Origin of the sequence: Clostridium sulfidigenes (assembly GCF_052067195.1) — a bacterium.
Lineage (GTDB): Bacteria > Bacillota > Clostridia > Clostridiales > Clostridiaceae > Clostridium_J > Clostridium_J sulfidigenes.
Window position 1 is genome coordinate 1 of the sequence record NZ_JBQHQR010000016.1, and the last position, 57,671, is coordinate 57,671.

General features: G+C 30.0%; 51 protein-coding genes (1 of these 51 running past the window's edge). 10 read left to right on the plus strand and 41 right to left on the minus strand.

Annotation, left to right across the window (positions count from 1 at the left end; genetic code table 11):
• Positions 1-470: 470 nt before the first annotated feature.
• From ACTNBA_RS15870 to ACTNBA_RS15885, 4 genes are all read right to left on the minus strand, one after another.
• Positions 471-707: a hypothetical protein gene (locus ACTNBA_RS15870; protein WP_441075256.1), complete on the minus strand. Its 237-nt coding sequence runs from the start codon at positions 705-707 to the stop codon at positions 471-473.
• A 341-nt stretch (positions 708-1,048) separates the two neighbouring features.
• Complete coding sequence (locus tag ACTNBA_RS15875; RefSeq protein WP_441075258.1) at positions 1,049-1,756, minus strand: macro domain-containing protein; 708 nt, start codon at positions 1,754-1,756, stop codon at positions 1,049-1,051.
• 21 nt (positions 1,757-1,777) lie between these two features.
• Positions 1,778-2,731, minus strand: coding sequence for a DarT ssDNA thymidine ADP-ribosyltransferase family protein (locus ACTNBA_RS15880; RefSeq protein ID WP_441075260.1), 954 nt, complete (start codon positions 2,729-2,731; stop codon positions 1,778-1,780).
• 314 nt (positions 2,732-3,045) lie between these two features.
• A complete protein-coding gene (locus ACTNBA_RS15885) occupies positions 3,046-4,722 on the minus strand; it encodes a hypothetical protein (protein ID WP_441075262.1) in 1,677 nt (558 codons plus the stop codon).
• A 280-nt stretch (positions 4,723-5,002) separates the two neighbouring features.
• On the opposite strand from ACTNBA_RS15885, the gene ACTNBA_RS15890 reads away from it, so the two are divergent.
• The 3 genes from ACTNBA_RS15890 to ACTNBA_RS15900 all read left to right on the plus strand — a co-directional run bounded on the left by ACTNBA_RS15890 (position 5,003) and on the right by ACTNBA_RS15900 (position 7,088).
• Entirely contained in the window at positions 5,003-5,326 is a 324-nt protein-coding gene (locus tag ACTNBA_RS15890) for a transposase (protein WP_441075264.1), read from the plus strand.
• Positions 5,327-5,577: 251 nt separating this feature from the next.
• A complete protein-coding gene (locus ACTNBA_RS15895) occupies positions 5,578-6,045 on the plus strand; it encodes a DDE-type integrase/transposase/recombinase (protein ID WP_441075265.1) in 468 nt (155 codons plus the stop codon).
• Between the two features lie 23 nt (positions 6,046-6,068).
• Entirely contained in the window at positions 6,069-7,088 is a 1,020-nt protein-coding gene (locus ACTNBA_RS15900) for a hypothetical protein (protein WP_441075267.1), read from the plus strand.
• Positions 7,089-7,164: 76 nt separating this feature from the next.
• Here the strand turns inward: ACTNBA_RS15900 and ACTNBA_RS15905 are convergent, their stop codons facing one another.
• From ACTNBA_RS15905 to ACTNBA_RS15940, 8 genes are all read right to left on the minus strand, one after another.
• Positions 7,165-8,283 (minus strand): DNA cytosine methyltransferase, encoded by a 1,119-nt coding sequence (locus ACTNBA_RS15905; RefSeq protein WP_441075269.1) that lies wholly within the window; start codon positions 8,281-8,283, stop codon positions 7,165-7,167.
• Between the two features lie 466 nt (positions 8,284-8,749).
• The gene (locus ACTNBA_RS15910) at positions 8,750-10,771 is read right to left on the minus strand and encodes a DUF262 domain-containing protein (RefSeq protein WP_441075270.1); all 2,022 of its coding nucleotides are present in this window, start codon (positions 10,769-10,771) and stop codon (positions 8,750-8,752) included.
• A 295-nt stretch (positions 10,772-11,066) separates the two neighbouring features.
• A complete protein-coding gene (locus tag ACTNBA_RS15915) occupies positions 11,067-12,290 on the minus strand; it encodes an HNH endonuclease signature motif containing protein (protein WP_441075272.1) in 1,224 nt (407 codons plus the stop codon).
• A 9-nt stretch (positions 12,291-12,299) separates the two neighbouring features.
• Positions 12,300-13,037 carry a DUF8548 family protein gene (locus ACTNBA_RS15920; RefSeq protein ID WP_441075273.1) on the minus strand — a complete coding sequence of 246 codons (738 nt, stop codon included), beginning with the start codon at positions 13,035-13,037 and terminating at the stop codon, positions 12,300-12,302.
• A gap of 238 nt (positions 13,038-13,275) precedes the next feature.
• Positions 13,276-13,638, minus strand: coding sequence for a DUF4351 domain-containing protein (locus tag ACTNBA_RS15925; RefSeq protein ID WP_441075275.1), 363 nt, complete (start codon positions 13,636-13,638; stop codon positions 13,276-13,278).
• 200 nt (positions 13,639-13,838) lie between these two features.
• A complete protein-coding gene (locus ACTNBA_RS15930) occupies positions 13,839-15,923 on the minus strand; it encodes a serine hydrolase (protein ID WP_441075276.1) in 2,085 nt (694 codons plus the stop codon).
• A 393-nt stretch (positions 15,924-16,316) separates the two neighbouring features.
• Positions 16,317-17,075 carry an EFR1 family ferrodoxin gene (locus ACTNBA_RS15935; RefSeq protein ID WP_441075278.1) on the minus strand — a complete coding sequence of 253 codons (759 nt, stop codon included), beginning with the start codon at positions 17,073-17,075 and terminating at the stop codon, positions 16,317-16,319.
• Positions 17,072-17,491 (minus strand): MarR family winged helix-turn-helix transcriptional regulator, encoded by a 420-nt coding sequence (locus ACTNBA_RS15940; RefSeq protein ID WP_441075279.1) that lies wholly within the window; start codon positions 17,489-17,491, stop codon positions 17,072-17,074. The genes ACTNBA_RS15935 and ACTNBA_RS15940 overlap by 4 nt, the downstream gene beginning before the upstream one ends.
• Before the next feature lie 513 nt (positions 17,492-18,004).
• Here ACTNBA_RS15940 and ACTNBA_RS15945 point away from each other — a divergent pair.
• A complete protein-coding gene (locus ACTNBA_RS15945; RefSeq protein ID WP_441075281.1) occupies positions 18,005-18,859 on the plus strand; it encodes an AraC family transcriptional regulator in 855 nt (284 codons plus the stop codon).
• Positions 18,860-19,205: 346 nt separating this feature from the next.
• On the opposite strand, the gene ACTNBA_RS15950 is transcribed toward ACTNBA_RS15945, so the two are convergent.
• The 24 genes from ACTNBA_RS15950 to ACTNBA_RS16065 form a co-directional block, all read right to left on the minus strand.
• Positions 19,206-19,568, minus strand: coding sequence for a VOC family protein (locus ACTNBA_RS15950; protein WP_441075283.1), 363 nt, complete (start codon positions 19,566-19,568; stop codon positions 19,206-19,208).
• A 198-nt stretch (positions 19,569-19,766) separates the two neighbouring features.
• Positions 19,767-20,714 (minus strand): Rpn family recombination-promoting nuclease/putative transposase, encoded by a 948-nt coding sequence (locus tag ACTNBA_RS15955; RefSeq protein WP_441075285.1) that lies wholly within the window; start codon positions 20,712-20,714, stop codon positions 19,767-19,769.
• Between the two features lie 189 nt (positions 20,715-20,903).
• Positions 20,904-21,734 (minus strand): GNAT family N-acetyltransferase, encoded by an 831-nt coding sequence (locus tag ACTNBA_RS15960; RefSeq protein ID WP_441075287.1) that lies wholly within the window; start codon positions 21,732-21,734, stop codon positions 20,904-20,906.
• Between the two features lie 84 nt (positions 21,735-21,818).
• Positions 21,819-22,517, minus strand: a complete 699-nt coding sequence (locus ACTNBA_RS15965) for a GNAT family N-acetyltransferase (RefSeq protein WP_346868182.1) — start codon at positions 22,515-22,517, stop codon at positions 21,819-21,821.
• Positions 22,518-22,726: 209 nt separating this feature from the next.
• The gene (locus ACTNBA_RS15970; protein ID WP_346868183.1) at positions 22,727-23,206 is read right to left on the minus strand and encodes a GNAT family N-acetyltransferase; all 480 of its coding nucleotides are present in this window, start codon (positions 23,204-23,206) and stop codon (positions 22,727-22,729) included.
• Between the two features lie 248 nt (positions 23,207-23,454).
• Positions 23,455-24,390 (minus strand): Rpn family recombination-promoting nuclease/putative transposase, encoded by a 936-nt coding sequence (locus ACTNBA_RS15975; RefSeq protein ID WP_441075289.1) that lies wholly within the window; start codon positions 24,388-24,390, stop codon positions 23,455-23,457.
• A gap of 176 nt (positions 24,391-24,566) precedes the next feature.
• Positions 24,567-25,295, minus strand: coding sequence for a DUF2812 domain-containing protein (locus ACTNBA_RS15980; RefSeq protein ID WP_441075290.1), 729 nt, complete (start codon positions 25,293-25,295; stop codon positions 24,567-24,569).
• 14 nt (positions 25,296-25,309) lie between these two features.
• A complete protein-coding gene (locus tag ACTNBA_RS15985; RefSeq protein WP_156964363.1) occupies positions 25,310-25,630 on the minus strand; it encodes a PadR family transcriptional regulator in 321 nt (106 codons plus the stop codon).
• Between the two features lie 261 nt (positions 25,631-25,891).
• Positions 25,892-26,446, minus strand: a complete 555-nt coding sequence (locus ACTNBA_RS15990) for a DUF1543 domain-containing protein (protein WP_441075292.1) — start codon at positions 26,444-26,446, stop codon at positions 25,892-25,894.
• Between the two features lie 97 nt (positions 26,447-26,543).
• A complete protein-coding gene (locus ACTNBA_RS15995) occupies positions 26,544-27,368 on the minus strand; it encodes a DUF2785 domain-containing protein (RefSeq protein WP_441075293.1) in 825 nt (274 codons plus the stop codon).
• A gap of 65 nt (positions 27,369-27,433) precedes the next feature.
• A complete protein-coding gene (locus ACTNBA_RS16000) occupies positions 27,434-28,357 on the minus strand; it encodes a helix-turn-helix transcriptional regulator (protein ID WP_441075294.1) in 924 nt (307 codons plus the stop codon).
• A 307-nt stretch (positions 28,358-28,664) separates the two neighbouring features.
• Positions 28,665-29,138: a methylated-DNA--[protein]-cysteine S-methyltransferase gene (locus ACTNBA_RS16005; RefSeq protein ID WP_441075296.1), complete on the minus strand. Its 474-nt coding sequence runs from the start codon at positions 29,136-29,138 to the stop codon at positions 28,665-28,667.
• 33 nt (positions 29,139-29,171) lie between these two features.
• A complete protein-coding gene (locus ACTNBA_RS16010) occupies positions 29,172-29,489 on the minus strand; it encodes a helix-turn-helix domain-containing protein (protein WP_441075372.1) in 318 nt (105 codons plus the stop codon).
• Positions 29,490-29,492: 3 nt separating this feature from the next.
• Positions 29,493-29,759, minus strand: a complete 267-nt coding sequence (locus tag ACTNBA_RS16015) for an Ada metal-binding domain-containing protein (protein WP_441075298.1) — start codon at positions 29,757-29,759, stop codon at positions 29,493-29,495.
• A gap of 343 nt (positions 29,760-30,102) precedes the next feature.
• Positions 30,103-31,350 carry a DUF6179 domain-containing protein gene (locus tag ACTNBA_RS16020; RefSeq protein WP_441075300.1) on the minus strand — a complete coding sequence of 416 codons (1,248 nt, stop codon included), beginning with the start codon at positions 31,348-31,350 and terminating at the stop codon, positions 30,103-30,105.
• 8 nt (positions 31,351-31,358) lie between these two features.
• A complete protein-coding gene (locus ACTNBA_RS16025) occupies positions 31,359-31,829 on the minus strand; it encodes a DUF6323 family protein (RefSeq protein WP_150845148.1) in 471 nt (156 codons plus the stop codon).
• A gap of 207 nt (positions 31,830-32,036) precedes the next feature.
• Positions 32,037-32,384: a TIGR04076 family protein gene (locus tag ACTNBA_RS16030; RefSeq protein ID WP_441075301.1), complete on the minus strand. Its 348-nt coding sequence runs from the start codon at positions 32,382-32,384 to the stop codon at positions 32,037-32,039.
• Positions 32,385-32,542: 158 nt separating this feature from the next.
• Positions 32,543-33,286 carry an ABC transporter permease gene (locus ACTNBA_RS16035; RefSeq protein WP_441075373.1) on the minus strand — a complete coding sequence of 248 codons (744 nt, stop codon included), beginning with the start codon at positions 33,284-33,286 and terminating at the stop codon, positions 32,543-32,545.
• On the minus strand, positions 33,273-34,004 hold the full coding sequence (locus ACTNBA_RS16040) for an ABC transporter ATP-binding protein (RefSeq protein WP_441075302.1): 732 nt from the start codon (positions 34,002-34,004) through the stop codon (positions 33,273-33,275). Before ACTNBA_RS16040 ends, ACTNBA_RS16035 begins: the two co-directional genes overlap by 14 nt.
• Positions 34,005-34,055: 51 nt before the next feature.
• Positions 34,056-34,820: a MerR family transcriptional regulator gene (locus ACTNBA_RS16045; protein WP_441075304.1), complete on the minus strand. Its 765-nt coding sequence runs from the start codon at positions 34,818-34,820 to the stop codon at positions 34,056-34,058.
• A gap of 135 nt (positions 34,821-34,955) precedes the next feature.
• On the minus strand, positions 34,956-35,963 hold the full coding sequence (locus ACTNBA_RS16050; protein WP_441075306.1) for a D-cysteine desulfhydrase family protein: 1,008 nt from the start codon (positions 35,961-35,963) through the stop codon (positions 34,956-34,958).
• Positions 35,964-36,032: 69 nt separating this feature from the next.
• Entirely contained in the window at positions 36,033-38,882 is a 2,850-nt protein-coding gene (gene uvrA, locus ACTNBA_RS16055; RefSeq protein WP_441075307.1) for an excinuclease ABC subunit UvrA, read from the minus strand.
• Positions 38,883-38,917: 35 nt separating this feature from the next.
• Positions 38,918-39,865 (minus strand): nucleotidyltransferase domain-containing protein, encoded by a 948-nt coding sequence (locus ACTNBA_RS16060; protein ID WP_441075309.1) that lies wholly within the window; start codon positions 39,863-39,865, stop codon positions 38,918-38,920.
• Positions 39,866-40,127: 262 nt separating this feature from the next.
• Positions 40,128-41,132: a GNAT family N-acetyltransferase gene (locus tag ACTNBA_RS16065; RefSeq protein ID WP_441075311.1), complete on the minus strand. Its 1,005-nt coding sequence runs from the start codon at positions 41,130-41,132 to the stop codon at positions 40,128-40,130.
• A 392-nt stretch (positions 41,133-41,524) separates the two neighbouring features.
• Between ACTNBA_RS16065 and ACTNBA_RS16070 the strand changes: the two genes are divergently transcribed.
• Together ACTNBA_RS16070 and ACTNBA_RS16075 are read left to right on the plus strand one after the other, a co-directional pair.
• Positions 41,525-42,367 (plus strand): hypothetical protein, encoded by an 843-nt coding sequence (locus tag ACTNBA_RS16070; protein WP_441075312.1) that lies wholly within the window; start codon positions 41,525-41,527, stop codon positions 42,365-42,367.
• 36 nt (positions 42,368-42,403) lie between these two features.
• Positions 42,404-43,873: a hypothetical protein gene (locus ACTNBA_RS16075; RefSeq protein ID WP_441075313.1), complete on the plus strand. Its 1,470-nt coding sequence runs from the start codon at positions 42,404-42,406 to the stop codon at positions 43,871-43,873.
• 278 nt (positions 43,874-44,151) lie between these two features.
• On the opposite strand, the gene ACTNBA_RS16080 is transcribed toward ACTNBA_RS16075, so the two are convergent.
• The 4 genes from ACTNBA_RS16080 to ACTNBA_RS16095 all read right to left on the minus strand — a co-directional run bounded on the left by ACTNBA_RS16080 (position 44,152) and on the right by ACTNBA_RS16095 (position 53,162).
• The gene (locus ACTNBA_RS16080; RefSeq protein ID WP_441075315.1) at positions 44,152-49,209 is read right to left on the minus strand and encodes a S8 family serine peptidase; all 5,058 of its coding nucleotides are present in this window, start codon (positions 49,207-49,209) and stop codon (positions 44,152-44,154) included.
• 684 nt (positions 49,210-49,893) lie between these two features.
• Complete coding sequence (locus ACTNBA_RS16085; RefSeq protein WP_441075317.1) at positions 49,894-50,967, minus strand: phosphotransferase enzyme family protein; 1,074 nt, start codon at positions 50,965-50,967, stop codon at positions 49,894-49,896.
• Positions 50,957-51,802, minus strand: coding sequence for a sugar phosphate nucleotidyltransferase (locus ACTNBA_RS16090; protein WP_441075319.1), 846 nt, complete (start codon positions 51,800-51,802; stop codon positions 50,957-50,959). The genes ACTNBA_RS16085 and ACTNBA_RS16090 overlap by 11 nt, the downstream gene beginning before the upstream one ends.
• Before the next feature lie 73 nt (positions 51,803-51,875).
• A complete protein-coding gene (locus tag ACTNBA_RS16095) occupies positions 51,876-53,162 on the minus strand; it encodes a Gfo/Idh/MocA family protein (RefSeq protein WP_441075320.1) in 1,287 nt (428 codons plus the stop codon).
• Positions 53,163-53,411: 249 nt separating this feature from the next.
• On the opposite strand from ACTNBA_RS16095, the gene ACTNBA_RS16100 reads away from it, so the two are divergent.
• From ACTNBA_RS16100 to ACTNBA_RS16115, 4 genes are all read left to right on the plus strand, one after another.
• Positions 53,412-54,329, plus strand: coding sequence for an AraC family transcriptional regulator (locus ACTNBA_RS16100; protein ID WP_441075322.1), 918 nt, complete (start codon positions 53,412-53,414; stop codon positions 54,327-54,329).
• Positions 54,330-54,415: 86 nt separating this feature from the next.
• Positions 54,416-55,312, plus strand: coding sequence for a helix-turn-helix transcriptional regulator (locus ACTNBA_RS16105; RefSeq protein ID WP_035134059.1), 897 nt, complete (start codon positions 54,416-54,418; stop codon positions 55,310-55,312).
• Positions 55,313-55,378: 66 nt separating this feature from the next.
• Positions 55,379-55,819: a GyrI-like domain-containing protein gene (locus ACTNBA_RS16110; protein ID WP_035134061.1), complete on the plus strand. Its 441-nt coding sequence runs from the start codon at positions 55,379-55,381 to the stop codon at positions 55,817-55,819.
• 172 nt (positions 55,820-55,991) lie between these two features.
• On the plus strand, positions 55,992-56,984 hold the full coding sequence (locus ACTNBA_RS16115) for a choloylglycine hydrolase family protein (protein WP_441075323.1): 993 nt from the start codon (positions 55,992-55,994) through the stop codon (positions 56,982-56,984).
• 128 nt (positions 56,985-57,112) lie between these two features.
• On the opposite strand, the gene ACTNBA_RS16120 is transcribed toward ACTNBA_RS16115, so the two are convergent.
• A protein-coding gene (locus ACTNBA_RS16120) for a hypothetical protein (RefSeq protein ID WP_441075325.1) crosses the window boundary here: on the minus strand, positions 57,113-57,671 show its 3' portion. 329 nt of this gene lie beyond the right edge of the window; only the last 559 of its 888 coding nucleotides appear in the window; the start codon falls outside the window, past its right edge; its stop codon occupies positions 57,113-57,115.

Genomic DNA, 57,671 nt, shown 5'->3' on the forward strand with positions numbered 1-57,671 from the left:
TAAAATCATCTGTATATCTTTTACCTGTATTTCTCACATGGACACTTCCTTTCCATACATTCATTTTAACTGTTTATATTGGGTTGTGTCCATAAAAGTATACTAGCACTACTATTAAACTATGTAAAATTTTCTATATTTATCTAGGGATATATTTAAATATGTATATATTTGAGGGGGTAGAATGGGATGAATTTTTTTTGATGAGAAATTTATTTGGTAAGGGAATGTAATTATTTTAAAAATTTTATAGAATGAATGGTTTAGATTTATTTTAAAAGCTTATAATAATATATTAAATTACATAAATATGATAAAAAATAGAAATGCATAAATCCTACATTTTCATGTTGGAACAATTACACATTTCCATTTTACAATTATATAAGACTAAATTGTTTACGTATACTGGTATTAGCTCCATAAAAAGAATGGGGCAAGATATTCATTTTATGGTTGCTTATCTTTAATTATTTTTCATTAACTACATTAATAGGCATTCCATATTTTTGAGCATTATTAAAGAAGGAAATGTATTTTAATCCAATATATTTTAAATTATTTTTTTCTTTACTTTTTGCTTCTTCATATATTTTGCCTTCTTCTTCATAGCCTAGTTCTTTGCAAATCTTACTAATATTTTTAATGTCTTCATAAGTTTTATCTCTCTTATTTATTAATTGAATAAATTTATCTGAGTCTTTCATAAAGTAGCTCATCATTAGTAACTATAATTCATTTCATATTTTTACTTTAAGCCCAATTACTATCATAAAAAAGTAGTAAAAAACTACTATATTTCGTTATATATAAGAGATATAACACTAATTCAAACAATGTACTATAATAAGATGTTACTAATGCCATAATGGATAAACAAAGGTTTTTAAGTAATAACAAATTGACAGTGATGATAAGATATCTTCAGAAATTAATTGATATAGGTATTTATAAATTTAATCTAAATAATTATTACAATTTTTCTAGAACAGGTCAAACCTAATTGTACAAGCCACACAAGATTGATTGTGTGGCTTATCAACTTATATTAAAATAAACTTAATTGTTCTACCAAAAGGTTATTATTATTTTCCGATTCAATGTTATACTTTGAATAAAAGTGATTAAATAACTTTTCGTATGTTCTTTCCCCTACGCCTGGTAAGGTACTCAATACCCAAAATCTGTTAATTGGCAAACTTCTTTCAATCACTTCACTTTGTTTTTTATTAATTTTAAATTCTTTCTTTAATAATTCAAATCGTGTAGAATTAAAATCATCTACCATTTTCCTTTCAATTCCCTCTGCCTCTTTTAATTCATCTAAGCAAATAGTTATCTCAATATCATCCAAGTTTAAAAGATACATTTCCATCAAAGGCTTTACATCTGCCCATTTCAATCCCCCATTACTAGTCCCTAATTTCGGAAATGCGATTGATTTTATTCCTATTTTTTTATAATTATAAGCAAAATATCTAAGCCCTTCTTCAATCCATTCAATTTTCGATGGTGCTCTCCAGTGATTTTTAGTAGGAAAATTTAATATACGATTTTTTTTACTACTATATAATCTTGGTCTCCCTACCTTATATTCATTATTTTTACACATTTCCTCATACTTCAAAAACATATCTGGATATCTTAACTTAAACTCTAATGCTATTCCCGCACCCATTACACCAAAGCAATTAACTGTATTTACCAATACATCAGCATTAGTATTAAAAACCGTTCCCTCGTAATATTTTAACATTTTATCACCTGCAATATTATATTATTTGTTATCTAGTTTTTCTATATTTTCTTCTACACACATTATATCATTAATATAAAATTTAAGAATAGACCAATTTACACTATAATTTTCTATTAAAAAACTAAACGCCTGTTTATCAGGGTTTTCTGTTACGATTTTATATGTAGTCTCAACATCTTTACCTTTTGTATCAATTACTTCATAACAATATTTATAATTCATAAAATCATATTTATTCAACCTAATCTTTACTTCAACACTATTAATAAATTCATTATATATTACTTCGTAATCCCTTAAAAAATTATTTTTACAGTTAAACATTTTTCTACTAATCTCAAATAAATTTGACTCCCCAAAATCATTAATCGATCTTTTATAGTCACATTTACTTCTAAATATTACTTTTCTTAAATACTTTAAGCCTACTGGCGATTTCATTAATAACTCGGCTTGCCTTATTCTTTTAATCTCGTATCTTTGATAAGCGGGTAATTCGTATGGTATACTCCCTCTACTAAATACAGTATCCCATTGTATATTTTCAAAAAATATATAATCATTTCCAAATGATGAATACTTTGAACCAGCACACCCGTCAGAATATACTGCATCTTCTTGTAATATAAGTTCTTTATCAAATAATAAATATACTGGTATAGGTAAGTGTGGTTTGGCATTATTTATCTTAATCCCTTCATTTCTATATAATGTATAACTATCTTCTTCATAATAAAATCTAACACATTCTTTTACGAGTTTTTTAGTTTTACCTATAACGGTATCATCTGCACCATTTAAAAATTGAATATCATTATTATTGCAATATTCTCTACTTGATAAATATCCTGAACTAAATATACTTTCCAAATTACTATAATCTGTAAAATGCAGTGGTCCTACAAAGTTGTGATTATTTTCTAGTTTTTTTATACTTTCCATTATTTTTGTATTATCTTTTTTTAATCCCATACGTTTCTCCCCTTAATTAAACCTTTATAAAATAACTTCTATAATTTATTAATTACATTTATAAATTTTGATGATCTATTGATGGCTCATTTATGAATTCTACTATTAAAAAAATATCAATTATATCTCTAGTTGCTCTATATACAATATTATACAAGTAATAATATAGTAATTAAAGTATTAAATTTACTTGTTATCGAGTTAAAAGTATAAGAAAATACCCCTGTACATTATGTACAAGGGGTACTTTTTAGTGTTTTTTCGTCCAATAAATCTATTTAGTGATAAGTCGTTGATGATACTTCTGATGAGCCTTATTTAATTAAAAATATACTATTTTTAATTTTCGTTCCATTAAAATTAATTTCTGTTTTAGTATCCATCATATCATACTTCACTTCTGTTCGCAGCCTTTTAATTTTAGAAATTAAAGTATCTATTCTTAAAATATTATTATATGAACTTTCAAGAATTAACTTTAAAAGATTAAACTCTGACAGTGCATGTTGATTATTATAATGAAGTTGTACTCTTTTATCTACAAATATATACTCTATTTGTGGAAAATATGGTCTATTTATTACATTTATATTATTATCAAAAATATAATCTATATTTTTTTCTTCAAGTTCTAAAAAATATTTGTGCTTATTTAATTGATTCTTATAAATCTTATCAACCGCATCACAAATTTTATCATATTTATTTCCCTTGATATATATGTTTTCTTTCCATTTACATTCAATAACTATCATTGTATTTGAAATTTTATCGTATAATGATACATCTATATCACTTTTTAAATCTTTACCTTTATATTTGTGATTTTTATCAAAATACTCTTTATTTTCACTTATTACTATATTATCATACTTACTACATCCATTAATTATATTGTCTACTATTGATTGTGAAACAGTGTCATCCCTATTTATTACAGATATTTCTTTATCATAATGACCATTTACTATTGAAAATTGAAAATCATTCATTATAAAAGAAGATGGAACCCATATTATATTATCATCAATATTAATTAGAGGAAATTCATTTATTCCCCAAGAGCACTCATTTTTAATAGTAAAGTAGTCAATAAATTTATTAACTTTTATACTATCAGATATATTAAACTTCTCAAATATGTTTCTTAACATGCTATTAGTATATATAATCAAAGTTTTATACAATACAGAACCACCTGCATCTAGAATACTATCCTTAAAAAAATTAATTTTTGATAAATATAAAAATACAGATATTATATCTATTAATTCTTGAGAATTATTAAATAAATCACTTTTGAAATTACAACATATTTTATCTATATCTACTTTTATATTTTGTTTACATAATTCGTATATCTCGAAATCAACCTCATTCATAAAAATAAAATCATTCATAGATTTATATTTTTCTAAAGTATGAGATTCATTAAAATATTTGCTTAATATTCTTTCTGTTACAGCATTTTTTAGTCTTTTTTCCAATTCTACTGAATTATTATCTGTAAACTCACCCCAATAATATGAATCCTGACAGTCTAATTCATCAACTATAGTAGGTACTTTAAATATAATTTCGTTGGATTCATTTTCTTCAATTAATATCTTGTTTATTCCTCTATGCTGTTTAAATTGCCTATTCATCAAATCATTGCCGCAAATTATAAATATTTCTGCCAGAATATCATCAAATTTATTATATTTATTATTATCATATGTAAATTTATGTGATTGAATAGTTTCACCTATTAATTTCTTTATAAACCATTCTAAAATAGTACGCTTATTCCCTGCATCAGAATAAGTAGTATCTTTAGAAAATGCACTTTGCCTAAACCCATTTTCCATAGATAATAAACTATAGCATATTAGTTCATATTTACTATATTCACTGTACTTACATATAATATAATCAAATTCTTTATTAATATTTGAGTCAATTAAATTTGAAATAAACATTCTTATGTCATATTCCTTTTGTTTTTCCATTATTTCCACCCCTCATGTATTAATTCTACCATATATTTCATTAACGCGATTTACCCTATTTTAAAATGAATTAAATCAATTTATTCTCTTTTAAAATGGTTTTTTCTTAATTTGAGATACAAATAAGGTATTTTAGAGATGCTGTAATTCTATAATGAAAGCATTTCTAAAATCTATTTCTACTTCTATAATCACTTATTGAAAAATTTTAAAAAAAATTGAATTTTATGGACACATTTCAAATAAAACATTTGAAATATAAATAGAGAGGTGTGTTCAGATGAGAGAAACAGGAAAGAGATATACTGATGAATTTAAAAAGATGATTGTAGAAGTATATAATACTGGAAAACCAGTAAAAGAAATATGCGAAGAATATGGCATTAACTATGCAAGTGTAAATAACCGGGTGAACAAAGTTCAAGGTGGTAGTAAGAAAATTTTATCTAAGCCGTTAATTAAAATATCAAAGGCAGATAGAAAGACTTTAAAAGAGAATGAAAATGAGATATTAAGACTAAAAAAAGAAAATGAACGCATAGCCATGGAGAATGAAATATTAAAAAAAGCTATTGCCATATTCACGCAGGAACAAAAGCTATAATTAAATTTATTTATACTCATAAAGATAAGTATCCAGTTAAACTTCAATGGAGAGTATTAGGAATTCCTAGAAGTACTTATTATGAGAGTTTCCATAAAAAAATTTCTAAAAGAGAATTAGAGAATACTATTTTGAAAGAGGAAATAATGAAGATCTATAATGAAAACAAAAGGAGATATGGAGCTCCAAAAATTCATCAAATACTATGCGATAATTGATTCGAAGTTAGTATAAAAAGAGTTCAAAGAAAAATGAAAGAACTAGGTATATGTTCTATTGTTACAGAAAAGTTTAAGTCGACACGTAGTTCTCAAAATGTAGAAGAAAAACCCAATATATTAAATCAAGATTTTAGCGCTGAAAACATAAATAAAAAATGGGCTGGTGATATAACATATATACACACAATAAAGGATGGTTGGTGCTATTTAGCAGCAGTCTTAGATTTGTGTAGCAAAAAAGTCATTGGACACTCTTTTGGAAGGACTATGGATGCTGATCTTGTTATTGAAGCACTAAATAATGCATATGTAATAATACCTTATCTTGATATATTACATATACTGAAGCCGTTACTGTTCTATTTAAGTTCATATTTTCCTCCATTTCCTTATACTAGTATGCTAAGTATTTTCATGCTATACTTTATATTGTACCATGATACAAGCACATATAATAATGTATTTTTGTATCTCATTACATATTATTTGTTTTACTAAACATATAAAAGGGAGGTAACTATATGATATTAGACAAATTACTAATGAACAACTTGGGCAATGTTGGTGATGTATTATTAGCCAAGTCTTCATTAACTGAAGCACCTAAAAACATTGATGAAATGCGTAGATTTTTAGAAACTGTTAAAACTAGTATTGAAAATGATGAATTTGAAGGAACTATTTTAGGGAACATATTTTATTCCTTTGTTTCAGCAAAAGAAGTAAGAGATAGAAGTGTAACTTCTAGAACTTTTGAAGATATATTTTCCGGTCTTTTTCATGAAAATAGTACCGATACACTTCAAAGAACTAATCCTATCAGTACAGCTGAAATTATTGTTTTAGATGCTCTTTGTGAAGATGAAGATTGGACTATATCAGGAGATTTATCAGGAAATAAAAGAGAAAAGTCTGATTTAAATATTGGAAGTTATAGCATTTCATTAAAGACTCTTAAAGGACAAGCTTTTAATGAAAATGATGAACTTTTAACTAAAGAAGATAAAGACTTTAATGATGAATTAAATGTTGGTAGCTTATCATATAGAGCACTATTAAAAGGGTTACTAGAAGAAAGTCACTTAAAGCAATTAAGCGATAGAAAAAAGGGATTAGGCTCTAAAAAACAAATCATTGAAAATGTTATTAATCCTATGATTGAATATGATTCACTAGATGATTTTAAAAGCAGATTAGCTCTATTCTTAAATTATGTTTATGATGACGATATTTATATAGTATTAAAGTCTGACCACAGAATAATATTTCATTTAATTCCTAGAGAGAGTTTTATTCAATCACTTACAAAATCACTAGAGAATGATGTAAATGACTTTGTTAAAATATTCTACAGATGGGAAAATAATAATTTAAGAATAAAGTGGATTAAAATGATTGAAGCTATGACTAAGTACGATTTACCGTATTATTCAATTTCAATTTTCTTACAAAACAGCTTATGTAATGAAGATTTTAAAAACTTCAGACAAGAATTAGGCAAACAAATCGGAGATTATATCAATAAATATCTTGAGAAATAATAAATTTTCAAAACTTTAAGTTAGTTAAATATAAAGTAGAAGTTAAAATAATACTTCTACTTTATTACTAAACTCATTAATTATTATTTAAATCTAAAGGCAATATCTTAGCAATATTATATGCCATTAATACAGGAACCGCATTTCCAATCTGTCTATAACAAGCAGAATTTGACCCAATGAAATGAAAATTATCAGGGAAAGTTTGTATTCTTGCCACTTCCCTTACAGATAGTCTTCTATGTTGTAATGGATGTGGTATTATCAACGGACCACCTGTTCCACTGCCTCTTCCCATTATTGTCGGAGAATATTTATCCCAATTTGTTGCTCTATTCCCTACTCTATTATTAATGTTTACTCTACATAAACTTCCTGTATGGTTTAGTATTTCTTGATTATCCGGTTCAAAATCTTGTGGTAAATCACTTATAGCATCTCTTAATGTTTGTATTCTATAAATAATATTATCCTCATTCCTTAGATAATGCCTGTTTCTATCTAAATCATTATTAAGCCATAAATTATACATACGATTAACTTTTTGCCAAGATGTTATATTTTCTTCAATCTCACTATCTTTTGAATGAGTAGGTTGAACAAATAATGTTTTCTTAGGCTTGTTTCTTGGAGCATGTTGCTGTGGAATATGATATATTCCATTAAGATCATTTCTTACTCCAACAATTATTACTCTTTCTCTATTTTGAGGTACACCATAGTTATATGCATTTAAGACATTATAACATACCGTATATCCAGCTCTCTCTAAATCCTCAATTATCATATCCAAAACTTCGCCACGTTCAATATTTTCTAGTCCTTTAACATTTTCTAGTACAAAGAAACTAGGTTGTTTAATAGTTATAATTTTCAATAGTTCTAGATATAAAAAGTTCCTCTCATCATCATCCATATTCCTATTAACATTAGCTATTGAAAATCCTTGGCATGGAAAACCTCCAATAACAACATCTGCCTCTGGAATCAATCTATCTATATCATCATTTGGAATATTTAATATTTGTGTTATATCTCCAAGTACACTCTCATGGTCCTCATGCCTTCCTATATTCTCATTATATGTTCTTACAGCATCTCCATCAAAATCATTTGACCATACAACTTCATGACCTGCTAACAGAAATCCTAAGTCCATTCCTCCTGCTCCTGAGAAGAAAGATATTATCCTCATTTAAATCATCCTTTCCTTACCTTTATATCTTTAGTTTCATATCACTACTATAATATACTTTTTAACAATTTGCAAGCTTTTTCTTCAAAAAAACAATTTAATAATTTTTGAGATGCAAAATATCTTAATCATTAAAATTAAGCTATCTATATTAACTATCAATTAGGTTGTCATTAAGTTATTTTTAGTACGATATTTTTAGCTTTAAAATAGCCTTAGGCAAACTATTGTAAATGCCCAAGGCTATAAACTGCATTTACTTGTGGTACGGTTCACCGTAACGTTAACAAATGCGATTTTTTCTTTTTATATTTTTGAATAAACCCAATATCTTACTTTTTAAAATTTTTGCTAGTAAAAATTTTAAACATAATTATTTTCCATCTTATTCTTCTGAAATTATTTAATTCATTAATTAAATCAGGTGTACTAATGAAATTAATTCTACTTATTAATTTCATACATTTTAATTATTTATCAACTTATCTCTCTCTTCTGAAAATGCATCAGAAAATAGCTTAGCTCTTTTTTCTTTAAGCTGATTTATATTAGTGATATCTGAAAATGTTTCAAAATCATCTTCAGATATTTCAGCTAGTCTTATAATTTGTTTTTTAAGCCATTCATCTGTAATTTTATTTAATCTTTTATCACTCTTCTCAATATTTTCTCCTTTAGGAAGTAATGCTAAATTAATTATACAATCTTTCATATCTTGGTTAGCTCCATCATTATCCTTAAATAAACTTTGAGCTACAATATGATCTATCTCAAAAATGGTTGTTGAATTTTTATATACTGGATCTATTTTTTTAATTATGTAGTAATGGTACATGAAAGCTTTTAATATACTAACTGATGTACTTTTTCCCTTAAACTTACCTGTAGATAATTCATTTATTAGTTCAATCCACTCCTCTTTTTTTATTGCTATTATTCTATTTTTATAATTTTTTATATCTCCTGATAAACGTGAATCACTCGATCCACTCCATATACGTATCGTATACTCATATATTAGTCTATCACATAAAATCATCGCTTCTCTAATAAAAGTATCAGCCTTTGATGTTGATTTTTTAGGACGCTCATAACCTATCCATAGTTTGTATAAAATGGTTATATACTCAATCGCTATTGTATTACTTGTTATTGACATAATAGATTTATTCCACCATTGTAAATATTTAAAATACTCAGTTTGCTCTAAGCGATTAATAATATCATTGATATCATTAACAAGCTTATCTATATCAACATCCCAATCAATTTTCTTCTTTTCAAGATTTGTTATATTATTATTATTTATTCCGCCTGTATATATAGCACTAATCAATCTAAATCCCAATGACATAGCTTCTTTGAACGAAGTATCTTTTTCTATATTTAAATTATCAAATATAATATGGTTTTTATCAATTCTAGATAAAAAAGTTGCTCCAAGATCCCATCTATATACATCATTAGGAACATCAATATCTAACTTCTGATACATTTTCTTAACCTCATCTTTTACTACACCAGAAGGATTTTCAAGTGGTATGTTCCAAAATGGTCTAGCTGAAAGAAGTTCCTCTTTAGTTAGTGGAGTTCCTCCTGCATTAACTAAAGAAAATATATTTTGAGCATCTAGCACGGACGCATTAGTTAGTTTTATAACACCTATACTTGACTCTTGTATAACCTCATCTGTACATTTTGTTACAGCAAAACATTTTTCATAATACTCCCATTGGTGATCAATATACTTTAAAACATCTTTTGCTTGTTTTTCAGAAAGTTTATATCTTTTAATTAGAAATGCAGTGAATTCTTCTTTCTTATCATTAGCATTATCTATTAAATATTGTATATGCTTTTTTAACTTCTCTGAATCAACAATATATTCTCCATCAATATTTTTTGTATAATCTAATTCTGCTTCCGGAATAATCCCATCAAAAAGAAACATTTTTTCGAACCTTGTTTTTTTATTTCTATATGGATGAATAATTAATATTAGGTCTAGTAAAGATTTTAAACTTGAATACTGGGTTTCCACATTAAAAGAATATTCAATATCTTCACTATCATCACTCTCTTCACTAATATCGCTTTCATCATTATTATCATCATCTGAATTACTTCCAAACTCATTTTGTAGATAAACATCTATAGCAGACCAAAATTTTTTCTTTAACTCTTCTTCAGATTCTGTATAATTAAAATTAGCAAACTTTTTTGCCCAATGATAAAGTTCAACTGGATTTTCCTTAATCAATTTTAAAGCATTTCTTCGTTGCCTTCCATCAAGTAACCAATCTATCCTATCTGGCTTATTACATGAGTTAATTATTACAACCCCTATTGGATATCCTTTAAATACACTTATACATAATTTAAAGTTATCAGTTGGCTTCCACGTCTGTTTCCTTTGAAATCTTGGTAACTTAATACTACGATTCTCAATAAATGAATTTGTACTATTTTCAACAATACTATATCCCATAAATACCTCCTATATGAAATAATCCCTTTAATAAAATACTTAACAGTATTTTACTAATGCATTCACCCTAATTATGAATTTATTTACAATTATAGCATACTATAAAATTAATAAATACCATTTGTAATATACATAATGTAAAAAATAGTATATCACTTATGATATATTATTTCACTTGTAAAAGTAACCTTATCCAAGCAATATCAATGGTTAAGGCTATGAACCTCATTTACTTATGGTAAGACTCATTCTTAATTATCCTAAAATGCATCATGTAATCTTTTAATACTTCTTCTTACCTCTCCCAAACCCCATACCCTTGATTAAATGCTATCTGATACAGAGGCTCTATATTTGCTTTTAACTTCAGGTTAAACTCTTCTTTTTCAATTTTTCTTTCATTATTTGCAGCTATGTTTATGGATAAATATCCTTCTAAGTGGTTTTTATATCTTTTAAGATTTCTTTGCATTATATCAAAGCTTTTATATTGAATTTCACAGAACTTGTCCATGTATAAATTAAGGTCAGGTAGTTTATTACTCTTTTGACTGTTTACATTTTTAAAGGTAGGTGCTAAATTCCATAGTTCATCATGTAGTACAAAGCTCCAGGGAATAAAGTGGTCTATGCTTAGATTTCCATAATTAGAGAAGTTCTCTTCTGTTAGTTTCTTTCCTGTATAAATATCACTAACAGTTTTATCCCTATTTATCTCTGTCCAAAGCTTAGTTGCCTTACTTAGATCCCTTTTACCTGGCGCTGTTATTTTAAATGGAATTGCTGGTACATTAGGATTTCTCTTTTGAAGATAGCCAACCAGGTTATAATGCATCCATCCACATATTATAGTTTGATTAGCACTTATGTACTTATACCAAGAGTCATTAATTTCTATAATCTTATTATCAATATCTATTTTATATATAGCTCTCTCATCTAGATTGGTCAGCTCAGCTATAAACTTATTTCTCTTAGTACCATTCTTCTTAAATATATCCTTTGTTAATGCTAATTCCTTAGCAAAGAAGGGAGTTAAAAGCCTATAAGGTACATAATCTCGAAGTTTTTTAATCCTTTTTTCAACTTCAACATCTTCTATATTTTCTATAACCTCTAATAGTTTATTTTTATTCATATCACAAGGTATATTATATTTTTCATGGATTAATATAACTAAATCAAAGAGCCTATCTTGAATTCCTAAACTAAGTTTATAGTGAGTAACGGGATACCATGCTCCCACTATCATTCTACATACAAGTTTCCTAAAAGATATGTACTTATTTCCCTTAATTATCTCTTCATAAATTCCAAAGAACCAAAATATTTTATAACTACTACTTAAATTTTCTTCTAATATTCTTGAAAAGCTATTTAAATCTACACTACCATCATAGGGTAAAGTAATAGAACCATAAGGATTAGTAATAATTGAGGATGTAATATCCTTAACATCAATTTTAGCTTCTTCTATTTCATCTAATAAATCATCATCTATAATGACATTCTCAAACATAGTTATCTCCTATAATCTCATTGAATCTTCACCGTATTTATATTTCTTCTTCTCATTCGCCATATAGCTCCATATTTTATAATCTAATATTCTTACATTAAGCTTTGGATACTCACTTTTTAACCTATTTAAAGCTTCCTGTAGTACATCAGTAGCTGAGTTTATAGTAATATCCTCACTACAATATTTATGTAAGAAATTCATAACATGTCTATCTGGTTTGCATAAATCATTATCCCCAGCTAACATAAAGAAATATTGAAGTGATATTCCACTTCCTTGACCTTTTACAGCTAATAACTCCTTTTGAATTTCTTTATCCATGTACACCTTATTAATATCTTGAAGATATTCAACTCCATGATTAGCGAGTATTCTACTGAAGATATACACTGCTTCAGTTTTTAATATTCCATTCACTGCTGATGTACGCTGGCGATTCTTTAATATTTTGTTTGTAAAATTATCTATACCAAACTTCTCAACATTAATCATGAACTCTGAAACTGATTGTTGTTTTTGAATTGAAGGTATTAGTGACTTTAAAGGTCTAATTCTGTCTAAGTCAAAATACTCACAATAACGTATTACTGTATTTTTAGTACTTGAGTATTTAACTCCTATAGAGAAAATAGCATCAATTATACAAAATGGTAGGCTATTATAATAAAATTCCTCTGCCAAAGAAATATTTCCTAAATCCAAAAGCCTCATACAGTTATTTGTAAGAAATCCAATGTTATTCATATACTTCTCCTATATACCATGTTTTTATATGTAAAAATGTAAATAATTTCATTTTTTATTAATATCACGTTACACATATATTGTACCACCTCCCTCTCCACCGCTCAATAAATTCATACCATTTAAAACATATATTTCCTTTGTTTAATGTATAACTACATAAAAAACAGCAGAATTCTGAAATTCTACTGTTTCTTATTTTTCTAGTTACTTAGTTTTATAGGGAATACATCTCTAATTAAATATACTTCTTTAACTCCTCAATGGACTCTATATCAAACAAATCTCCATTAATCTTTTCTATCTTTTCTAAAGATAATTTAAGTATAGACTCTATTATATTCTCTGGAATATCCTTAAACTTTTTCCTTAAAAGTTTTATAGTACTTTTAGCTAAAGCGCTTTTTGCTTCTTCTCTACCTTCTTGCCTACCTTCTGCCCTACCTTCTTCTCTTCCTTCATCCCTAGCACCCTGAAGTCTACTTTTCTCATCCCTTATAGCTTTATCTCTCATCTCAGCCAACTGTATTAACTCTTTATCTCCACTAATATTGTATAGAACATCCATTGCTTCCTTGATTTCAGCATCTTCCTTTTTCATTATATCTATCTCCTTTCCCTCTGGATTTATTAAAAAGCTTAGAAGGTAGATTTTTCTCCACAATTTGGACAATAATTCATGATAAATCTCCACTTATTAATAAATTTTTATTTTATTTATCCATGAAAATGTTATATTTACACTTATAAAACTATATAATTCAATCTTTCTATAAATAATATATTTTCTCTGAAAACATATTATTTTACACATTCATCATATAACTCTTTAGATAGATTCTTAATAGCATTGATCTCTTCATTTGCTTTTCCATCTTGTGTTAAAACGCATAAAACATAGGTTCCTTTATCTGTTTCAACAATAGCCACATCATTCTGAACACCGTATTCGTCATATTCACCAGTTTTATTATAGACTGTTACGTTTCGTGGTAAATCGCCAGGAATTTTCTTATGATTTGTATTTTTTGACATCAACTGTAGCATATAGGTGTCTGCCTCATCGCTTACACATTGTTTATTATAAATACGAGTCAATATATTTCCCATATCATATACAGTTACATAATTATCTTTTCCTTGTTTTAAAGCCTCAGTATCAAGCATTTTGCGATTCATTTGTGAATTTACACATCCTAATGCTTTTATACGTGAATTAACAACTTGTACCCCTCCAACTGCATCAACTAGCATATTGGCAGCTGTATTATCACTATCGATCATCATGTACTCTAACAGCTGTTGAATTGTATAGGCACTACCACTTTCTTGATTTTGTATAACTCCTGTACCTCCAACTTTATCACTTTGTGACATGGTTAATTTCATATCATTATATAGCATACCATCTTCAATTTGTTGCATAACTTCAATCATAATGAATAATTTAATTGTACTTGCAGAGCGTAATGGAGTATCATTAATTGTTAATGGTGAACCCATTTCTACATTACCAAAGTATAAAGAATTAGAACCTGATATTGGCTTTAGATATTTGTCAGCAAGTGACTGTGCAAATTCTTTCTGTTTGATAAACTTAGGTACATCTAATCGGTTATCTTTTGGTTGAACCTCAAATGTTGTCTCTATATAACCATTTTTTTTATCTTTAGCAACGCCTAGTTGAATTTCATGATTTGTATTTTCACCATCAGAAATGGTTGATTCATATGTAATGACATATTGTTTTTCTGCTTCACTTAATAGCTCCTTATATAATCTTTCCAAATCCTGAATATCATCAATTGCTATATAATTTCCATTTGTATCTGTACAAATTTTTTCAATAGCAGCAGTTCCTTCTATATCTTCTTCATTCAATAGTCCAACTACATAAATTGGAATACCCAGTTCTCTTGATTTTTGAATAACTTCATCTGGTGTACTTTTACTCGAATTGTCTATTCCATCTGTAAAAGCTATAATAAGCTTAGCACCACTATTCTTATCCGTTTCATCTAATGCCATCATTAAAGCATCATATAATGCTGTCTCTCCATCTGGAGTTAAAGCAGATAATGCATTATTAATAGAATCATAATTATTAGTTAAATAACTAGTTAATGTAGCTTCAGTATTAAAACTAATAATTCCAGCTTGGCTCTTTGAATAATCAATTGTTTCTAAAATTTTTCTAGCAATATCCTTACACGAATTAAGTAATCCATTTTCCTCCATGCTACCACTGGTGTCTATTACAAAATTCATATTTAAATTTTCTTTTTCACTAAATTTTTCAATGCTCTTTACAGATACTTCTTTATAAGAATCCCTATACCTTTCTTTCAACACTAAGTCTTTTACTTCTAATTGTTGTAATGCTTCATCTTCATTTTCTTTTGCACTTAAATATAATTTGATTGTTGGGTAGGCACTAGTATCTACTTGTCCTACTTGCAAACTAATTTCATTCTCTTCTACTGAATTGGATGCAGAGTCATTTTTTACTTCAAATAATTTCTTATCGTCGTTTTTATTTAAGTACAAATACCAAAATGCTATTCCTCCTATTAACAGTAGCGAAAGAATTCCAACTACCCAAGGCCATATTATTCTTTTCTTTTTTTGACTTAATGACTGTTTATGTTGTATTACCTCCTCACAGTTTTCGGGTTTATCCATTGGTAAAATAGATTTACTAACTGTTTTATCTTCTTCCGGTTGTAGCAAAAAACCGCAGCTTTCACAAAACTTCTCATTTTGTACTTTTTTACTACACTTTGGGCAAATTACCTTATTAAGATCCTCCAATTTTGAAATAGGCGCTCCACATTTCTCACAGAAATTCCCATTCTTTACGTCTTGATGACAATTAGGACATATCATCTCTTCTTCCTCCCCAATATATGAATTTAGTATATGTTTCCATTTAGATAATATCAGTAAAATTGTAAATAAGTCAATAATTTGTTCATAATATGAACTAGCAACATTAAATTTAATCACTTATATATTTTAATAGTTTTTTATATAACTAATAAATAGATATTTGAAATCTATACCAATAAATTTAGATATTACTTTACAATACATGCTCCACTGCTCAATAAATCCATACCATTTAAAACATATATTTCCTTTGTTTAATGTATAACTACATAAAAAACAGCAGAATTCTGAAATTCTACTGTTTCTTATTTTTCTAGTTAATTAATAGTATATCTATTTTATTTCACTAATATTTTATAAAACATCTATAATCTAATCCCACAGGCATTTTTAAGAATCAAACTTTATGTCATGATGTACTCTATACTGTTCAATTTGCTTACCTTTATAGCTAATTGCATTAACCGGACAGTTGTGAATGCAACGTGTACACATAATACACTTATTAAAATACTTCTTATCTTTAAATTTTATATTTTTCTTTGGACAATTTTTTTCACACATTCCACAACCAATACAGTTTTCATTAATGCTAAAGGACTTACCTAGTGATTTTGCCATAATTCTAAATAAATCAGCAAATAAATCAATCATTATCACTGACTCTTTTATTCTTATTTCATTACTATTATTAATTTTACTTAATGACTCCATAATTTTAGTTGCTGCATTTTCAAATTGTTGCTTTTGAATATTATCAGGGGTAGGATCATATTTATCGATGTAGAAGTTACGTGGCATTTCAAAAGCACTCATATCTAGAAGTGAATAACCTTTATTTATCAGTTTTTTACCAATTGATTTAACACCATTTGCATTTAATAATCCTGCTGAGGTTGAAAAGACAATAGCTTTTTTTCCCTCTACTCTTTTTACATTCTTCCTGATCCAATTGATTAGCTCATCAGGCATATTTCCTGCATAAATGGGACCACCAATTATTAATAATTCATGATCTGGTATGCAAGTTGACTCTTCTATAGACATAATCTCAATATGATGACCTGACTTTGCAAGCACAGCTTCATAGCCTTCTGCTATTGCTTTTGTATTTCCTGTACCACTAAAATATACAATGGATACATTCATATTATCTCCTCCAAATTTTCAGATATTTTAGTAAGTGTAATAAGAGTTTGATTTATATCACTTGGATCTATATCTTTTGTTATCAATGCATTTAAATTAATAAATATAGGGACAATTTCAGATTTTAAGTTAACACCTTTTGCTGTCAAGCGATAACCCTTTTTATTAATATCTGACTGCTCAATATATCCCTTTTCTAATAATTTTAGTACACTCCTGCTAATATTGCCCTTATCTACACCAACCAGTTTGACCAAATCGTTTTGCGTTAAAGTGTTCTCAATATCATTAAAGAAAGTCATCAATATCTGCATTTGTCCCATACCAATATCATAATGTTTTAAATCTCTTTCAATTTTCGTCTTCAAATTCTTATATATGTTCATTACTAAGTCGCCTAGTTTTTCCGTATGCATACTTTATCTCTCCTCTTTAAGTTGTGTGGACAACTTAATATTAACACACATTTGTTGTGTGCGCAACTTATTTTTGAAAATACTGAACCACATAAAAAAACAGCAGAATTCTGAAATTCTACTGTTTCTAGGTATTTCTTATTACTTAGTTTTATAGTACTTTTAGCTAAAGCATATGTCCGATTATATTTTGATATTTCAATCAAAAAATCACAGACTCTGTCATAATAAGTATTATTGAATCTTTTAAAATAAAATTTCATTTTATCTCCCCCCCTACCTCAATTAATAATTATTATATCTCACATAACTTGCTTAGTAAATCATTCAAAGCCAATTTATTCACAATTCAGATAATTATGGAAAACAGTTGTAAGCTTATGTTATAATTAATTCATTATGGTAATTTAAAATTGCCTAATAAAGATTATTTATATAACCTCTCTTTATTGGGCAGAAAAAGAGAGGTAGAATTATCTGAAATAGATTATTTTATTGTTAGGAGATGAATATATGGAATGGATAGAACGATTAAATAGTGCTGTTAATTATATAGAAGATAATATAAAAGAAACTATAGATTTAGAAGAAATATCAAAGATTGCATGTTGCTCAACTTATCATTTTCAAAGGATGTTTGCCTATATAGCAGATATACCATTATCAGAATATATACGACGTAGGAGAATGTCATTGGCAGCTGTTGATTTACAGAGTGGCAATGAAAAAGTGATAGATATTTCACTAAAATATGGATATGATTCGCCAACAGCATTTAACCGAGCTTTTAAAAGTGTACATAGCATAGCACCATCCCAGGCAAAAGAAGAAGGTACAATATTAAAAGCATTTCCTCCTATCAGCTTCAAAATAACAATAAAAGGAGATAGTGAAATGAATTACAGAATTGAAAAGAAAGAATCATTTAGAATTGTAGGTATTTCAGAACCATTAGAAGCAGAAATTGAGAAAAACTTTGAAATTGTACCAAAAATGTGGGGTGCAGCTGCAATGAATGGAACAATACCAAGACTTGCTACCATGATGGATGGAATGCCTATGGGTATGCTTGGAGTAAGTTCATGTAATGAATCAGATAATTGGAGATACTATATTGCAGTTGCAAGTAGTCAACCAATAGAGAATAATTTAGAAGAATACATTGTCCCTAGCTCCCTGTGGGCAATATTTTCAGGAGAGGGAAGTTCTCAGTCTATACAGGAGCTAGAAAAAAAAATCGTAACTGAATGGCTTCCGACTTCAGGATATGAATACGGAAATGCACCAGATATTGAGGTGTATTTAAATGCAGACCCGGAGAATGCCAAATATGAAGTATGGATTCCAGTTTCAAAAAAGGAGAATTAAGTATTGTACATTTAGTATATTGCGATGACAAAGAAAAGGTATTAGAAAAAATATATGATATTTCTAAATTTAGAAATCAAAATAAGTTTCCAAAAAATGCCTTTAGAAAATAACATAATTAAGGTAGAATATGATATTCTCCCTTAATTATGTGTATATTTCAACATTGTATTAAAACAAAACCTAATTCATTAGCTCATATCTTATAAGTTATGTGGATGCCATTCTAAGCTTTATTTTCAATATAAAAAAGCCTCTACCCTTTTAGGTAAAGACCTTTCAACCTATAATAAAAAAAGTGAATTAACTCAACCGTATACTACAGTAAGCCAAATGCTTTTGAAAATTACTCCGGAAAAACTCGTAACTGTACTGATACTCCATTTGGATCATATACATAAAAATAGCGAGTTCCATCACCAGGGTTTTGGATGGCAGAAGGATTAAGACCTCTGTCCAGCACAAGATTATGCATTTCATCTAGTTTATCTGTTTTAAAGCAAATGAACATACCCTTTCCTTCAAACTTCTGACCCTGTGGCATACAGACAAGTTCAATCTCAGTTTCTCCCTTGCCATTTGTCAGAAATGCAAGCTCTCCAGCTCCTGCTTTAAAGCGTCGGGAAACAGTTAGTTCTGTAATTGTCTCATAAAATTTAATAGATTCTTCTAAGTCGTTGACCATTAAGGTTACATGCTGAATATGCATAATATATCCCCTTTCCTTTGTGTAATCTTTAATAATTATCTCATAATGAAATATGTAATGCAATAATTGCCCTACTACATTTAAAGTATAAATTCCCTTTGTTTAACCTGTAACTACATAAAAAAACAGTAGAATTCTGAGATTCTACTGCTTCTGTGTGTTCTTAATTAACTAATTTTATAGAAGATATGTCTTTAATTAAATATATTTCTTTAATTCCTCAATGGACTCTATATCAAACAAATCTTCATTAATTTTTTCTATCTTTTCTAAAGATAATTTAAGTATTGACTCTATTATATTCTCTGGAATATCCTTAAACTTTTTCCTTAAAAGTTTTATAGTACTTTTAGCTAAAGCATCTCTTGCTCCTTGCTTTATTCCTTCTATTTTACCTTCAATTTTACCTTCTTTTTTGCCTTCTTCTCTACCTTCATCTCTAGCACCTTGAAGTCTACTTTTCTCATCCCTTATAGCTTTATCTCTCATATCGGCCAACTGTATTAACTCTTTATCACCACTGATGTTGTATAGAACATCCATTGCTTCCTTGATTTCAGTATCTTCCTTTTTCATTATATCTATCTCCTTTCCCTCTGGATTTATTAAAAAGCTTAACCATCTATGCAACTTATTATTATAGTCTTTCTTTGATTTTTCGAACTTCTTAAGTTCTATAAAATGTATTTCAACAATATCACTTAGTAATTTCTTTGTCATATCTTCATATAGATGATAACTACTATGAAATTTCTCATCATTAATATAATCAAAGTCTAAGATATTTATAGTTATAGTTTTATTAAGTTGATTATAATTATCTCCTTTAACCAACTGTTTTAATATCATTTTTGATAAGTAAAATATTGTCCTTCTAATCATATTATACTGATTTATCAGCTGTATTTCTACATTGATATGAGTACTATTTTCTGTTGTTACATTAATATCTAAAATACTTAGCTTTTCACTGGCAATCAAAGATACATTTAGTGCTTTCTCCTCTAAAGTAATACTTTTTATTTTTCCATTTCCCATGGGTTCTAGTACAGAATTTAAGAAGCTTATTAATAGTTTTTCATTCTCTTTTACTCCGAATATTTTTTGAAATACAACATCATTTTTAGGGTTTAATAATTTGTTCATGTCTCAATTCCTCCTTAGTTTATTACTATTTAAATTATTAACACAAACATTTGTTCTTATTCTCGTTCGGGAAATATTTTATATGATTTAACTTAAAATTAGAATATATAAAAAACAGCAGAATTCTGAAATTCTACTGTTACTATGTGCTCCTAACTAACTATAGTTTTATATTGAATGTATCATTAATTAAAGATACTTCTTTAACTCCTCTAGAGATTCTATATCAAATAAATCTCCATTAATTTTTTCTATCTTTTCTAAAGATAATTTAAGTATAGACTCTATTATATTCTCTGGAATATCCTTAAACTTTTTCCTTAAAAGTTTTATAGTACTTTTAGCTAAAGCGCTTTTTGCTTCTTGCCTACCTTCTTCTCTTCCTTCATCCCTAGCACCCTGAAGTCTACTTTTCTCATCCCTTATAGCTTTATCTCTCATCTCAGCCAACTGTATTAACTCTTTATCTCCACTAATGTTGTATAGAACATCCATTGCTTCCTTGATTTCAGTATCTTCCTTTTTCAATTTATTAGTAAATCTATGAATAGGACCATCCCAAACTTCATTACCATTTTCAAGTTCTATGAAGTTACCTAAAGTATATTGGTTTATTACATTATTCCAAAAAATATGAGAAACCTTATGTAACCGCAACTGTTTTATTTCCCAATTTCCTTGAAACTTATTAAAAACTTCAAAAGCCACAATTTTACCTATTCCTCTTTTCCTATATTTTTTTAGAACGAAAAATTCTGCAATTGCATAATCAGTTGGTGATGAGGTAACAACGCTATGTTTATTAACAAGAACAAATCCTGCTAATTTTTCATCTACTCTAATTATAAAGGGGTATCTATCTTTTTCTGTCCAGTAATTATCTAAATAACTGTAATCATATAACCCATGTTCATTTAAATCACGATTTTCATATTCTGATAAATCATAATTATATAATTCAATCATATTTTTTAATATCATTTTATCAGCCTTACTGGCTTCTATTAATTCAATCTTCATCTTTCACTACCTCCAAAATATCATTTTAATCAATTAATCAATCTTAAATTGGAATTTGACAAGATAATATTTTGCTATTAAAAGTTAATATTTTTCTGCAAAATATTCTACCCAGGCTGGATAAAACCCTGTAGCTAAAGCAGTTCTCATTGAAGCAAGGTTCGCACTCCACGTTGTATAATATGGTATTTTATCTAGCTTCAATATCTCCTTTGTTAATTGTTGAATAACCAATTTTGCTAATCCTTGTCCCCTATATTCCTTAATGGTATCTATACCTATTTGCCATAGTGGATCATGATAATTGTCTGCACCAGCTATAGCTACCATAGTTCCCTCAATAAAAGCTGCAATTGCAATTTCATCCTTTTCATAGTTTAATGCATTTTCAAATCCAGGATATTTAATATAAAACTCACTCATATTTTCTTTTTCTATTTTCTTAAGAACTACATTATCTGGGCAAATAATATCTTCATTTTTACTATAAAGAAATCTCAAATGTTCACCTGCAAGACATAAATCATTTTCTCTTAGTTTACATTCAATCCTATGAAGATTTTTACCATCAATAATATCTTCTGCTAAAGTATCTATAAAATTTTCTTTTGCCCAATTAATTAAATCTCTTCTTCCAATAAAAAGCATTGATTTTCCAAATGAAATCATACGAAAAATTTCTACATCGCTTTCCATGAATACATTTTTTCCATCATCAAATGCATTATATTCCAGATTATAATTTGTAATATAATAATTAATTACTTTCTGAATATTATCCATAATTAAAATCGCCTCCACAAATTTTACTATTTGCCTGACACTAAAAATTACTTACCTTTTTAATTATAGCATATTTTGTAAATATAACATTATTTTTAGTATGGTATTTCCAGCTTTAAAAATAACCTTAGCCAAGCCATATAAATCCCGGGGGTATAAATTGCATTTTCTTGTGGTACAGTTCTCCATATCTACTTAAAGTGGGGTTTTTATATATTTTCATTAAGTAAACTAGAATTGCAATACCTCTCCATAACATAGTTTGTTAGTAAAACACCTTTCCTTTCTACTTTCTGTTCTTTTACAACCTTATATCCTCGTTTTTCAAAGAAATACTTTGCAGTAATTGATGCCTGTGTACTAATCTTATCTACATCAAATTCCTTTTCCAGTACATCACAAATTGTAGTAGCAATTCCTTTATTTTGGTAGTCCTTATGAACATATAATCTATCTAAATATCCACTCTTATCTATATCTCCAAAACCAACTATAATATTATTTTCAATAGCAATAACTGTAAAATTTTCTAATAAGGATTTGTTCCATTTCTCTAAATCTACACTACCTGTTGCCCATACATTCAACTGTTCTTCTGTATAGTCTTTCGCATTAATGGAATGTACTGTATTATAAAACAGTTCCGCTAAATCTTTACAATCTGATGGTTCATACCTTCTTATACGCATTTCCTATCTCACTCACCTTTAATACTATCCCTAAATTGAATATTATTTTACCTGATCCTTATTATTTAAACTTAATTAACAATATCCTTATTGTACCACCTCACTTTCCACTGCTCAATAAATTCATACCATATAAAGCATATATTTACTTTGTTTAATGTATAACTACAAAAAAACAGCAGAATTCTGAAATTCTACTGTTTCTAGGTATTTCTAATTACTTAGTTTTATAGGTAATACATCCTTAATTAAATATACTTATTTAATTCCTCAATGGACTCTATATCAAACAAATCTCCATTAATTTTTTCTATCTTTTCTAAAGATAAATTAAGTATAGACTCTATTATATTCTCTGGAATATCCTTAAACTTTTTCCTTAAAAGTTTTATAGTACTTTTAGCTAAAGCATCTTTTGCTCCTTGCTTTATACCTTCTTTTTTGCCTTCTTCTCTACCTTCTTCTCTACCTTCATCTCTAGCACCTTGAAGTCTACTTTTCTCATCCCTTATAGTTTTATCTCTCATCTCGGCCAGTTGTATTAACTCTTTATCTCCACTAATGTTGTATAGAACATCCATTGCTTCCTTGATTTCAGTATCTTCCTTTTTCATTATATCTATCTCCTTTCCCTCTGGATTTATTAAAAAGCTTAACCATCTATGCAACTTATTATTATAGTCTTTCTTTGATTTTTCGAACTTCTTAAGCTCTATAAAATGAATTTCAACAATATCACTTAGTAATTTCTTTGTCATGTCTTCATATAGATGATAACTACTGTGGAATTTCTCATCATTAATATAATCAAAATCTAAGATGTTTATAGTTATAGTTTTATTAAGTTGATTATAATTATCTCCTTTAACCAACTGTTTTAATATCATTTTTGATAAGTAAAATATTGTCCTTCTAATCATATTATACTGATTTATCAGCTGTATTTCTACATTGATATGAGTACTATTTTCTGTTGTTACATTAATATCTAAAATACTTAGCTTTTCACTGGCAATCAAAGATACATTTAGTGCTTTCTCCTCTAAAGTAATGCTTTTTATTTTTCCATTTCCCATGGGTTCTAGTATAGAGTTTAAGAAGCTTATTAATAGCTTTTCGTTTTCTTTTACTCCAAATATTTTTTGAAATACAACATCATTTTTAGGGTTTAATAATTTGTTCATGTCTCAATTCCTCCTTAGTTTATTACTATTTAAATTATCAACACAAACACTTGTTCTTATTCTCGTTCGGGAAATATTTTATATGATTTAACTTAAAATTAGAATATATAAAAAAACAGTAGAATTCTGAAATTCTACTGTTCCTAAAAAATACTCTTACCCATACTGTATATAATTTATAAAGACTTTTTATATTTCTTAAAGTAGGCTGAACTTGAAAAAATGAAAAAAGCACCAAAAATTATAAGAAATACTGCAGTAAAATATAGTTTCCCAATTAAATGCCATATTCCTATAGCTAACCATAGAACCCCTGAAATTGCATATAATATCCATGAACTTTTATTATTTATTGCTTTACTATTACACGTACCATCTTTTTTTATTTGCTTAATTCTAGAGTTATATGCTAAATAAGGCATAAAATTAAAGACAAATACAAATATATCAATTATCAACAATCCAACAATAATCAAAAATATAGGTTTAATGGCAACTAAAGAAACAACTAGCAACCCCATTAGAGCTATAGCTAGTATTAAAGAATATAAAGTCACTTTTCTTGTTAGATTTCTTATACTTGTATATTTATCTATTTCTGAATCACAATCACTATAAATAGGTTTAGTTCCAGCTTGTGCTGAAAAAATGTGCATATAATTTTCTACAGAAACAATACGATTCCATCCTGCTTCTTTAAATATAGTGAAATATTCTTCATTTGCTTCTGTTTGGTAATCTAAGTTATATATTATATCTTGAGATTTATCTTTTCTTAGTTTATAGAAAAACCCTCCTACTATATCTTCTAATATCCAACCTTGCCTTGCATATTCTTTTAATTTTTCCATATCACTTTCTTCACTAAATGCAAACCCATTAATCATTACATATTTACTTTTCAAAAATATCCCTCTTTCTAACCCAAAAAATTTTCAGCGAATTTGATCATCTGCTTTTTACGTTCAATCTCTTTTATAAGCATTTCTCGTCCTTTATTGGTTATTTTATATATTTTTTTGTTTTCATCTGTGTCACAATTTAACTCCACTAAATCTGCCGCTAAAAGCTTTTTCAATGTTGTATAAAGTGATGCAGGACCAATAGTAACTTCATTATTAGTAAACTTCTCAATAGTTTTCATAATTAGGTATCCATGCTTTTCATCAACAACACTAGATAAAATATAAAAAGCAGAATCTGTTAATTCCCCTATATCAATAGAATCTTTTCTTGGCATAAAATTCTCCTTAATATTATATTTAATGATATATTATTAAATGATATATCATTAAATATAATATATCCATAAATGATATACTTGTCAAGTTTTTCTTTATTGCTTTTGATATTTATATATTTTTATTAAAATATATAAATACACTGACAAAAAAGTCTTCTTCCATAAACTAAATATTAATTAATAAAAAATATAACCACCTGTAAAGTAGCTATTTAATCTACTTACAGGTGGCTGTGAATATGTATGATGTATCAAATCCTATTCTCGATCTAGCCTTCTGTAACCAAACCAATCTGGACTTAAGTCAAAATCCACTTCACTTTCATCAAGTGCAATGTAATACTTTTCTCCCTCTCTGTGTAAAAGGCATGCTTCAACATCAACGACTTGATCGATATGTCCTTCTTCTTTGAACATCTCAATTTCTTTTAAAGCTTTATGCTTTGCTTCTTGAGCTGTTTCATCTACAAAAAACGCCACTCGATGCAATTCTTGAGTCATATCCTTATCATATCCACCCAGATGGACAAAGAAAAGCTTTCTATTCCCACTAGGTTTTTCTTTTACTAGCTTTACCTCATAACCATCTGCTCCTTTTATTTTCGTATAACTGTCCATATGAAGTTTTTCTTCCACCCCATACCAGCTTGATTTAACCAAATTAATGGTGTTATCGATATGATCCGCAACTGCAAACTGCACATCATGAACTTCAATATTTGCACCACTGACTTTTCCACCCAAACTTATCATATATAAATTCATTGTATACACTCCTTTTATATCACTTAATTTGTTTTGAATATTTTCCATTGGACTTCACTACACCATGTTCTTTCAGATACAGTTACTATATCTTACTTTTCGTGTCCAACAATTCATACTAGCATCAGAATAATGCCTGTTTCCATTATAACTTTTTAAGCAACTTCCTTATTTCTTCAATAATAAACCTAAAATCATCTTGCTCTAATAACCGGAAATATAGACTTCTTAGAAATCCCTTTATATTTACCTTTAAATGATAATAATTAATATGTGTACTCTTTGAGTCTTCAACACTGAATCCTTGAAGCCATTCTATTATTTCTGACTTAGTAAGAATTTTTCTGTCTAAGGCGTTCTTCACAGCTGTAACCATTCTTTCACTCTCATCATCCACATAAACATAATAACCTATACACATTTTGGATTTTATAGAATTCAGTATATCCAACAGATCAACTTTATTAAAGCAATTACACTGAACTAACTCATCTAATGCGTCAGCTGTGTGTGCTGCAGAGTGCGCCCAGCCTCTTACATGAACATATCCCCTAACATCCTGCTCAAGATGCATATATTCTAAAAGTTTGTCTTTTATTTTATATAGCTTTTCTTCTAGTAAAAAATCCTGTTTTCTATGCTGATCTATAATAAGTGCAACTATTAATACTGAGAAGGCTCTTGCAAAAACAGCATCCTCATCTTTATCATATATTCTATAAAAAAGATGCGTATTGTCCAAGCTGATACTTAGTAAATGTTCAAGTTGTTCAAAGTTAAATCTTCCTTCAGTAATCCAATGGAAGAAAGTCACATAAATTAGCCTATCTCTAAGTTCTGGGTCTAAACAGCCTATATTATCCATCATTTCTAATCCTAGTGAAAAATAGTTTTCTTGATTTTCTAATAAATACTTATTCTTTTTAACTCTTAGCAACTTTTCTTTTAAAATATTCTCCTTTTGTGTCATCTAATCCTACCTCCCTTATTTAACTTCTCTTTCCATTATAAAATATAAAAGCTGACATCTATATGTCAGTCTTTATATTTTATATATATTTTTTTTATGTATTCAAGCATGTCCACCCTTAACTTTTTTGGGGCTACTATTTCACATTCACTACCAAAGCTTAAAACGAACTTTTTCAAACCTTCTTCCTCAGGGAAAAAGTCCTCAACTATAAAGGTTCCGTCCTTCAGTGGTTTGATCGTATCCTTTGAGAAATGCTCATTTAGTTGCTCTCCTATTTTACTAGAAAACTTTAGTGTTACTAAAATACTATTTCTTTCGTAACTATCAGTAAATATCTTTTCTATTTCTTCTTTAGAAATTATTCTTTTTATAAAGTTGTCCCCTAGATTCATGTTTCTTATTCTTACAAGTTTAAACTTTCTATAGTCATTTCTTACTTTACAAAATGCAATTATATACCATTGCCCATTAGCAAATTTTATCTGAATAGGCTCCACTATTCTCTTTGAATATTCCATTCTTCTATTTATGTATTCAAATTCTAACATCCTACCATCTTCAATTGCCTTATTAATCAAAAATAAATACTCTCTAAGTTCCTGTTCCATACTAAAGTGAGACAAATTTATACTAAGGCTTTCACATTCTTGATCTCTATGATTTTGTAAAGTTTTAAATTTAAGTACTATGTCATTAAATTGTTGGTTTTTTCCAAACAAAAATTTTAAATTCTCCATTACAGCAATTAATGGTTCAATTTCTTTTTTGTTAAGAAACAGATTGTTTATATTGTAGTTTTCCATAATATAATAGCCCCCACCTTTTCCACATTCAGCAGCTATAGGAACACCAGCTTCACTTATTTTTTCTATATCACGGTATATTGTTCTTAAAGACACCTCAAAATGCTCAGCAAGCTCTCTTCCTGTTACCAAACCCTTTTGAGAAATTATTATTAACATTGATAATAATCTTTCTGCTCTCATAATATCAATACGCTTACTAACGCGCCCTACCTTCCTACGTAAATTTACACTCTAATTAATTTTTATCTTTCTTAGTTAAAAAAGCTCTATTAATGTCCCATGTATGGCATATTATATTTATAGTCTTTTGCTTGTGATATATCTTAAATGCCTTAGATCCCCTTAATGCTAGTAATATTAATACTTTATAAGGAAACCTCATTTATTTATAATACGCTTCTCCGTAACATATATAACGTAGACTTTTTTAAGCATTATTATTGAATAATCTGTTATGTTATTTATATAAGAATCCTTTATAATATTTCTAAATCGATATTATATTCTTCTCATGATTTAAAAGACATTGCTTTCTATCTACGCCACCAGCATACCCAGTTAAACTTCCATTAGTCCCAATAACCCTATGACAAGGTACTATTATCCATATTTTATTTCTACCATTTGCACTTCCCACTGCCCTAACACTTTTTTCATTTCCTAACCTAATCGCTAAGTTCTTATAGGATAAGGTTTCCCCATAAGGAATCTTCAATAGTTCATTCCATACATTCTTTTGAAAATCAGTCCCATTTAGTGAAACCTCTAAATCGAATGCTTTTCTACTTCCTTTGAAATATTCATCTAACTGAGCAATAGTATTTTCTAATATTTCATTTGCTTTATTCATCACGGACTTTTCTTGCTCCACAAACATAACTGATAGTATTGAATCTTCAGAGCAAATTATTTCTAATATGCCAATAGGTGAATTATAATAACCATAATATTTTTCAATCATACAAAAACCTCCTAATAAATTTTTTATAATCTATTATACTTTAATCTTATTTATACTATTTCTTTTTCTATACTCCTTAGGAGCAATACCTGTATTTTGCTTAAAATAATTATAAAAATTAGAAAGGCTTTTAAATCCTACATCGTATGCAATCTCTAAAATAGTATCATTACTTTTAATTAGAAGCTGCATCGCTTTATTTATTCTTAATTGTGATACATATTCGTTAGGTGTTAGTCCTGTATATTCTTTAAACAATCTTGTTAAATGACTAGTACTAATACCAAATTCCTTTGAAATAAACCTGAAATTAATTGGTTTATTATAATTCTGGATTAACTTTTCCTTTATTTTTTAAATTAATTCTCTATTCGGTTCAAAATTATGTTCCTTTATATCAGGCCTGCATAATTTACATGGTCTGAAACCTTCTTTCATAGCATCATCTACACTATTAAAAAACAATATATTCTCTTTCAGTGGTGTCTTAGCTTTACATGATGGTCTACAAAAAATACCTGTTGTTTTCACAGCATAGTAAAATAACCCATCATAATACTTATTACAACTTATTACTGCATTCCATTTTTCATCTTCAGATACTACTATGTTTCCTTGCATAATTACCACCTCCTAAAAGCATTTACATAATTATTATAGGGTTCTAACCTCATAACTAAACTTATTCTATATACATTCCTTACTTTCGTTATAACAATTAATAATGCCAATTTTACTCATAATTATAATTCCACTACTCGTAAAAGTTTATTTTATATTTTGATTCTAGCATTGCTAAAAGTACAAATCTTCCTGTATTTTGCTATCTAATTTTAAGTATTTTCACTAAGGTGTTTCAGGTACCCAAACGAGTCTATATTTTTGAAACAGCTGTAAAAATCATGTATCCATCTTGTTTTAATTGATTATAACAATTGGATAAGTAATGTTAAAGTTTTTATTACTACTTACTTAGACCTCTTATATAATTCATAAATTTAATTTCCCATTGTGATTCTGAACTATATGATTCATATTTATTATCTAAATAGTGTTTAATAATATAGATTTCTTCCTTTGAAAGTGTTTTAAATAATTCTAAAGCTTCATCTTCCCAAAAACACAGGTTTAACACTTCCACTAGGTCACTTAAGCTATTAATCTCTTCTTTTACCATTGCAATCTTATCTGAAATAAATCTACAATCATTTATTTCATTGATTAAATTACGTAACCTTTCATTATCCATAGTATCATTATCTATAAACTCACTTTCTTTTAAATCATCTTCATACTTAAAGGATAAAAATATATTATCAATATTTCCTGTGGATAATCCTACTTCAATTCTAGGATAAATATTCACAGCTGTTTTTTGGATATACTCTATCTTTTCATTATCAACTATCCCCAAAATATTACAAATGCTCTTTGCTGAGCTCTCTAATTTTACTAAAATTTCAGTTTTGGACAAGTTTCTAAAAATCCCTAACAATGTTTCTCTTTGCAATGCCGAAATCTCTAATGTTAATATATCCACCCCTAAAATATCAAGCCCTATGGCATTTGTTAGTATTGGTTCAAAAATATTAATTAATAGCTCTTTATAATCAGAGCAATAGCTATTTAGAATATAAATAATACTATCCTTATCAAAACATCTACAAAACTCATTTTCTATAAGTAGCGCTTTTAAGTATTCATTTATATATTCAATTCCTTGCAGCTTTTCTGATATGGGATTAGAAAGTTGATAATCTATGCTACAGTCTATCTTATGAGCAAAAAATCTATAGTCATATTTATTAAAAAATTTATCTATTTCATTTATTGTATCCTTATATGATATGTTTTCTATATTAGGTGAACTTTTTCTAACTTCTTCTAATAATTTCTTTCCTCTCTCCATCAAAGAGACTATTTTACTCCAAGAAGCTTTTAATAAGTCACTTATATCTTCTTCCATCAATAATTCCTTTGCGTTCATTAATTCTCTTAATTCTAATCCTAATGAAAAACAAATTGAATTAAGTAACTCTTCCGCTATTTCTATTGGAACTGATGTGCTATCACCCATTGTATAGCGCTCAGTGTGCTTGCCAAGTAAATTCCATATTTTAAACTCAATAAGCATTTTATCTTCTTCACTTATATTTTTATCTATTTGAATATTATCTGAAAACGCCATTAAACTCTTGTTGCTTTCTTCCATAATACCTCCTAAAATTCATGTCCGTACATATCTGTATCATCCACTTCATATCCATATCTTGTATTTCTACAAAGCTCTTCCAAAGTAGTTCCTCTTAAATATTCCAAAGAACCTTGACATTTTCCATCAAAATGTCTTTTCATAAACTCAATAAGTTCATCATCAGCTATCTGATCCATGGCTTCATTTTTAAAAAAATAGAAAGACTCTTGAATCTCCATTAATGTCTCTTTATAATTCTGTTGCATTATATAAGGAGAATCACAAAAAACCTCCACTAACTTTTTTAAAATTCCTTCAGAAAACTCAATTCTTCCTGTATCTTTTAATGACTTAAAACGATTCTCCACCAGCTCATTAATTTCTACATCACATAAAGCTAACCCATATTTTATTGTTATTTCATTACACCCTTTTAACTCAATTGCAGCTTGTTTTTTCTGGAAATTTTGAAATGCTAAAGTCATATTTTTATCCACCATAATCACCTCTAGATACACAGTACTCCTAACTCTAACCCAATGCAAGACTTGAAATTTTAGTAATTTTGTGGTAATATAAAATTAGAAAATACTTCCCAGTTTAAAATTTAATCTGGGAAGTATTTTTTATATTATAATAGATTTTTCTTATATTAATGATATATATTTCCGCTTCTCTTCAAACTGAGCACAATATAATCAAAACTAATCAAAAAACTTTCCTTTATAAAAATTCTCATTGTCAAGTTTCTTTGCTGTAAGCCTGAACATGACACAGCCATCTGGGCATACAATATCCTTGCTATATCTGCTATTGCCACCAATGTTCTCTAAATCTCCGCCACTTCTCACCGACTCCATGATTGGGAACATAATCATCATAACCTTGGAACAGATACCCTGTCCATCCGAATTTGTGGGACAGCCATAGGTGCAGGTATACTTATCCCCTACTTCTTCGCCGTTTCTGCAGTACCGCTCTGTATGGTCACTGCGAAGAAAACCAGTTACCTCAATTTCAAATTCGTACTCCTCATCATACCATTTTTTCATAACTAACCTCCAAATTCTTGTTTATATATATATAATTTTCCAATAGCTTAATAACGTAATTATAACACAAGCCAATGACACTTTTAATATCATTGGCTTAATTTAAATAGTTGATTTTCCATCTTTATAACAATCACTATTTCTTTATCAGTTTTAAACTACTCCCACTTAAAAAACTTAATAGATACCCAAATACATGTTACAGAAAGTATACTTATAACTAAAATTGGTAGTATTGCATTATCTATGCTTAAGTTAAGTGATGCACTTTTTAAAAGCTTTATTCCCTGAGTTAATGGTAGGATATCTGCCACCTTTTGAAGGGATGTTGGCATAACCTCATAGGGTAATGTTGCTCCTGAAAATATAAGCATAGGAAAGTATAAAATACTTGCAATAACACTTGCCATTTTATTATTTTTCGCTATTCCCCCCACCATAAATCCAATGCTGAACATTGATGCCATTACTAATGTATAAGCTCCTAAAAAGTTTATCCATGAGCCTCTAAATTGAAACTTGAAAAATATTTTTGCTGTTAAATAAATAAGTATTAATGAAACAATGGCATATAAAGTATAGATCATTCCTTGAACTACTAAAATCATAGCTGGGCTAACTGGTGTTACTCTAAATCTTTTTAATATCTTTCTATGACGATACTCAGATAATACTAATGGTAATCCCATGAAACCACCTGCACATATTGCAATAGTTGATACAGCTGCAAAGGATTGTTCCATGAATGTAAAGTCTGCTTCAGGAAATGCGGGTTTATTTCCATAAATAACACCTAAAATAACAGTTATCACCACTGGCATACAGATTGCAAAGATGAACATATCCATGCCTCTTAGTGATAACTTTAATTCAGTTTTTAACATTCCTTTAAATGCTCTCATCATCCAAATCCTCCTCATCTACAAACCATAAATAGGCATCCTCAAATTTTTCATATGGACTCAATTCCACTGCTTCTTCAATTGTTCCATAAAAATCTATTGCTCCATTTTTTAAAATACATATTTTATCGCACAGAACTTCAACTTCATCCATGAAATGAGATGTTAAAAAGATTGTGAGTCCTTGCTTCTTTAATTTTAATAAGCACTTCCACACATCTCTTCTAGCCTTTACATCTAATCCTGTTGTAAGCTCGTCAAGGAATACTACCTCTGGGTTAGGAAGTAAGGCTAGGATAATAAATAATCGTTGTCTTTCACCTCCTGATAATTCACTTACTAAATTTTTCCCCTTATCTTGAAGGTCAAATTCTTCTAATAATTTATTGCAATCTAATGGATTTTTATAAAGAACTTCAGTTATTTCACACAACTCTTTCACTGTTATTTTATCTTGATAATTAGATTCTTGAAACTGAACCCCAACCTTTTGAAATAGCTGTTTTCTTTCTTTTTGAGGATTCATGCCTAGGATAGATACCTGACCATGATCAAAATTCTTTGTACCTAAAATACACTCTATGGTAGTACTTTTCCCTGCCCCATTGGCACCTAGCAATCCAAATACCTCGCCTTTCTTTACTGTTAAACTAACACTCTTCACCACTTGAACATCCCCATAGGATTTATAGAGATTATGAACTTTTATTACTTCCATGTGTTATTCCCTCCTTTTGATAAAAGAATAACACCAGCACAAAGTCTGGTGTTAAAGTGTAGAGTTTGTATTAAATTTGTTTTTCATAAATTGTAATTGCCTTAATATAATTTTTGCATTTTTTTCTGCATCACTTAAGGAAGTAAGAAGCTTATCACATGCTGTAACAATGTCCTCATCTTCTTTTGGTTTATCAATTACCTCTCTAATATCAATTTCTATACTTTCTGACATTGAATTAATCATTCTTAAAATTGCTGAAAGAGAATAATTAGCACAACGTAAAGTACGTATTATTTTAAGTATATTAATATCACTTTCAGTATAAACTCGATATCCATTATGCCTTCTCTTAACAGTAAGTAAACCATTCATCTCCCAATTTCTTAATGTGTCCATTGTGACCTTAAGATAGTCTGCTGTTTGCTTTCTCGTAAAAAATATATAATTATCTTGAGAATCCGTATCTAATAAAAGCTTCTTTGAAAGTTCTATAGCTTCCTCTGCATTTTTTTGTTCTTGCTTTATCTGACTTATATAATCATTTGTACAGTTAATTGCTTCTTGAAACTCCCCCTTGGCAGATAGCTTAACAACATTGATTATCTTCTTTCTTAGCCCATTTTGTAGAACCTCTACTTTAAAGGCAGTTCTAGCAAGATTAAACTGTTCTATGTGATAGTCAGTAAATACTCTATAACCATTTTGTAATCTATTCACCTTTGGTATTAATTCAAGCTTTTCGTACAAACGTACAGTGTTGGAATGTACACCAACTCTTTTAGCTACTTCTGATGTTTTATATACCTTATCCATACTATGTGCACCTCCATGTTATCATAATAACACTTATGGAAAGTCTGGTGATATAGTGTAGAGTTCTATTTAATTCTTGTTTAGTTTTTGCTATCTCATTTTCATCTTCTAATATTACAGGATAAATTCAATATGTTAGTATTTAAATAGCTCCTTTTGAGGAAATATTCCAAAAGCCCCACCAGTATGGATAAATAAAATATTTTCATCATTTTTAAAGTTTCCATTTTTTATTTCTTCGCTTAATCCATACATGGCTTTACCTGTATAAACAGGATCTAAAATTATTCCTTCTAATTTTGCAAATTCCTTAATGAAATTTATTTCTTCTTCTCTGCTTAAAGCATATCCATTTCCTACATATCCATCTATAATTCTTATTTCATCTTTAGACAATTCCAAATCTACATTAATATATTTCATGGTATCTTGTACTATTTCGTAGATTCGATTTTTAAAATATTCACTATCATCACAAACATTAACACCTAAAATATCACACTTGTTTTCTGATATTTTATTTGCTAAAAAAGTTCCTGCGTAAGTACCTCCAGATCCCACAGCGAGTATAACTTTGTCAAAATGAACACCTAACTCCTGTTCCTGCTCAATAATTTCTTTCATTGCATTATAATATCCAAATGTGCCTATTACATTTGAAGCACCTTCTGGAATAATATAGGACATATAACCTTTTTTATCATATTCCGACTTAATCTGTTCCATAATTTCTAATCTTGAATTTTTATATTCTTCTGCGGTAATAAAACGAATATCTGCACCTAAAAGCTTATCTATAAATAAATTTCCATCAGATTCAATATTGCTGCTTCCTCTTAAAACAAGTACTGATTTCATCCCAAGCCTCGCTGCTACTGCTGCCGTTGCTCTACAATGGTTTGATTGGATTCCACCGCAAGTTATAAGCACATTAGCCCCTTTATTAATAGCATCTTTTACTGTAAATTCTAATTTTCTAATTTTGTTTCCTGATACTTCAAGTCCAGTTTGATCATCTCTCTTTATATAAATATTGGGTCCACCTAACATTTTAGAAAACCTCTCAAGTTTTTCAATTTTAGTTGGCATATTTGAAAGTTTTATTCTTTCTGGAATTTGAATTTTGTTTAAAATATTATTCATATTTTGTTCATCTCCTTTAGTAATTATAGGATTGGAACGTAATTATACATAAACCCAGGGTATAATATTTCATTCCATATATTTTTTCAGATATTTTCCTGTATAGGATTTATCACACATTATAATATCTTCAGGCCTTCCCTCTGCTACAATATGACCACCATTTTCTCCCGCGTCAGGGCCCATATCTATTATATAGTCTGCGGTTTTTATCAAATCCAAATTATGTTCAATTACAAGCACAGTATTTCCTAAATCAACAAGTTCATTAAGTGATAGTAACAATTTTTCAATATCTTTAATATGAAGTCCTGTGGTTGGCTCATCTAAGATATATAAATTGTCCTTCTCTTTTTTAATTTTTCCCAGTTCTCTTCCAAGCTTTAACCTTTGAGCTTCTCCCCCAGACAATGTAGATGAGGATTGTCCTAATTTTAGGTATCCTAATCCTAGCTTGTTTAATACATTCAATTTAGAATGTATTAGGTTTACATCCTTGAAAAATTCCACTCCTTCTTCAATTGTTAGTTCAAGAATATCAGCTATGTTTTTTTCTTTATATTTGACCTCTAATATCTCACTTCTATACCTTTTACCTTTGCATACTGGGCATATGGTTATGATATCTTGCATAAATTGCAACTCAGTTACAATATTTCCTTCTCCCATACAAGTCTCACATCTTCCACCCTTATTATTGAAACTGAAACTTGAAATGTCATACCCTCTGGCTTTTGCTTCTTCTGTTCCTGCAAATATATCTCTTATTTTATCATAAATATTAATATAGGTTGCTGGATTTGAACGTGAACTTCTTCCTATTGGTGATTGATCAATATATCTAACATCACTAATATTCTCAATGCCATCAACTCCATCATTGAGTCCTGGCTTAACTCTAGAATCATGAAGCTTTGAGTATATGCTCTTGTATAATATCTCATTTACCAAACTGCTTTTTCCAGACCCTGATACACCTGTAATGCAAATAAAGGTTCCTAATGGTATGCTTAGGTTAAAATTCTTAAGATTATTTTCTCTTGCACCATGTATTCTTATATGTTTTCCTATCCCTAAACGTCTTCCTTTAGGAATAACAATTTTCTTCTTTCCAGTCAAATATTGTCCTGTTATAGATCTTTCTGTATTAATAATCTCCTTAATACTTCCACTTGCAATTATCTTGCCGCCATTTGCTCCTGCACCTGGTCCTAATTCAACTATATAATCTGCGTTCCCAATAGTCTCCATATCGTGTTCAACTACAACTACAGTATTACCCATGTCTCTTAGCTTTTTTAATGTATTAATTATTTTAAATGTATCCTTCTCATGTAGTCCTATACTTGGTTCATCTAATATATACATCATCCCCATTAGATTTGATCCTATTTGTGAAGATAAACGTATTCTTTGAGTTTCTCCTCCAGAAAGAGTATCCGAACTTCTCCCCAAGCTCAAATATTCAAGTCCTATTTCTTCCAGAAGCTCTAGTTTTATTATCATTTCATTAATAATCTGCTGTGCAACTTCCCTTTTAGACTCCACCACTTCTAGTGATGATATAAATTTCTTTAATTTTTGTATCTGCATTTTCCCAAACTCATTTATGTCTATTCCATTTATCTTAACTAATAATCTTTCTTTTTTTAGCTTTTTACCCTTACAGTCTGGACAAATGTGACTGGCAAAGAGTTTTTCATTATCTCTATTCTTTGTTCCTTTATCTAAATTATCTTTATAAAGCCGTGTTATATAGTTCACTAGCCCTTCATAACTTACGTACCTTCGTCTTTCTTCTATTTCTCGCTCTCCTGTTGGCTTCATCAGCTCATAACGTTCACCTTTAGTTCCATAGAAAAAAATATCTTTTATTTTCTCTGGGAGCTCATTAAAAGGAGTATCAATACTAAAATTATAATGTGCTGCAAGGCTATGCAATCTTGCTGCACCATTTTTATCACTCAAACTGAATTGAGATACATAAAGTGGGTCCATTCTCATGCTCTTCTTTTCATCCCTAATCAAAAGGTAGGGTTCTGTCATTTTATAGGTTCCAAGTCCCTGACATGTAGGACATGCTCCACTGACATCATTTGGTGAAAAATATTTAGGGAGGAATTTCCCTGTAATAATACTATGTTCACAGTTAATAAACCCCTTAGTAAACTTTCTTACTTCATCTTCTGAAATCTCCTTGCTTAGGATCTGTAGTCTTATAAAATTCTGTCCTACTTCCAATCCTCTTTCTATTGCGCTAACTATTTGTTCATAATTCTTTTTATATACTGAAACCTCATCTACTATTACTTCAATTTTATAAGTTCCAGTCTCCTCTAAGTTTATATTATTTTTAATATCAAACACTTCATTGTTGATCACAAATCTTCTGTAGCCTCTACTTCTAAGTTCAGTTAATAAATAATCATAGCTTTTATCAAATATTTTATTAACAGGGGCTTGTACTTCAATTCTAGTACCTTCTGGGAGACTCAATATATGCTCAGCTATTTGACTGGTTGACAAACACTGAATTTCCTTATGGCATATAGGACAATGTGGAGTTCCTAATACTGAATATAATAGTCTAATATGGTTTGACAAGTCAGCCATAGTTGCAACTGATGAACGGGGATTCTTAATACCTCTCTTCTGTGGAATTGATATTACTGGAGATAACCCTGTGACCATATCTACATCAGGTTTTTCCATATTCATTATATTAGATCTAGAAGATGATGATAGAGACTGTAAAAATCTTCTTTGTCCTTCTGCATATAATACGTTATAAGCAATAGACGATTTTCCTGAACCACTTACTCCAGTAATTACAGTGAGAGCATCTCTAGGTATCTCTAAATCAATATTTTTTAGGTTGTTCTCTCTTGCTCCTTTTATACTTATACTTTTTCTAACCAATTGTATTCTCCTTTACTTTCTAAATAGCTTCTAAGTTATATATCACTGTCAAAATTATAATAATAAGCCGCTTCTTCAAAGGTAGCCTTGCTTTTATCCATAAGTTTTATTGATTCACTAACCTTAATTAGTACATCTCTTTCTGCAAGCCAATTATAAGTATCTGTAAGTTCATTGCCATCATTACTAATATTATATTTCTTTTTCAAGTATTCATTAATCATTGATACGCCTCTTATTTCGCCTTCTTCTTTCATCCATCTGACAATTGGATAAAAAAGAACATCTTTTCTCTCTTCTACATACTCTTTACACAATTCTAATATTTTAACTAAACTTAAAATAGTTACTTCATTTTTAATCAAAGTCATATATGTGCACTTAAAAAAATCAGGGTTGAGCTTTAATCCTTGACTTATTACTTCTCTGCCCCTAAACTCATTATTTAATGCTATTTCTATGCAAGCTATATGGCATACTAGTTTTTGAATTAAACTGAATCCATCAACAAGCTCTTCTTCAACCATTAATAGCTTTTCTGCTTTTTTTATACATATAATTCCATAGATTGCTGACTTTAATAAATTCTCCTCTTTGTCTCTATCACCTAAGAATTTATCTCCATTAAAAAGCTTTTCTATTGTTTCATCAGTTGAAAATAATAATTTACTTTCATTTAAAACTGTTCTAAAAAAATTTTGATTTTGAGGACTATCTATCAATTCAATAAAATAATTTCTGCTATATAGTTCCACTTGGAAGTCTATATCATCCTCTACAAGTGAATACTGATTATATACCTTCTTGCTGTTTTCCTTTGATATTAACCATATATCTATATCAGACTTTTCCCATAAATTATCATTTGTAATACTTCCATAGGAAAAAGCAGCAATAATATTACTGTCCCTTCTGACCTTTTCAACAAATTTCTCTAAGGCACTATTATACCTTTTTTTAATATATGACATATTTGTATTCATAATTATTAAATCTCTTCCTCTCTTAGAATATTAACCTCTAAACTTATACTTTAAATTATATACTTTATTTCCAAACTGAACAATAATATTGAATATTTTACATATTTATAATAATATTGTTTACACATTCAATGATTACTACATAAAAAGCAGTAGAATCCTGAAATTCTACTGCTTCTCTGTGTTCTTAATTAACTAATTTTATAGAAGATATTGCCTTAATTAAAGATACTGCTTTAACTTTTCTAATGGCTCTAAGCTACTACAGAATAATACTTGAGTTATTAAAGTTTGCCCATGCTATATTATTGTCAATATTCCTAACCATTCTGTAAGCTATTGGCTTAAATCCACACTTAGGCCAAAAATTTGAACCAGAAAGGTTGGTTATTTTCCAATCTGTTATTATGCTATTATATCCCTTTTCCTTCATAATCCTATAGCCTTCATTCATTAACTTTTTACCAACACCTCTTCCTCTTTGGAAATGGTGAGTGCCCGCAATATGTAGCTCTACCCCATTATCAGGTGTCATCAAATCTGGAGTAATAGGCTCATATACTTGAAATCCTAATTCCTTCATATCCTTTTCTGCAATAAGAATCGTCGAATCATTATCCTCTACTAAACTTTTATACCCAGCATTTATATTCATTACAAGTTCAGGTTTTACAGGTAAAAAGGTAGGTGCTGAATTGAGGCATGATAAGATTATACTAGACATATTACCCATTATTTCACTATCATTTTTGTTAGCAAATCTAATCTCTGCATCAGATAAGTTTTCAAAAGCCTTGTAATCCTCCATATTCATTATTCCATGTACATGATCAATAAAAAAACTTAATCTTTGGAAGGCTTCATAGTACACCTGATTTCCTAGAGGTACAAATGTATGGTGGCTAAAGTAGCCATGTTCAAGCCATACAACAGAAACCTTTGTATAGAGCTCCCTTATAAGCTCAGAGGATTGATCCATTCTAATTGCTATTCCCTCATAGGGCACCCATATATGTCTGCCTCTATGGTCAATTTTCATCTCACCAAATAAATAACCTACTAGTTCATCATTAGCAAAGGCTCCTATTCCAATTGCTTTTCTATTAACAAACAAATTCTCAAGTAAACCCGTTATATATTTTGCATTAAGACAACTGTTCTTCAAGGACTGAAATGACTTACTCTCAAGGTTTTGCCTACATATTAACAAATCAGACATTGCAGGTATATCATCAATAGTAATTTTTCTAAATTCACATTTCTTCATTTCTGTATCTCCTAGTATAATAATGATATAGCCACTAAGGGCTATTCTTTTCTTAATAAATTTATATTACATATTCTAACACAGTAAGTTATCATTAAATATGTAAAAAACAATTCTGTATTATTCATTATATAGATTCCCAGCGTCTATTAATAAGCAACCTATCCTAAAGCGTTTACCTATGTAACATATCAGCAACTTACCCTTTGTTTCAGCAACAATCACTAATCTTTCATTCTATTTAGGATAATTCAGCAAGTGTAACCATGTATTAAAGAGCTCCAATATCTTATAGGGTATATCAAAATATCAAATGGGTATAATAAAAATACTTTTTTAATTCACTATAAGTTACATAGAATTAAATATTAAATAGTAAGGAGAATATGAATATGTCTGTCATACTTTCAATCGAAGACGGTGCACCTTGGTATCTTAGTCCTAGCATTTGGGTTGTTCCTGGTGATGATCCAAATGGTAGCCCTGGATTCCCAACTTTTAATAGTAAAAATTATGTTTGGTCGCGGGTATACAATAGTGGTACAACTACTGCCTATAATGCAATTGTCAACTTTTACTGGACAGAACCATCATCATTAATTACTAGAAAAACAGCAAAAAAAATTGGTTCAAGTAGTGTTATTCTTGGTCCTGGAGAATCAAAAGATGTACTTTGTCTAACACCTTGGTATCCAAATTGGGGAAATGATAAGCATATATGTCTTATCACAGAAGTATTTTCTTACTCTGATCCACTCCCTCCACATGGAGATAATGATCCATTCAATCCACCAGCAGATAGACATGTAGCCCAACGGAACATTATTGTTGAAAGCATCACCCCTAATAAGAGAACAATAGTAATACCATTTATAGCTAGCAATTCTGCCCGAATGTGCTCTGATGAAATTTCACTACAAGCTAGACGTGCACCCATAAAAGATTTATCTGAGTTAAAAACAGTTATCGGATTAGAAGAATTACCAAAAGAGATGGAATATGTAGAAGAATTGGGGATAACATCATATCGATGTGGGGATCAAATCACTAATATCGGTAAACCCACTCTTACACTTAGTATAAATAAAGAGGATCAAACTGGAATGGCTCTTGTTGTAAGATTACCAAAAGAATACGACACCAATACTGGTTCTTTCTTTTTAGTTGAAGAATTAATTTGTGATGAAGTAGTAGGTGGAATTGGGGTTTTAGTAATGCTTGAAAATAATGAGTGAGAAAATAAAGTTCAAAGAAAGAAAGGAGCTAAATAAATGTCTACTTCAACTGTGCCTGTAACAATTCCTTTTAGACCTTTTGCAATCTGTTCACAAACAAATATGATGAATACTGATGGTTTTTTTATTGTAAATATAGGAAAACAAATTATACAAACTTCTATTGTCAACGAAAGTAATACAACTCTAAAAAATGTGCGTGTATATATTGAAGGAATTTCAGATCCTGGTATCCCTCTTCCTACATCATTTGATTATGTGGGAGATGTTCCTCCAAATGCATCTTTTTCTGTAAGATTTATAACAAGTTTTATCGCAGCTAATCCTGGAATTGCAAATATCAGCTTTATCATTGAAAGTGATGGTTTTTCCTTTAACCGGATAATTAAGAAGATATTCATAACAAGAATAGATTATCATAAACCAACTAAGACATACAGTGTTGTCATGCCTGAAGGCTCAATGAAAATAAATATTCATAATGCTATTGTGGGTCTCGGAGAAAAAGATCCATGCAATCCCGAGAAAACAAAACCATTCATTGTACTACCAACTGATGTGACCTATGATTGGGTTCCAAATCCACCATATGAAGGGATCAGAGGCCCTTTCCCTTACAATGATCCTTGGTGGAAGATTGCTTTAGGAATCTTAGCTGGAGCATTTGCACTTGGTGCGCTTCTCTACGATTATTTTAGTGATGGAGAGCTTGATGGAGGTGTTGTGTCTGTTAAAGGTACCTTCGAGGAAACTACTCCATCGGTTTGCTGTCCTTCAGTAACTACATCAGCCACTAATACAGATGATTGGTTTGAGAGAGGTCTATATAGTGCTGCTGGGGCAATTGCAACTGCAGCAATTGCTTCAGATGGACCAGATTTACATTATCGTGGTCAGGAACAAACCCCTCCAGTTTCTGGAGAATTAACTATTAGTGAATCTGTCCAACTAAAAATTAATTATCCTGTAGCTCCTAGTCCTGGTAGAGATTATCCAATAGAAGGTGACTGGGAATATACTCGAACTACTACTAATAAAACCTATACATTCAATACATCTGATCAACGACAAAACATACATTTTTTGAACTCGTATGAAGTAAAATCACCTAATATTCATCACCGAGGTGATCCACTTAAGATTTGTGCAAGTTTTGAAAAATCCGATGGAAGTTATTATTCAGGTAACGAGCTTTACGTAAATGCAGTATTAATTTCTACACAGGGTGAAGTTCTTCGTTTCGAGCTTTGTGATAATGGCATAGGATTAGATGAGAAAGCAAACGATACTTTGTACTGTGGTGGCTTATATAATGAAGAAGAGCTTCAACCAGGAAATTGGTATCTATTCGTTTTTGCACAAGATGTAAATACCGTAAAAGAAGGTACTCCACCATTCGATGCAGCACATACAATCGGAGGTTTTTTACTTACCTCTCAATTAGAACTGAATTTTAATGGACCACCATGTCAACTTAATCACGATTCGGTTATCAAAGTGGTTTAAATATTCAAAACATGTTTTTTAGTTACAAAGACTAGACCTTAGTTCTTGATCTATTTCAATTGCAGCAATTAATTTATCATTAGCTAACACTCCCAAAGCATAAGCATTCTCCCAGTGGTCTTCATATAATTTATAAGCTGTATTTCTACATTATCATCTAGTATTACCAAAAAATAAAAATTACTATAGGCATTTTTGCCCATAGTAATTTTCATTTTTAAATTTACTTAGCATCACTTATATGATTAGAAAATAAATTGTTTTATCCTTATCAAAAACTAATTTTCTTCTTTTCTTTTTCTCATATATGCAAGGCTTGCTCCTAGAGCTAGAATCATAGTACTTGATAACATTAAAGCATTTGCACCCACCATAGTACCTGTTTTTGGAAGGTTTTTATCATTTACATTCTTAGCCCCACCTTGGTTATTGTTGTTGTTACTGTTATTTTTGTTATTGCTATTGTTGTTATTGCCATTGTTATTGTTTCCTGGTTTATCTCCAGGTTTGTCCCCTGGTTTATCTCCTGGCTTGTCTCCAGGTTTATCTCCAGGTTTGTCTCCTGGCTTGTCCCCAGGTTTATCTCCATCGTCCTTCTTTGACTCTTCAATCATAAAGGTTATGGTTTTTTCTGACTTATTACCAGCCTCATCAACTGCTGTAATTACTAATACATGCTTTCCTAATGCCTTTATTGATGAACCATCATAAGCCTTTCCATCTAAAGTCATTGTAACTGTTGCTTTTTCTCCTGTTGTAACTTCAGGTGTTACTGCATCAGTGTATGTCTTTCCATCCTCTACACCTTTAACTATTATTTCTGGAGCAGTTTTATCTATTGTAAAGCTTACTTTATATTCCTTAGATATATTTCCTGCTCTGTCTTGAGCCTTAACTGTAAGAACATGAGTACCTTCTTCAGTTATGTCTCCACCAACATATTCTTTTCCATCTAGTAACATAGTTTTATTGCAATTTTCTTCATTAACAACAATCTCTGGTCTTACTGAAGAATTGTATACCTTGCCATCTTCTAAGCCCTTGATTTCAAGTGTTGGTGCTGTCTTATCCACAACTACTGTAAAGTCTAAAACAGTACGGTTTGCAAATGAATCATTACATTCCACCTTAACCTTCATGTTATTTTCTACGTTTAATTCATAGGCAAATTCTTTCCTGTTATTCTCTTCACCTAGAACTGGGAAGGTGTCTTGGCGGACTATATTGTCTCCATTAACGGTCAATGAATATCCTACCCCATCATCTTCAGCAATTCCCTTAATTGTAATTGAATCCTTATTGGTATAAACTTTTCCATCTTCATATAGAACTGGATCTGAAATTGAAATATTTGGCGCCTTTCCATCATACCAAATCGTATATACATAGTCATAAAAAACTTTGCCGTTATCATCTGCTGCATATACCTTTACCTTATTACCTCCAACCTTTAATTGTACAGGGAATTCAAAGCTTAGGTCGTTGTTTACCTTTATATCTGTGTTGTTTATCTTAAATGTATTGATTTTCTTATTAACTGCACCACTTATTGTGTAAACATCATCTTCGCTAAATCCACCTAATATTGGTGCTGCTATTGTAAGTGGTCCTAAGTTATCAAATAAAATCTCAAATGGTCTAGTAGAATCTTCTTTACCTACTCCAAAGCTAGTTATTGAACTATTTTTAGCTAAATCCGTTGCCACTACTTCAAGTAGATTATATCCCTCAAAAACTCTTACAGCTGTTTCAAAACTTCCGTCTTCATTCAAGTTTACAGTAGTCCATCCAATATTCACCTTAAGGTTTTTATAGTCAGTATAGTCATCCTTTACAGTTCCCTTTACAAGTAAAGTCATACCATCACAAATAACTCCATCTTCGCCAATCTCTGGAGAAGTTATTGTTATAACAGGCTCCTTATTGTCATAAACTACATTATAGGTTTTACAAAGGTCTGTTATTGGCTGTCCTTTTTCATCTATAGCCTCTACCTTAAATTCATTTTTTCCTTCTGTTACAGAAACAGGAGCTTTGAAGGTATTCTTTTTAGTTATTTCAACTTCAACTCCATTAATTTTTAAAGTCTTAACATCCTTTGATACTGTACCATTAACTGTATATACTCCGTCAACAACAGCATCCTTGCCAATGTTAATACCATCAGATAGATTATCAAAATCTATCATAGAACCTACTGTTATACTACTAACACTACGGTTAATTGCATTGTCCATTGCTCCTACACTTATAATATTTGATTTTGTTGTATCCAGCTTAAATTTACAGCTGTATACTCCATCCTCACCTTTATTTACTTTTTCAACTTGATCCCAAAAAGTATTTACTCCATTAAGATATACATCTAAACCAAGTGCAGATATTCCTGTATTAGCTTTACCAAGATCTTCAACGGTCCACTTTAATGTATAAGTGTCGTTCTCTAAAGAACATTGGTCCTCAAGTATATTTATCTCTGGACCTACAGTATCTACCTGTACTGGGAAATACATTGTCTGTGGTTTTGCATTTTCATAATCAATATTGGCCATTACTTTTACATAGTATTGTCCATCCTCAGCACATTCATACTCACCAGTTTTACTGTTATATATAGCTCCATCCCATGTACCTGATGTAATAGTTGTGGCCATTCCTCCTAAAACAGACCCTTTATTAAAATCAGCGTCTGTAGTTAAGTTTCTTATTACTTTTTCTGTTCCATCATTTTTATCTACTACTTGTACATTTATATTCTTTGCATTTCTTAATAATGCAAGATAAGGCATACAATAATCAGCATCCCCATCACCATTTGGTGATATTCCTGCTACTTTAGGATTTATTGTTTCCTCTTTATTTTCATCAAGAACAACTTCCCCTAGATAGAAAGGAATTCCCATCATCTGATCTTCTATTAATCCAGTAAGTTTTAATATTGAATCCTTATCATATAAAGGTAAATCTATAACATTTGGCTTGCTCCAACTACCATAGAATCCCATGAAAGGAATAACAAGATTTGGATTTTTTCCATCCTTTGCGTTAAAGTGTACAAATCCCTCAACAAAGTTTTCTGATTTATAACTGTCTGGAATAGTTATAGTTACATTAACTGAAGCTTCACTATTTCCATTAATAGTTACAGACTTCTCACTGAAGCTGATTTTTGAACCTTCAATTACATACTCTGAAAAATGTCCTGCTTCATCTACTATTTTTTCTCCAAGAACACCCTCAGAGGATAAATCAAATGTAACAGCCTCACTACCGTAATTTTTAAGCTTTAGAGTAAAGCTTTTCTCTTTTCCAATTTCCTTTATTGATGCAACTGCATTGCCATTTACATCAGTTACCAATACTTTATTGTCTACTGCACTCTTAATATCTATAAGTCCAGCACCTTGTCTTCTTGGTGAATATGGTACATTTCCACCTTCATAATTTCTATCAAACTGTACCATTGATGTATTTACAAGTGTTTTCTTAGCAAATTCTACTAACTCTCTGCCTGATAATCCACTAAAATTCTTCTTTGTAGCTTGTACAACTAATGCTGCTGCACCTGCTGTATGAGGTGCTGCCATTGACGTACCGCTCATTGTTCCGTATTGATTATCATTAAATGTAGAGAAAATATTTCCTCCTGGAGCAGAAACCTCTGGCTTAAGTTCAAGATTAGGAGTTGGTCCAAAGGATGTAAATGAAGACATATTTCCATCAAATGTATTAGCCTTATTCACTAATTTACCATCAAAATAAACCTTTCCTCCATTTTTTATTTCTGATATTATTTTTTTACCATCAGTATTTCCTACCCATGCAGCAGGTATTAAAGTGTCATTTATGGTCATTCCATGAAGACTTTCATCGCCCTCATCACCATATATAATTACCCCTACTGCGCCTAATTTTGCAGCCATCTCTCTAATTTCTGCACTACCCATTTCATAAATAAATTTTACAACTGCAATTTTTCCTTCGCAACTTGAAAATCCAAAATCATACTCACTGCCAAAACCACAGTCAACAAGTTCATATTTATTTCCCTTTAAGAACTCAGATGGATTTTTTTCAGAAGGTTCAAAGGATATTTCCTCTGTCTTGTCGCCTATTTCAAGCTTTAAAACCTCATTGATAGCATTTGTGTTCTCATATGATGCAACTGATAGAGCATCATCAGCTGTAGCTGGTTGAGATATCATAGCTGTATCAACTGTTCCTAAATCATTAGTTAATAACTTTTGACTATCAGAAGCTGTAGTTGAAATAGCTGAGTTCCCAGCTGCAACTACAACTAAAACTCCTTTGTCTGTTGCCTTTTTAATAGCAACTTCAACTGGATTATTTGGATTCTGGAATCCTGCTTCTGAACCTAAGCTCATATTTATTATATCTGCCTCATGAAGTACTGAATCTTCAATTGCTGCAATTATATCATCATCAAAGCAGCCTCTCATTTCTGGGTGATTTGAAAATACCTTCATTGCAAGAAGTTGTGCCTCTGGTGCAACACCTTGTATTGCCTTTAGGTTATTAACTTCATCTTCTTTACCATTAGCTCCAATTATACCAGCAACATGCATTCCATGCATGCTCTTTCCCTTTGCGTCCTTTATATCATCATTTCTATCGGCAAAGTTATAACCATATGGAACCTTTTCTGTAAATTTAGTTTCTTTGCTTTGCTTTATTTCCTTTATCTTCGCCTTTGAAGAATCAGTTATTCTCATATCCTTATGGTCAGGATCTACTCCAGTATCTATTACTGATACAACTAAGCCTTCTCCCTTATATCCTGACTCCTTCCAAACCTCGTATGCCTTTGTTAATTCCTTTGCAGTAGTCATTATAGGATAATACGTGTTGGCTTCAGATACAGCCTTAACACCTGGCATTTCTTTAATTTTGGAAATTTCGCTTCTTTTAACTGTCATACTAAAACCATTTAAAAGATAGCTATATGTTTGTCTAACTTTTGCTCCTTCTAATTTTTTTGCCTTTGATAACACGTTACTTTGTGTTTTCATTATTTGCTTTTTTGTCATTGAACTGTTTTCAGATATGGATTGCTTATCCATTTGAACAATTACTCTGACAATTTCATTTGGATCCTTTTCTTGGATTAGGTTCTTGTCCCCATTTTTTAGCTTTTCTTCTGCTAACTTTTTGCGTTCTGCTCGATATTCATCTCTCATGAGCTGAATAATCTTATCATTGTAGCTTGTGCTCTCGCTCTGCGCGTATGCTGTGTACTTAACTGATGTGAAACTTAGACTGAAAGTAAAGATAAACATCAGGACTACAGCAACAGCTCTTTTGAAGTCTTTTCTCATTAATATTCCTCCCCATTATTTATTTTGATCATAAAGCCACCCCATAGAATTAGACTTTATGAACTTTATCTAAAGGAATAACCTGTAAAATAATTAACATATATTTAAAGATTACTCCTATGATAACTTTGATACATTTAATTTATTTTCAAAGCACAATACAAATTTCGACACATTACAACTTTAGCATTTCATTTTTCCGAATTTTCAACCCATAACTTATATTATATTATCTGAATGGCATTGTCAATGAACAATGTTCATTTTTTTTTAATATTTTATATACTTTTTATAAATCTATAATTTCCAATGCTTATACCTCCTTTTTATTAAATTAGATAAACTTCAAATTTCAATTTTCATTCTAGTAAGCATTATTGTGCTTCGGTAAAATATTGCATGATATTTATTACAATAACCCAGGTTCAGAATATTTAAACTATATACATATTTTAAAATCTTTCTTTTGAATGTAACTATTTTTTTACAAATATACTCTGTTGAAAATTATATTCATAAAATATACATGTTATGAGAATATTGGTGGCGTACTTAAAGTTCCTGTTAAAATAAGGCTTTATGTCCCTAAAAATTAATGATTTTTCATGGTTCAAATTAAAATTATAATTACATAAAAAACAGCAGAATTCTGAAATTCTGCTGTTTCTAGGTATTCCTATTTATCTAACTTACTTCTATAAGTTCCCCTATTATTTTATTCATAATATCCATTTTCCCTTCAATATCACTAACTAGCTTAAACTGTGTTCTTGCTCTATGAAGATTGTGTTTCTCCTTGTGAATTTTAAAATAGGTATCTCCATTTAAATAATCCGTTAAAAATCTTATACCACATTCAAAGGTCATAAGTTTCACAGAAAACGCCATAAGTTCAATCTCTTTTGGCACAAGTATAGGTAATACTTCATGAAAATATCCCTTTGTAAAATACTTAAACAGATTCATATCAAACCATATTTTTGATAAATCTGTTTCGTCTTCACTTCCGCTAGAAGCTCCATATCTAAGTGCATCGCCGTAGTCATAGAGAATTGACCCTGGCATTACTGTATCCAAATCAATTACACATACCCCTTCACCTGTGTCTATATCTATCATAACATTATTCAGCTTAGTGTCATTATGTGTTACCCTTAGAGGAATGCTTCCATCTTTCATTGCATCTAATATGATGCTCACATCTCTTCTGCGTTTTTTTGCAAATTCAATTTCTTTTCCCACTTCTTCTAATCTGCCACATTTATTATCTTCAATTGCTTTTAACAGATCCTCAAACCTGGTGGCTGTATTATGAAAATTAGGTATTGTATCATATAATTTATCAACAGGAAAATCAGACAACATATTTTGAAACTTACCGAAGGCCTTGGCGCCATAATAAAATTGCATAGGATCTTCAACCTCATCGTAGGTCACTGCATTATCTATAAATTTATATACCCTGAAATAATCATTTTCATTGGTTTTATAGTACTTTTCACCATCCTTAGTTTTTATTATCGTTAGTGTTTCCCTGTCAGGATTTCCTCCACTAAGAAGGATTTTTTTTCTCAGATGCTCTATTATAGCTGAAATATTTTCCATTAAATTCTCAGGATTTTCAAACACATTACTATTGATTCTTTGTAATATATATGGTTTTGCAATATATGTATCATTTATATATCCGTTACCATAAGAGCTCATTTCAGCATTAATATTAAACTGTTTTAAAACCTGATGCAGTTTATATTCCATGGTATAATCCCTCTCTAATCATTTGGTTTATAGCATTTTTAACTGTAGGTAAGTCTTCTTTGTATGTAACTCCATACCACTTATCTAATGTCTCAAGGACTTTCACCTTTGCACTTTGTGTTTTAATCATATTATCAACTACTGAAGGAAGATAAAATTCATCCTTTAATGGATTTTTTAAATTCTTTAAAAATACAGTAAATTCCTGTTCAAGGACATGAAATATGTCAGTGTCAAATCCCCACATGTTCATAGATACCATAGAATTAAGAGGTATTCCACTATTTTTATCAATAGCTGTATGCTCCACCACACTTTTTAAATACCCTTTTTCTATTTCGCATAATCCTCTGCTTACCATGCCATTTTCAGTTAGTGTATTTTTTAGTCTAAATCCAGCCATGCACATCCCTTTATTTTGGGATAAATAATCCCCAACTATTTTGTAGGAATGGCCACCATAGTAATCATCTGCGTTTATTACCATAAAGGGAGTGGTAACTGCACTTTTAGCACAAATCACAGCATGCCCTGTTCCCCATGGCTTAGACCTATTATTAGGGGTAGAATACCCCTTAGGAATTTTGTCTAGTGTTTGAAAAGCATAATCTACATCTATTATCTTTTCAATTCTTTTGCCGATAACATGTCTAAAATCCTTTTCCATTTCTTTTTTTATAATAAAAACTACCTTTGAAAAGCCTGCTTTTACTGCATCATATATTGAAAAATCAAGTATTATTTCCCCATTTGGACCCACAGGCTCTAGCTGTTTAAGACTCCCAAAACGCCTTCCCATACCAGCTGCCATTACTACTAATGTTGTTTCATTCATATTACCACCTATATTTCAATACTTTCTTTATATTCACTAGATTAATTACATTACTTAATTACTACATGCCATTTTATTTTCTTAGAGTATCCAAATCAACCACCACTCCATCTGCCAGCCTGGATTGTTCTGCTGCCATTGCGCAATAATGACTTTCTACGGATTTATCTACTGATGTAATGGCATTAGTGGGTTCTCCATCCTCTGCAATCATATCAATAAATTCTTCCACCATACGATTGTCTCCCCCTGCATGACCAGAAAAATCCGTTGATAGTTTAGATATATCCATTACTTCAGTTTCTTTTCCAAATTGTGTGACTTTAATAGTTTTTTTAGTCAAATCTGCAACAATTTCTCCTTTTGTACCCATAATCTTCTGATAACGTGAACCTGTAGCAGTGAATGCACTCATTGTCAATGAAATGGTGGCACCATCTGTCATATTTAGGTTTACAACCTGATGATCTACTACGTTATTATCACAGTAATATACACATCTTCCATAAGGTCCACTTTGAATTGCTTCTGTAATACTTTCTACAGTGGGATGAAGGGTCAATACATCAACAGGCCACTTTGTATTCCCCTTTGCCACACCAGTTTTTTCATTTGTTATATAAATCTTTTCCGCATCAAAGGGACAATTTGCTTTTGCTTTGCATCCATCCATGCAACGCTTTGTTGCTCCTTCCGGTGCATTTTCTTTATTAAATAAATATGTGCTTCCAAAGGAAGACACAGACTTACAAGTTTTACCTGTGAGCCATAATAACAAGTCCATATCATGACAACATTTCTGTAATATCATAGGGCTAGTAGTATTGGAGTTTCTCCAGTTTCCACGTACAAAACTGTGTGCTTGATGCCAATATCCCACATTTTCAATTGCCATAACAGAAACTACTTCTCCAATTATACCGCTGTCAATTACTTCTTTTAATTTTGTATAGAATGGTGTATAACGCAACACATGACATACAACCACTTTTCTATCACATTCATTTGCTACTTTTACAATTTCCCTACACTCATCAAGGTCTGGTGAAATTGGCTTTTCCAATAACAGGTGATATCCTTTTCTAAGAGCTGGGATTGCTTGTCTTACATGTTCCTTGTCCTGAGTAGTAATAAACATAACATCTGCTAGCTTATCCTGAGCAATTAGTTCTTCTGCACTGTAAAAGCATGCCCTTTTCGGAATGTTATACTCCCTTGCCACATCTTCTACCTTTGCAGGATCAATGTCTGCAATTGCTACAATTTCAATTTTCTCTGGGAATAATTTAGCAGTTAATGCATAGGTGTCTTTTCCTCTACTACCAAGTCCAGCTAATGCTACCTTTAATTTTTTACTCATTTTATTTTCTCCTATTTACTTCTATTTTCTCCATTCATATTTTAAAAGGTATTTCTATGTGCATAGAGAAGACCTTTTCTATAGCTTCCATACTGTTACATATATTGTATAGGTTTTTTTAAAATTTAGCTTATACAATCATCCAGTATAATTGTTATATCATCCAAAATATCTATTTGTTAAATTGTATTCTTTTGTTATATTTGCTAAAATAAATTGATAATAATGCATAAGCAAGGAGTTGGTTGTATGGCTTATATCAGTACTAGATTAAAAAAAGAATTTGAAATCACTGAAATCATCACCATTCACTATTTTGAGTACTTGAAAGATTTTGTTTTTCATGGTGAGTCTCATGATTTTTGGGAATTCCTATATGTAGACAAAGGAACAGTTATGGTACAAGCAGCCTCTGAGAATTATCAGCTCCATGCTGGAGATATGATTTTTCATAGACCAAATGAATTTCACGCTTTGAAGGCAATGGGAAGGAAATCGCCTAATTTAGTGGCAATTTCATTTTTATGCAATTCCCCTTCAATGGATTTTTTTACTGGTAAAGTCACCACACTGTCTTCTATAGAAAAAACTTTAATTGCACAAATTATTTCAGAAGCGCGCACTGCATTTTCAACTCCACTCCATATCCCTTCCATTGAACAAGTAAAACTCTCTACTAGTGCACCTTTTGGCTCACAACAATTGATTTTGTTATATCTGGAACAATTTCTAATTCATATAAAGAGGCATCATTGTGACGATGAAAAAGTTAAAAACCTACCCTCTGTTACAAAACAGTCTTGGGATAGCTCTAATAAATCCTATGTATTTGAACAAATTTTGCATTATTTGCAGCTACACATTTGTGAGCAAATTAAAATTTCAGATATTTGCAATGAATTTTCTATCAGCCGTTCTACCTTACATTCACTCTTCCACAAAAATAAAAACTGTGGAGTAATTGATTATTTCATATATATGAAGATTGAGCGTGCAAAGGAAATTATTCGTGACGGGAATATGAATATCACTGAAATTGCATATTTTCTTTCTTATAATTCTTTGCAACATTTTTCCAAACAATTTAAAAAGTTAACTGGAATGTCACCAACGGAATACATCTCATCTGTTAAGGGTATTTCCCAAACTTATAACTGGCAGCCATAATGTGGCTGCCATTCTTTATTTTGCAGTATATAAATACGACATATGGATGTCATATTCATGTGTTATAATATGATAGAGGTGAAGATATGCAAATCAACCGAATGTTTGAAATAATATACATACTTCTTGATAAAAAAAACGTTACAGCAAGAGAACTTGCTGAGAAGTTTGAAGTTTCTAGTAGAACCATTTATCGTGATATTGAAACATTATCATCAGCAGGTATTCCTGTTTATATGACCAAAGGCAAAGGTGGCGGAATATCTATTTTAGATGAATTTGTGCTGAACAAAGCCGTACTAACCGAAGAAGAAAAATCTGATATTTTATCCTCACTACAAGCAGTTGGTGCAATCAATTTCAATGAAACAGATTCTGCATTACAAAAATTAGGCAGCCTATTTGGAGAGAATAACTCCGATTGGATTGAAGTGGATTTTTCATCTTGGTACAATTCGGAGAAAGAATCTAAATCCTTTAATGATATTAAATCAGCAATCTTATCTAATAAAATAATGAGTTTTACTTATTCAAGCGGAAAAGGCGAAAGAACTACACGAGAGGTAGAACCTTTAAAGCTTTGTTTTAAAGGTATGGCACGTTATTTATATGCCTATTGTACTTTAAGGCAGGATTTTCGATTTTTCAAACTAAGTCGTATAAAGGATATTGTGGTTACAGATAAACATTTTCATCGAAAAGTTATGGGGCCTATATTTAAAGCTGATAACATGTTTAATGAGCAATATATCACTTTGAAATTAAAACTGTCTCCCCATATGGCTTTTCGAGTTTATGACGAGTTTGATAAATATACTAAAGAAGTTGACGGCAGTTTTATAACTGAAACAATTTATCCTATGGGTGAATGGCTATTTCCTTATATAGCTTCTTTTGGTAGCCATTGCGAGGTATTAGAACCTTTTGATATAAGAAACTCCATAAAAGAAGAAATACAAAAAATGCTGAACAATTATTTATAATATGACATACTGTTGACATATTATTTGATTTATTATAAATATATCAAATATATGGAGGTAGTTAAAATGAACTATGAAATTGTAAATCTTGAAGAAAAAATTATTGTTGGTGTAAGTGTGACAACAAGCAACGAAGATCCTAAAATGGGTGAGAAAATCGGCAAGCTTTGGGTTGATTTATATCAAGGTGGCGTCAATGCAAAAATCAAGAATAAAGTAAATGAATATGCAATTGGACTTTATTCCGATTATAAAGAAGACAGTTATCTTGTTACCGCAGGCAACGAAGTATCAAAATCAGAAAACAGTGAGTTTACAACAAAGATCATTCCTGCTGGGAAATATGCAAAATTCTCTGTCCATGGACACATGGAAACAGCAGTAGCAAAGGCTTGGGGCGAAATTTGGAAAATGGACTTAGACAGAAGCTTTACAGGTGACTTTGAGGAATACCTAAACAGTGACTTTGAAAATGCAGATATTGATATTTATATCGCATTAAAATAACAGTGATAAGATTTATTATATTTAGATAATTAAGTTAATTCAACTGAGTTACAACATTCCAGTGGTCTAAATAAACTATGTAGCGTAACATTAACATATTCTAAACATATATTATAAAAATTATAAAGTAGTAAATACTATAGAATAGATATATAAAAAAGAAGGTGTAGATATGTGTACAGCGTTTACTTTAAAATCTTTACAGATGGAAAATATGTTTTGTAGAACTATGGATTTTTCTTACGATATAGAACCTGGATTTTTTATAATACCTAGAAATAACCCATGGTATAATCCTATTACCATGAAAAAGCATAATGATTGCTATAGCTTTATAGGCATCGGACAGGAAACTGATAGTATGCTAGGCTTTTTTGATGGGGTAAATGAAAGAGGCTTTGCTGCAGCAACACTATACTTTGCAGGTTATGCCGATTATGATATACCATTAGAGGATAAGAATAAAGAGCCTATTGCATCATTGGATTTTCTACATTATATTTTAGGACGCTGTGCTTCAGTAGATGAACTAGATACGATACTGAAAAATATATGTGTCATAGGCCTTCCCGATCCTGTTACTAAAACGGCTGCTCCTCTTCATTGGATTGCAACTGATAAAAGTGGTAAATGTGTAGTTATTGAGCAAACAAGAAATGGGCTTGAGATATTTGATAATCCTATAGGAGTTATGACTAATAGTCCAGATTTTATGTGGCATATGACTAATCTAAGAAATTATATGGAATTATCTACAATCCAAGAAAAGAAAACCTGTTGGAAAAATGTTGAGTTAACACCCTTTGGTCAGGCTGGTGGAACAATGTTATTACCTGGTGGATACACCTCTCCAGAAAGATTTGTTAGAACAGCCTTTCTAAAAACCCATAGTCAAGTACCTAAAGATAGAGTAGATGCAATAATGACTTGTTTCCACATTGTGGAGAGTGTTTCAATTCCAAGGGGAATTGTTCTTACAGATAAAGGTACTTTTGATTACACTAAATATACTGCATTTATAAACACAAACACCTGTGAATATTACTTTAAAACCTATGATAACAGTCAAATAGCGACTACAAGACTAATTAGTGATTATAAGAATTGTACACATCCTATTTTCCTAGGTAATTTAAAACGTCCTGTTACCTTTGAAAAGCTTTAGAATTTGTTTTTTTGCCCTACCTAATACCTTTGGTAGAACAGATTCTACCTAAACTTGAAAGGTCTAAACTTATCCCATTAATGGGGTAAGTTTAGGCCTCTTTCCTTTTCTAATTAATAGCGCTCTTACTATTCCCTTTCATCTGCACCACCATATAATTCCAAATTGTGTAAACTACTATGAACTTTCCTTTTATAACAGTTAGTTTTTATTAAAGTTTCAGATAAATAACAGCTTAAACTAACTAACAATATATCAATACCAAGTCTTAGAAGTGTATCAATAAACGCCCCCGAAAATATAATTGGGACAAAAATAAGAAAGGCAAACCAATTAATTCCAAATATTGTAATCCCAAATTTTATTGCACTTAAAGCCTTTGATTGTGATTTAGTAGTATTACCTAATAATAAATATGTGATACCTATACATGTACCCATTAATAAAGTCCAAATAAAAGTAAAATAAGGTCTTTTCTCATAACCTGAATCTATAATTTTTGTAAAATAGAAAAAGTAACGTCCAAATAAAAAGGTTATAGAAAAAATGAAAATAGATAAAAATATGTTACTGCTATTAAAAGGTCTCTTCTTTTGTTTAATATGACTGGAGTCACTTGTAAATTTACCTAATAATAATCCCATCAATACTATCGGTGCAGCATCACAAATTCCCATTACAATTTCA

What these genes read in the sequence shown, in the direction of transcription:
- ACTNBA_RS15870 (WP_441075256.1), bottom strand. Translation starts at nt 707, where the DNA reads ATGAAAGACTCAGATAAATTTATTCAATTAATAAATAAGAGAGATAAA.
- ACTNBA_RS15875 (WP_441075258.1), bottom strand. Translation starts at nt 1,756, where the DNA reads ATGTTAAAATATTACGAGGGAACGGTTTTTAATACTAATGCTGATGTA.
- ACTNBA_RS15880 (WP_441075260.1), bottom strand. Translation starts at nt 2,731, where the DNA reads ATGGGATTAAAAAAAGATAATACAAAAATAATGGAAAGTATAAAAAAA.
- ACTNBA_RS15885 (WP_441075262.1), bottom strand. Translation starts at nt 4,722, where the DNA reads ATGGAAAAACAAAAGGAATATGACATAAGAATGTTTATTTCAAATTTA.
- ACTNBA_RS15890 (WP_441075264.1), top strand. Translation starts at nt 5,003, where the DNA reads ATGAGAGAAACAGGAAAGAGATATACTGATGAATTTAAAAAGATGATT.
- ACTNBA_RS15895 (WP_441075265.1), top strand. Translation starts at nt 5,578, where the DNA reads ATGAAAGAACTAGGTATATGTTCTATTGTTACAGAAAAGTTTAAGTCG.
- ACTNBA_RS15900 (WP_441075267.1), top strand. Translation starts at nt 6,069, where the DNA reads ATGATATTAGACAAATTACTAATGAACAACTTGGGCAATGTTGGTGAT.
- ACTNBA_RS15905 (WP_441075269.1), bottom strand. Translation starts at nt 8,283, where the DNA reads ATGAGGATAATATCTTTCTTCTCAGGAGCAGGAGGAATGGACTTAGGA.
- ACTNBA_RS15910 (WP_441075270.1), bottom strand. Translation starts at nt 10,771, where the DNA reads ATGGGATATAGTATTGTTGAAAATAGTACAAATTCATTTATTGAGAAT.
- ACTNBA_RS15915 (WP_441075272.1), bottom strand. Translation starts at nt 12,290, where the DNA reads ATGTTTGAGAATGTCATTATAGATGATGATTTATTAGATGAAATAGAA.
- ACTNBA_RS15920 (WP_441075273.1), bottom strand. Translation starts at nt 13,037, where the DNA reads ATGAATAACATTGGATTTCTTACAAATAACTGTATGAGGCTTTTGGAT.
- ACTNBA_RS15925 (WP_441075275.1), bottom strand. Translation starts at nt 13,638, where the DNA reads ATGAAAAAGGAAGATGCTGAAATCAAGGAAGCAATGGATGTTCTATAC.
- ACTNBA_RS15930 (WP_441075276.1), bottom strand. Translation starts at nt 15,923, where the DNA reads ATGATATGTCCTAATTGTCATCAAGACGTAAAGAATGGGAATTTCTGT.
- ACTNBA_RS15935 (WP_441075278.1), bottom strand. Translation starts at nt 17,075, where the DNA reads ATGAATGTATCCATTGTATATTTTAGTGGTACAGGAAATACAAAAGCA.
- ACTNBA_RS15940 (WP_441075279.1), bottom strand. Translation starts at nt 17,491, where the DNA reads ATGCATACGGAAAAACTAGGCGACTTAGTAATGAACATATATAAGAAT.
- ACTNBA_RS15945 (WP_441075281.1), top strand. Translation starts at nt 18,005, where the DNA reads ATGGAATGGATAGAACGATTAAATAGTGCTGTTAATTATATAGAAGAT.
- ACTNBA_RS15950 (WP_441075283.1), bottom strand. Translation starts at nt 19,568, where the DNA reads ATGCATATTCAGCATGTAACCTTAATGGTCAACGACTTAGAAGAATCT.
- ACTNBA_RS15955 (WP_441075285.1), bottom strand. Translation starts at nt 20,714, where the DNA reads ATGAACAAATTATTAAACCCTAAAAATGATGTTGTATTTCAAAAAATA.
- ACTNBA_RS15960 (WP_441075287.1), bottom strand. Translation starts at nt 21,734, where the DNA reads ATGAAGATTGAATTAATAGAAGCCAGTAAGGCTGATAAAATGATATTA.
- ACTNBA_RS15965 (WP_346868182.1), bottom strand. Translation starts at nt 22,517, where the DNA reads ATGGATAATATTCAGAAAGTAATTAATTATTATATTACAAATTATAAT.
- ACTNBA_RS15970 (WP_346868183.1), bottom strand. Translation starts at nt 23,206, where the DNA reads ATGCGTATAAGAAGGTATGAACCATCAGATTGTAAAGATTTAGCGGAA.
- ACTNBA_RS15975 (WP_441075289.1), bottom strand. Translation starts at nt 24,390, where the DNA reads ATGAACAAATTATTAAACCCTAAAAATGATGTTGTATTTCAAAAAATA.
- ACTNBA_RS15985 (WP_156964363.1), bottom strand. Translation starts at nt 25,630, where the DNA reads ATGCCAAGAAAAGATTCTATTGATATAGGGGAATTAACAGATTCTGCT.
- ACTNBA_RS15990 (WP_441075292.1), bottom strand. Translation starts at nt 26,446, where the DNA reads ATGGAAAATATTCAAAACAAATTAAGTGATATAAAAGGAGTGTATACA.
- ACTNBA_RS15995 (WP_441075293.1), bottom strand. Translation starts at nt 27,368, where the DNA reads ATGACACAAAAGGAGAATATTTTAAAAGAAAAGTTGCTAAGAGTTAAA.
- ACTNBA_RS16000 (WP_441075294.1), bottom strand. Translation starts at nt 28,357, where the DNA reads ATGAGAGCAGAAAGATTATTATCAATGTTAATAATAATTTCTCAAAAG.
- ACTNBA_RS16005 (WP_441075296.1), bottom strand. Translation starts at nt 29,138, where the DNA reads ATGATTGAAAAATATTATGGTTATTATAATTCACCTATTGGCATATTA.
- ACTNBA_RS16015 (WP_441075298.1), bottom strand. Translation starts at nt 29,759, where the DNA reads ATGCAAGGAAACATAGTAGTATCTGAAGATGAAAAATGGAATGCAGTA.
- ACTNBA_RS16020 (WP_441075300.1), bottom strand. Translation starts at nt 31,350, where the DNA reads ATGGAAGAAAGCAACAAGAGTTTAATGGCGTTTTCAGATAATATTCAA.
- ACTNBA_RS16030 (WP_441075301.1), bottom strand. Translation starts at nt 32,384, where the DNA reads ATGAAAAAATGGTATGATGAGGAGTACGAATTTGAAATTGAGGTAACT.
- ACTNBA_RS16035 (WP_441075373.1), bottom strand. Translation starts at nt 33,286, where the DNA reads ATGAGAGCATTTAAAGGAATGTTAAAAACTGAATTAAAGTTATCACTA.
- ACTNBA_RS16040 (WP_441075302.1), bottom strand. Translation starts at nt 34,004, where the DNA reads ATGGAAGTAATAAAAGTTCATAATCTCTATAAATCCTATGGGGATGTT.
- ACTNBA_RS16045 (WP_441075304.1), bottom strand. Translation starts at nt 34,820, where the DNA reads ATGGATAAGGTATATAAAACATCAGAAGTAGCTAAAAGAGTTGGTGTA.
- ACTNBA_RS16050 (WP_441075306.1), bottom strand. Translation starts at nt 35,963, where the DNA reads ATGAATAATATTTTAAACAAAATTCAAATTCCAGAAAGAATAAAACTT.
- ACTNBA_RS16060 (WP_441075309.1), bottom strand. Translation starts at nt 39,865, where the DNA reads ATGAATACAAATATGTCATATATTAAAAAAAGGTATAATAGTGCCTTA.
- ACTNBA_RS16065 (WP_441075311.1), bottom strand. Translation starts at nt 41,132, where the DNA reads ATGAAGAAATGTGAATTTAGAAAAATTACTATTGATGATATACCTGCA.
- ACTNBA_RS16070 (WP_441075312.1), top strand. Translation starts at nt 41,525, where the DNA reads ATGTCTGTCATACTTTCAATCGAAGACGGTGCACCTTGGTATCTTAGT.
- ACTNBA_RS16075 (WP_441075313.1), top strand. Translation starts at nt 42,404, where the DNA reads ATGTCTACTTCAACTGTGCCTGTAACAATTCCTTTTAGACCTTTTGCA.
- ACTNBA_RS16080 (WP_441075315.1), bottom strand. Translation starts at nt 49,209, where the DNA reads ATGAGAAAAGACTTCAAAAGAGCTGTTGCTGTAGTCCTGATGTTTATC.
- ACTNBA_RS16085 (WP_441075317.1), bottom strand. Translation starts at nt 50,967, where the DNA reads ATGGAATATAAACTGCATCAGGTTTTAAAACAGTTTAATATTAATGCT.
- ACTNBA_RS16090 (WP_441075319.1), bottom strand. Translation starts at nt 51,802, where the DNA reads ATGAATGAAACAACATTAGTAGTAATGGCAGCTGGTATGGGAAGGCGT.
- ACTNBA_RS16095 (WP_441075320.1), bottom strand. Translation starts at nt 53,162, where the DNA reads ATGAGTAAAAAATTAAAGGTAGCATTAGCTGGACTTGGTAGTAGAGGA.
- ACTNBA_RS16100 (WP_441075322.1), top strand. Translation starts at nt 53,412, where the DNA reads ATGGCTTATATCAGTACTAGATTAAAAAAAGAATTTGAAATCACTGAA.
- ACTNBA_RS16105 (WP_035134059.1), top strand. Translation starts at nt 54,416, where the DNA reads ATGCAAATCAACCGAATGTTTGAAATAATATACATACTTCTTGATAAA.
- ACTNBA_RS16110 (WP_035134061.1), top strand. Translation starts at nt 55,379, where the DNA reads ATGAACTATGAAATTGTAAATCTTGAAGAAAAAATTATTGTTGGTGTA.
- ACTNBA_RS16115 (WP_441075323.1), top strand. Translation starts at nt 55,992, where the DNA reads ATGTGTACAGCGTTTACTTTAAAATCTTTACAGATGGAAAATATGTTT.